Source organism: Bacillus sp. D7-8 (genome assembly GCF_052055895.1).
GTDB lineage: Bacteria > Bacillota > Bacilli > Bacillales > Bacillaceae > Bacillus > Bacillus velezensis.
This window is the reverse complement of record NZ_CP179922.1, coordinates 3219512-3277182: the sequence shown is the minus strand read 5'-3', so window position 1 is coordinate 3277182 and position 57671 is coordinate 3219512. Positions and strand designations below refer to the sequence as shown.

Sequence of the window (57671 nt, the reverse complement as noted above, 5' to 3'; positions counted from 1 at the left end):
ATTGGTCTCCGGTTTGCGCTACAGAGTCGGGACGGATTTTCAGACGTACGCGCTGATGTACAAGCTGGCGGGAAATTACGGAAGCATTTGGGAGATCTTCGGGTTCGGAGCGAAAAAAGCAGCCGTTGATCCGGGGTTTACGGCTCTCATCTGGCTCATGAATTTTATCACGAAAGATCCGCAAATCATGTATTTCACCGTGGCGGTCGTGACGTGCAGCTTTATTTTAAAGGGGCTCGTTGAGTTCGGCCGTCCGTTTGAGCTGAGTGTGTTTTTGTTTTTGGGCACGTATCACTATTACGCTTCCTTTAACGGGATCAGGCAGTATATGGTGGCGGCCGTTTTGTTTTGGGCCGTCCGCTACGTGATCAGCGGAAGCTGGAAGCGTTATATGTCAATCGTGCTGCTGTGTTCGCTTTTTCATTCCTCAGCGCTGATTATGATTCCGGTTTATTTTCTCGTCAGAAAAAGAGCCTGGTCGCCCGCGATTTTCGGACTGTCGGCATTGTTTCTTCTTATGACGTTTCTGTATCAGAAGTTCATTTCGCTGTTTGTCGTCGTGCTGGAAAACAGCTCATACGGCCATTATGAGAAATGGCTGATGACCAATACGAATGGGATGAACGTCGTAAAAATCGCGGTGCTGCTTCTGCCGCTGTTTTTGGCTTTCTGCTATCGGGAGCGGCTGCGGAAGCTCTGGCCTGACAGTGATGTCATCGTGAATTTCTGTCTGCTCGGCCTGCTCTTCGGTCTTTTGGCGACAAAGGATGTTATTTTCGCCCGATTTAATATATATTTCGGCCTGTACCAAATGATCTTGATCCCTTATTTTGTGAGAATTTTTGATGAAAAATCAAATGCGCTGATTTATATCGCCATTATTGTCTGTTATTTTCTTTACAGTTACTTGCTTATGCCGGTCGATTCGTCTGTGCTTCCGTACAGAACGATTTTTTCCCGGTAATGGACATTGGAGGTTTATATGGAAACACCCGCGGTCAGTTTATTAATTGCTGTGTATAATACGGAAACTTATTTAGAAAGATGCTTAGATTCATTGCTCAATCAGTCGCTCGCCAATATCGAAATCGTGGCCGTTAATGACGGGTCAACGGATCAAAGCCCGGCGGTTCTTGAAGCCTATCAGAAGCGGGATGAGAGAATCCGGGTCATTCATCAGCAAAACCGTGGGCTCGGCGCGGTCCGCAACAAGGGGATCGAGGCGGCGCGCGGCGAATTTATCGCTTTTATTGATGCGGACGACTGGGTTGAACCTGATTATTGCCTGCGCATGTATGAAAAAGCGAAGGCTGATCAGGCTGATCTCGTGATTTGCGAATATGCGGCCGAGTTTGCGGATACGGGGAAAACCGCCGTTTCAACGATCGCTTCAGCGTACGCGGGCCGTCCGAAACAACTGTACCTGAAAGATTTATTTGAAGGAAGAGTCAGCGGTTTTTCATGGAACAAGCTGTACAAAAGAACCATGATCGAGCATCATCAGCTGCGCTTTCCGCTTCGTGATGAGCTGGAACACGTGGAGGATCAGTACTTCAGCCTCCGGGCGCATGTTTACGCAGGTGCGGTCTCGTACGTGGATCAGCCGCTCTATCATTATCGGATTCACTTGACTTCCATTGTGCAAAGCTATCAGAAAAAGCTGTTTGACTCAGGTCTCGTTCTCTATCGGCTGAACGAGACTTTTTTGCGTGAAAACGGCTGCTTACAGGAATACCGGCAGGAGCTGGATTTTTTCATCGTTCAGCACGGAACAGTCTGCCTGCTGAATGAATGGAAGCGGAATAATGGCGGCCGGTTTTCTGAGAAGTGGAAGAATATCAGCCGGATATGCGCTGATCCCGTGTTTCGCCTGAGCCTTTCCAAAACCGGAACGGCGCCGTTTGACGCCAAACGCTCATGCCTTCTGCTTTTGGCGAAGCTGAAGCTGATTCCGTTCGTGTCGCTGGCATCAGCCGCGTATCAGCGGGCAATCGAGTACAAAATGAAAATCAGAGGGTGAAGACATGTCGATACAATCTTTAAAAATCAATCTCGCGGAATGGCTGTTGCTTAAGGTCAAATACCCGTCCCAATTTCATTTCGGAACGGCAGCGGATGGGGCGGAGCTTACAGCGGCAAGAAAAAAGATCATTCTGACGCTGCTCCCGTCCCACGATAATCTCGGCGATCACGCCATCGCCTACGCAAGCAAAACGTTTCTTGAACGGGAGTATCCCGATTTTGACATTGTCGAGGTGGATATGAAGGATATATACAGATCCGCAAAAGCACTGATCAAAAAGCGCCACCCCGATGATATGGTATTCATCATCGGCGGCGGGAACATGGGGGATTTGTACCGGTATGAGGAATGGACACGCCGCTTTGTCATAAAAACATTCCGGCAATATCGGATCGTTCAGCTTCCGGCGACGGCTCACTTTTCTGAATCAAAAAAGGGACGGAAGGAACTGAAGCGCGCCCGAAAAGTGTACAATGCGCATCCCGACCTTTTGTTAATGGCGAGAGATGAGACGACGTATCAATGGATGAAGCGCCATTTTCCCGGAAAAACAGTGCTCAAACAGCCTGACATGGTCTTATATTTGGATAAAAGCGAGCGGGGCATACCGCGGGAAGGGATCTACCTCTGTTTACGGGAGGATAAGGAGAGTGCGCTGACGGCTGAGGACAGAACGATGGTAAAAGAAGCTTTGGCAAAAGAGTACGGAGAGCTGTATTCCTTTACGACGACGGTCGGCCGGAGGGTCAGCCGCCATACGCGTGAAAAGGAGCTGGAGGCGCTTTGGAATACGCTGAAAGGCGCGGAAGCCGTCGTCACTGACAGGCTTCACGGGATGATTTTTTGTGCGCTGACGAAAACGCCTTGTGTCGTCATTCGTTCGTTTGATCATAAGGTGATGGAAGGCTATCAATGGCTGAAAAACATACCGAACATGACATTGCTTGAACGTCCAGACCCTGAAGCTGTAACGGCCGCCGTAAACCGGCTGCTCAGCGGCAAGCATGAGGAAGGCGGTTCTTTGCGCAGTGTTTATTTTGCCGGGCTGCGCTCGAAAATCAGCGGTGATGCCCAATGACCGCGCCGCTTGTGAGCGTGATCGTGCCGATGTATAAGACAGAGCCTTTTATGAAAGAATGCGCGGTTTCTTTAACAAAACAGACGCTGAGAGACATCGAAATCATTTTCGTCAATGACGGTTCACCGGATCAGTCAGGGCGGATTGCTGAACAATTCGCCGCAGAAGATGCGAGAATCCGGGTGATTCATAAAGAAAACGGCGGCCTCAGCTCGGCCCGCAATGCCGGAATAAAAGCCGCCCGCGGCCGTTATATCGGTTTTGCGGACGGCGATGACTATGTGACGGAAACGATGTTCGAGCGGCTTTATGAAGAAGCGGAGAAGAACCGGCTGGATATCGCCGGATGCGGCTATTATAAGGAAACGCCGTCTAAGAAACGAACATATATGCCGCCGTCCCTTCCGCCGGGCCGCGTCTTCACAGCGCATGAAATGACTGCATTGCTGACCCGTGCGCACGAACATCGGTTTATTTGGTATGTGTGGCGCTATATATACCGGAGAGAAGCATTGCAAGGGCTGTTGTTCCATGAAGATATCCGGTTTGCCGAAGACTCTCCGTTTAATTTGGCAGCGTTCCGCCAAGCCGCACGTATCAAAGTGATAGACGAAGGGCTGTATATCTACCGGGAAAATCCGCAAAGTCTTACAGAAACCCCGTTTAAGCCCCACTTAGATCAAGAACTGCAAAAGCAATATAAAGCGAAAATGGCTTTTTATGAGGCGAACGGGCTGACGGACGCCTGCCGGAGCGATATCGATACATATTTGTGCAAGCATCAGATTCCGATGCTGATCGCCAACGCATGCGCCGCCCCGCAGCCGTCACATCAGATTACGGCGCACATCGGCAGAATCTTAACGTATGACATGGTAAAAACGGCGGTGCGCAGGACGCCGTGCCGCCATAAACAGCTGCTGGCGGGGGAGCGCGTGGTGCTCGGTCTGTGCAAAATGCGCCTTCCTCTTCTTCTGCATGCGTTTTTCGAACGGAAATCGAAAGAGAAAGGCAGTGCGGAAGGAGCATGAAATTTGCCATTAATTTCGGCGCCAATGTGACGGCGTTTTTACTATCGGTGTTTTTATCAGTGTGGATGACGCCCTTTATTGTGAAAACATTAGGTGTGGAGGCTTTTGGGTTTGTCCATCTGACACAGAATATCATTAACTATTTCTCTATTATTACCGTTGCGCTGAGCTCTGTCGTTGTGAGGTTTTTCTCCGTCGCCGCCCACAGGGGGAACAGGGATGAGGCCAATGCGTATGTAAGCAATTATTTAGCCGCGTCTGTCGTGATATCTCTATTACTCGCTGTGCCGCTCGCCGGGACGGCTTTTTTTATTGACAAGATTATGAATGTGCCGGCCGGGCTCTTAACGGATGTGAGGCTCTCTATTGTAATCGGCAGCGTGCTGTTTATGCTGACGTTTTTTATGGCGGGTTTCGCGACGGGGCCGTTTTTTGCCAACAAGCTTTATATCACAAGCTCCATTCAGGCCGTGCAAATGCTGGTCAGGGTGCTGTGTGTGCTCGCTCTGTTTACGTGCCTGCCGCCGAAAATCTGGCAGATCCAGCTTTCGGCATTAGCGGGAGCCGTCTGTGCGGCCGTGCTGACTTTTTTCTTTTTTAAGAAATTGATTCCGTGGTTTTCTTTCAGCCGTAAAACCTTGTCATTACAGACGAGCAAAGTGCTGTTTTCAGCCGGTGCCTGGAGCTCTGTCAACCAGATCGGCGTGCTGCTGTTTCTGCAGATTGACCTCATGACGGCCAACCTCGTGCTGGGGCCGTCTGAGGCGGGTGTCTATGCGGCGATTATTCAATTCCCGCTCCTGCTCAGAAGTCTTGCCGGGACGCTTGCTTCACTGTTTGCGCCGGTTTTGACTTCCTATTACTCAAAAGGGGATATGGAAGGTCTCCTGTCTTACGCCAATAAGGCTGTGCGGATGAACGGGCTTCTGCTCGCGCTTCCCGCCGCATTATTAGGAGGGCTTGCCGAACCGTTTCTGGCGATTTGGCTGGGCCCGTCGTTTGTGCAGACGGCGCCGCTTTTATATATTCACGCCGCGTATTTGGCGGTCAGTCTCTCTGTCATGCCGCTTTTTTACGTATGGACGGCTTTTAATAAACAAAAAACGCCCGCCGTCGTTACTTTATGTTTAGGCGGACTGAATGTCATATTGGCCGTGGTTCTCAGCGGACCGGCACATCTCGGGCTGTACGGCATCACCATCGCCGGTGCAGTCTCTCTCATTTTGAAAAATGCCGTCTTCACGCCGCTGTATGTTTCGCATATTACGGGCTTTCAGAAAACCGCGTTTTACAAAGGCATGTTCGGCCCGTTGGCGGCGGCCGTATTTGCCTGGGCTGTCTGCCGGGGTATCCGGCTGTTTTCACCGCTTGACAGCTGGGCCGGCCTGATCGCCGCGGGGCTTGCCGTATGCATGAGCTATGCCGCATTCGCTTTTTTCTTCATTTGTACGAAAGAAGAAAGGCGGCTTGCTTTACAGAAATGCCGAAAAGTGAAAGGAGCTGTTCAGATTTGAAGGCGAAACGTGTATTTGATATAGCGGCCGCGATGTTGTTATTGTGCGGCGCGAGCGTCATCCTTCTCTTCGCCATGGCAGCCGTCAGATGCGCCATCGGGTCTCCGGTATTGTTCAAACAGACGAGACCGGGGCATAACGGGCGTCCGTTTACATTGTATAAACTCAGAACGATGACGGATGCGCGTGATGAAAACGGTGTGCTGCTTCCGGATCATCTCCGTCTGACCAAAACGGGAAGGCTGATCAGAAAACTGAGCATCGATGAGCTTCCCCAGCTTTTTAATGTGCTCAAAGGAGATATCAGTCTTGTCGGCCCCCGCCCTTTGCTGATGGATTATCTGCCGCTTTACACGGCGGAGCAGGCGCGGCGCCACGAGGTGAAGCCGGGGATTACGGGCTGGGCGCAGATTAACGGGAGAAACGCGATTTCTTGGGAGGAAAAATTCAAGCTCGACGTGTGGTACGTCGACAACCGCACATTTCTTCTCGACTTAAAGATTCTGCTTTTAACAGTGAAAAAAGTTCTCGTGTCAGAAGGCATACATCAAGCCGGCCATGTGACGGCAAAGCGCTTCACAGGCAGCGGAGATATGTCATCGTGAAAAAGGTCGTGCTGATCGGAAACGGCGGACACGGAAAAGTCGTGAAGGAAATCGTGCATGCCCGTTCCGATATGGAGCTTGCGGGCGTATTGGATGACGGATTCAGCGGTTTTGCCGTTCGGAACGGTTTATATACGGGCCGGACGAAAGACGTGCCCATGCTTCGGAAACTCGTCCCCGAGGCCGTATTCACGATATGCATCGGCCGCAACGGCGTCAGAAAGCAGCTTGCTGAAACGCTTGGGCTTGAAGATGACGATTATGCCGCACTCATTCACCCCGGGGCGATCGTCAGTGAAACGGCTTCCGTCGGACACGGAACGGTTGTGATGGCGGGCGCCGTCATTCAGGCGGGCGCTGACATCGGCGCCCATTGCATCATCAATACGGGGGCGGTTGCCGATCATGACAATGCAATCGGAGATTACGTCCATCTTTCACCGCGCGCGGCGCTTGCCGGCGGAGTGAAAGTCGGGGAAGGAACGCACATCGGAATCGGAGCGTCCGTCATACCGCAGATTGACATCGGCCCTTGGTCCGTTATCGGCGCGGGGGCTGCGGTCATCAGCCGAATTCCCGGCCATGTGACGGCGGTCGGCGTTCCGGCCCGCGTCATCTCCCCTATCCATAATGAAAAAGGATGATTTCATGCAAACAAACAAACGGATTTATTTGTCTCCGCCTCATATGAGCGGAAAAGAACAGGAATACATCGCAGAAGCCTTCCGTTCCAATTGGATTGCCCCGCTCGGTCCGCTCGTCAATTCGTTTGAAGCGCGGCTCGCGGAATATGCGGGAGTGAAAAGCGCGGCGGCCGTAAGCTCGGGAACGGCCGCCATCCATCTTGCCCTGCGGCTTGCGGGTGTGAAAAAAGGAGACGTTGTATTTTGTCCTTCCTTTACGTTTGTCGCCACGGCGAATCCGATTGTGTATGAGCAGGCTGAGCCCGTTTTTATTGATTCGGAATGGGAGACGTGGAATATGTCGCCCGATGCGCTGGAGCGGGCGCTGCGGGATGCAAAGCGGCGCGGCAGACTCCCGAAAGCGGTGATCGCCGTCAATCTCTACGGCCAAAGCGCGAAAATGGATGAATTAATGAGCCTTTGTGACGCATACGGCGTCTGTCTGATTGAAGACGCTGCCGAGTCCTTAGGATCAACATATAAAGGCAGGCAGAGCGGCACGTTCGGCCGTTTCGGCATTTATTCCTTTAACGGCAACAAAATCATTACAACATCGGGAGGCGGCATGCTCGTGTCTGACGATGAAGCCGCGATTGAAAAAGCGAGGTTTCTTGCGTCCCAGGCGAGAGATGCCGCCGTTCATTACCAGCACAGCGAGCTCGGGTATAACTACAGGCTCAGCAACATTCTCGCGGGCGTGGGGATATCGCAGCTGGAAGTGCTCGAAGATCGCGTTCGGGCGAGGAGAGAAATCTTTCACAGGTATCGGGAAGCGCTGGAAACATATCCGGGCATCCGCATGATGCCGGAGCTTGAAGGAACGGTTTCAAACCGCTGGCTGACGGCTCTGACGCTTGATAACGGCGTGACGCCGGAAGAAGCCGTCGCCTGTCTTGCGGAACAGAACATTGAGGCCCGGCCGCTGTGGAAACCGCTGCATACGCAGCCGCTTTTCTCATCTTCCGTCTTTTATCCTCACAGCGAACATGAGCGGGTCTCTGAGAACCTTTTCAGTCGGGGTATCTGTCTGCCGTCCGGGTCTGACTTGTCTTCTGAGGAGCAGCAGCGTGTCATTGACGCACTTGCGCAACTGTTTGAAACGAAAGGGGAGAAAACATGGACAGCCGCCATGTTATGAGCCGATTAAAAGAGACGCTGACGGGTCTGCTCAGCGTTATACCGCCGCAATCTGACATCATATATGCCGACTATCCCCTCTACGGAAATGTAGGGGATTTATTGATTATGAAAGGGACGGAGGCGTTTTTTAAAGCGCACGGCATCCGCGTCAGACAGCGCTGGAATCCCGACAATTTTCCATTCGGGCGCCGGGCGGACAAAAAGACGATCATCGTCTGTCAGGGTGGCGGAAATTTCGGGGATCTCTATCCGTACTATCAGACGTTCAGGGAAAAAATCGTCAAATCCTTTCCGGAAAACAGGATCGTCATCCTGCCGCAATCCATCTATTATCAGGATGAGACACGGCTTGAGAAGACATCGGCGCTTTTTGCGGAGCACAAGGATCTCCACCTGTTTACGAGAGATCATGTGTCATACGAAACTGCAAAACACTTCTTTTCGGCGAATCATATCGGGCTTATGCCTGACATGGCCCATCAGCTGTATCCGATGGCGGCGTCAGCGGCTCCGTCACGCGGCAGGCTTCATTTTATCCGCACGGATGGGGAAATCAATCCGAAGCTGCAAAACAATTCTTCCGTTAAAAGCTGCGACTGGCAGGATGTGCTGTCAGCAAGCGACCGCAGGGGAATCGCTTTTTTCCAAACGCTGAATGTTTTGAATAAAAAAGCGGGAAACCCGCTGCCGATTGCGCGGTTTTGGAAACGCTATTCCGATTTCTTAACGAAGAAATCAGTCCTGTTTTTCAGCAGGTACGAATCGGTGGAAACGTCAAGGCTTCACGGCCACATTCTGTCCTCGCTTCTCGGGAAACCGAATACCGTCATTGATAATTCATACGGGAAAAACGCCAACTATTATTACACCTGGATGCACGAAGCGCCGGATGTCCGTCTGATCGGGGAAACCGCCGGCACGAAGGAAAACCTTCCGCTTTGAATGAGCGGAAGGTTTATTTTGTTTCTCCGCGTTTTACTTTGTTGTACGCCTCATCCAAATGCTGAATTCTTTTGAGCACAACCGAGTTTTTCGTCAGCTGATCCTGAACAAGGGTTGAGACGACGGAGCGGTAATAGCTGTTCATCGCATGAATTTGGTCTTCATTCGGATTCATTTCAATGTGCTGTGTAAAGTTTTCAATAAAATAAGGAACAGAAAAAAGTTCTGACATCTATAAAGCAACTCCTTTTAATAAGTATATACGGTATGAAACCAATCATGTACAATGAAAAAAGGGGAGTGAGCATGATGGATATCAAACTTCAGCAAACACAAATGTTAAAGCCTCAATTAACGCAAGAGCTTAAACAGGCTATCACATTACTCGGATACAATTCCGCGGAACTGGCCGGATATATTGATGAGCTCTCACTGGAAAACCCTCTGATTGAACGAAAGGAAACAGACACGCCGCCACTATCTTACCATAAAACAAATAAAAACAGGATGAAAGAACGGGACGGAAGCCAGCAGATCAGACTTACCCGCAAAACGCTGCAGGATTCGCTCAAACAACAAGCCTTAGATATGAAACTGTCCGATGATGAGAAAAAAATTTTCAATTATCTGATACATTCATTGGACTCAAACGGATATTTAAAAGAGGACATACCAGCTGCCGCCGACCATGTATCCGCTTCACAAGAGGAGACGGAAGCTGTTCTGAAAAAGCTTCAATCTCTTGAGCCCGCGGGAATCGGCGCCCGGTCTTTGCAGGAATGCATCCTTCTTCAGCTCCGCCGTCTTCCCGAGCGGAACGAACAGGCGGAATGGATTGCCGACGCCTATTTTGAGCTATTTGCAAGAAAGAACTGGAAAGCGCTTACACTGAAAACGGGCATTCCGCTTAAAGACATTCAGGACATCGCTGACATGATCAGCGCGCTTGATCCGAGGCCGGGGCTCCGTTATGCGCATGAGGAGCCGGGTTTTTACGTGGAACCGGATATATTCATCACAGTGAAAAACGGCATCATTCAAGCGCGGCTCAACAGCCGTTCGTTTCCTGATATCCAGCTTCATACCCATTATCAGCCGCTGCTGTCAGCTGCCGGGTGCCGTGACACGAAAAATTATCTGTCGGCAAAATATCAGGAATGGCGCTGGCTGAACCGGGCTTTGTCGCAAAGAAAACAAACGATCACGAGAATTATCGGCGTCCTGACTGAACGGCAGGAATCCTTTTTTCTCACAGGAAAAAGCGGAATGCAGCCGCTGACCTTAAGAGAGGTGGCGGAAACGCTGGAGCTCCACGAATCAACGATCAGCCGGGCCATCAAAGGGAAGTACGTTCAGACGCCGTACGGACTGTATGAAATGAAAACATTTTTCTCGGCGAAAGCTGAATCGTCGGGGGACGGCGGCGCCTCCAATTATGCCGTAAAAGCGCATCTGGAGGCATTGGTCGGTAAAGAAGATAAAAAGAAACCTTTTTCAGACCAAAAGCTTGCCGATCTGCTGGATGAACAATATGACATCCGAATCTCAAGGCGCACCGTCGCCAAATACCGTGACCAATTAAATATTCCGCCGTCATCGGCGAGAAAACGGTACAGCTGAAACCTCCCCGAGCCAAACCCCGGGGAGGTTCTCCGTGTTACGGGATCATCCATGAAAACAGATGATGCTGTAAAAATGTAATAAGACAGACGAGCAGAAGCAAAAACAGACTGTGCTTAATCGTAAAGCGGAAAAGGTCGGCTTCCTTGCCCGCCAGACCGACAGCGGCACAGGCAACCGCAATGGATTGCGGAGAAATCATTTTTCCGGTGACACCGCCTGATGAATTGGCGGCAACGGAGAGAACCGGGTCCATCCCGACAGAGAGCGCCGTCACCTTTTGCAATCCGCCGAACAATAGGTTGGCCGACGTATCAGAGCCGGTAATAAATACGCCGAGCCAGCCGAGCACCGGCGAAAAAAAGGTAAACATCGCGCCCGTCATGGCAAGCGCAAGACCGAGTGTCGTGCTCATGCCGGAAGCATTCGTCACATAAGCAAAGCCGACAACAGAAACAATGGTCACGACCGGAAGCGTTAATTCCTTCACCGTTTCTATAAACGCTTCGCCCCATGTCTTCCACGACATGCCGAGGGCGAACTTGGAGATGACGGCGGCAATCAGAATCGCCGTCCCCGCTGAACCGAAAAGCTCAAGTTTGTACACGGCTTCAATCGGCGTGCCGTCCGCCTGAAGAATCTGCTGATTTACAAATGGGACGGGAGGCGTGAAGGTCAATGCACGCCCGGCTGCATTCAGCCAGGAAAGCCACATTGACGTTCCTTCGTAATGACCGGTTAAGGCAGCCTTCACGCCGGGAATCCCCCAGACGGATATCATGGCCGTCAGAAGAAGGAAAGGAGACCACGCTTTAAACACCGCGGCGCCCCCGTACTTGATCGGCACCCGGTCAGCGGCCGCTGCTGATTCCCGTTCTGCCGCGAAACGAAAGGCCGTTTTCGGTTTCCAAAATTTCAAAAACACAGCGAGCGCGGCCATGGAAACAAGCGCCGACAGCACATCCGGAAGCTCAGGCCCTAAAAAATTCGAGCTTGCGTACTGCACGGCCGCAAAGGAGACGCCGGAAACAAGAATGGCCGGCCATACCTCAAAAGCTTTTTTAAACCCGCTCATCAAAATGATTAAGTACAGCGGAATAAAGACGGATAAAAACGGAAGCTGCCGGCCGACCATTTGAGAAATTTCCATTGCCGGTATCCCGGTCGGACCTTCGACGGCGGTAATCGGAATGCCGATCGCGCCGAAGGCAACGGGCGCCGTATTGGCAATCAGGCAAATTCCCGCCGCATACAGCGGCTGAAAACCAAGTCCGACGAGCAAAGCGGCCGAGATCGCGACGGGAGCGCCGAAACCGGCGGCGCCTTCTAAAAACGCCCCGAATGAAAAGGCGATGAGCAGCGCCTGCAAACGCCGGTCATCTGTAATTGAGAGCACCGAACTCCGGATAATCTCAAACTGTCCCGTTTTCACGGTGATTTTATACAGAAAGACCGATGTGACGATAATCCAGCCGATCGGAAGCAGCCCGTACACCGCTCCCTGAGAAGCGGACATCACCGCTTTTTCCGCCGGCATGCCGTAAACAAATACAGCGATTAAAAGTGAAACGGCTAACGTTAAAAGCCCCGCGATGTACCCCTTCATCCGTTTCACCGCAAGCGCCCAAAAAAAGAAGATAATCGGCACGAGCGCGCAAGCTGCCGATAAAAGCAAATTTCCCCCTAAAGGAGCGTACCCCTGTGTCCATTGCATCCCTAAAAAACCCCTCCTTATGTCATGTAAGCGATTACTTTTTATGATAAGGTCATCTGATGACCGGGTTAATTAGCATTATATTTTGAAAGTTTTGAAAGTACAATACTTTTCTTGAACAAATTGTCTGAACCTGTCGGCAATACAAAAAAAGAAGTATAATAGACGATAAACATCAAGATTCACAAGTGACGGGGTGATCGCGTTGAAATATAAACAAATTAAAACGAAAAAAATCTACGAGGAAGTCGCTGACGCATTGCTGGAGAAGATAAAAGCGGGCGAGCTTAAGCCGGGGGAAAAGCTTGATTCCGTTCAGGCGCTTTCTGAGAGTTTTCAGGTCAGCCGCTCGGCGGTCAGAGAAGCGCTGTCGGCTTTGAAAGCGATGGGGCTCGTCGACATGAAGCAGGGAGAAGGCACATACATAAGAGAATTTGAGCCGTCTCATGTTTCCCAGCCGCTTTCTTCCGCCCTCTTGATGAAAAAAGAGGACGTCAAACAGCTGCTCGAAGTCAGAAAGCTGCTTGAACTCGGCGTCGCCGCCATGGCCGCTGAAAAACGCACGGAAGACGATTTACAAAAAATCCGCCAAGCTCTCCTGGAGATGAAAGACATTGACGGAGACGAAGAATTGGGCGAAAAAGCGGATTTCTCCTTTCACATGGCGCTGGCGGAAGCATCACAAAACGGGCTGCTCAAGCATCTCATGAATCATGTCTCCGCGCTCCTTTTGGAAACAATGAGAGAAACGAGAAAAATTTGGCTGTTTTCTAAACGAACGAGCGTGCAGCGATTGTATGAAGAGCATGAACGCATTTACAGCGCCGTCGCCGCCAAAGACGCGGATGAAGCGGAAGCCGCGATGACCGCGCACCTGACGAATGTGGAAGAAGTGCTGGGGGCTTATTTTGACGAAAATGTATAGAAGCTGACTTGTGAAAGGGGATAACATCACATGCAGGCCGAATCTTTTTTTTCTGACCATGTAAAGAAAGCTCTGACAAACGATCCTCCCGGGGAATGGATGCCGGCAGTTCCGAAAGCGTGCATCCCCCTGCATTCCGGCTATCCCGATCCCGCACTCGTTCCTGATAAGGAGCTGAAAGAAGCCGCCGCCCGCCTTCTGGATGAGGAGCGCGATCTGCCGCTGCATTATATGGGAAGCCCGAGGACGGCCGTATTAAAAAAGCAGATTCAAGAACGGGTAGCCATCCGCGGCATTCACTGTCGGGACGATGAGCTGCTCGTGACGTCAGGCGCCTGTCAGGCGATAGATCTGGCTGCACGGGTTTTCCTCGATGAACAAACCGCCGCTGCCGTTGAAGCTCCGGTCTACATGGAAGCGCTCGAGATTTTTAAAAATTACACACCGCATATCATGAGCGTTCCGACAGATCAAGAGGGCCTGCAAACAGAAACATTAGCGTTCATGCTTGAGGAAAGAAAACGAAAAGGGCTTCTGCTTCCCCGTCTTCTCTACACGATACCCGCTTTTCAGAATCCTGCGGGAACCGTAATGTCAGCGAAGCGGAGAACCCGCCTGCTTCAGCTTGCCGAAACGTATGATTTTCTCATCTTGGAGGATGATGCATACGGCGAGCTCGGATTCACCGATATTCCGCCGCCCTTGAAAGCCATGGATCAAAACGGCCGGGTGCTGTACGCCGGTTCATTATCAAAAGTCATCGCCCCGGGTATGAGGATCGGCTGGATTGCAGGGGACGCCGCATTCATCACGGCATTGTCATGGTTAAAAAAAGACTTAGGCCACCCGTTTTCCCAAGCGGTGACCGCCGTCTATCTGGAACAAACGAATGTTGAAAAACGGCTCGCCGTCTTGCGGGAAGCATATCAAAGCAAACGTGACGTTTTGCTCGCCGCATCAGCGCGATATCTTCCGGAATCCGCATCCTGGCACGTGCCTGAAGGCGGTTACTTTGTATGGGTGAAAGCGCCGGGAGCGGATACATCCGCAATGCTGGCGAGGGCTCTTTCTCACGGCGTTTCCTATGTACCCGGTAAATATTTTTTTCTGCCTCATGAAGACGGTGCGGAATATCTTCGCCTGTCGTTCAGTTATGCCGGTAAAGCCGCGATAAAAGAGGGTGTGCAAAAACTGGGACGTCTGCTGGAAAACGGGATGTAGAGCAGCTTGAGGAGCTTTCGGGCTTCTCTTTTTTTGTCCCCTTCAGCGCATCGGACGAAAGGATTTTTCAGAAAAACCTTCCAATCCATATTCAGAATAGTGTAGGATATTCATAGAGCTTTCCCAAAAACAGGTCATCAGATGACCAGATCACATATTGAGGATGAAAGAGGGGTTCATCATGAAAGTCTCATTATTTGTCACGTGCCTTGTGGATATGTTCCAGACCAATGTCGGAAAGGCGACGGTTGAGGTGCTGGAACGGCTCGGGTGTGAGGTGGATTTTCCCGAGGGGCAGATTTGCTGCGGGCAGCCCGCATACAACAGCGGGTATGTGACGGATGCGAAAAAAGCGATGAAGCGGATGATTGCCGCGTTTGAAGAAGCGGAGTACGTTGTCAGTCCGTCAGGTTCCTGTACGACGATGTTCCGTGAATATCCGCATCTGTTTCAGGACGATCCGAAGTGGGCGGCAAAAGCGCAGCAGCTTGCGGACAAAACATATGAGTTAACGGATTTTATCGTTAACGTTCTCGGGGTGGAGGATGTCGGGGCGGTGCTGCATAAAAAAGCGACAGTCCATACATCGTGCCATATGACGAGGCTGCTCGGCGTGTCGGAGGAGCCGATGAAGCTTTTGCGCCATGTCAAGGGGCTCGAGCTGACCGCGCTTCCCGGAAAACACCAATGCTGCGGATTCGGAGGAACGTTTTCTGTGAAAATGGCGCAAATCTCTGAACAAATGGTGGATGAGAAGGTCGCCTGCGTGGAAGACACGGAGGCCGAGGTGCTGATCGGAGCGGATTGCGGATGTCTGATGAATATCGGCGGGCGTCTTGACCGTAAGGATAAAAACGTCAGAGTCATGCACATCGCCGAAGTGCTGAACAGCAGATAACACGAGAAACAACAAGGGGGGAAAATCATGGCGATGAAAATCGGTACCGCCGCTTTTAAAGAGCGGGTATCAGAAGGAATAGATAATGAGTTTATGAGAGGAGCCGTCTCCGGAGCGCAGGAACGGCTCAGGACAAGAAGGCTTCAGGCGGCCGAAGAATTGGGAAACTGGGAGGATTGGCGTTCCCATGCCGAAGAAATCAGACAGCATGTGCTGGACAATCTTGATTTCTATTTGGAACAGCTCGCCGAAAATGTCGCCAACAGAGGCGGACACGTCTTTTTCGCTGAAACGGCGGAAGAAGCGTCCTCCTATATCCGCGATGTCATCCGGCAGAAAAACGCCAAAAAAATCGTAAAATCCAAATCCATGGTGACAGAAGAAATCAATATGAACGAAGTGCTTGAGGAAGAGGGCTGTGAAGTCACAGAAACGGATCTCGGCGAATACATTCTCCAGATTGACGATCACGATCCGCCGTCACATATCGTTGCTCCCGCTCTTCACAAAAACAAAGAGCAGATCCGTGACGTATTTAAAGAGAGACTCGAATACAAACAGACGGAAAAACCGGAAGAGCTCGTCATGCACGCGCGCAGCGTTCTCCGGAAAAAATTTCTCGAAGCGGATGTCGGCATTACAGGCTGCAACTTTGCGATCGCGGATACCGGATCGGTCAGTCTCGTGACGAACGAAGGAAACGGCCGCCTTGTGTCCGCGCTGCCGAAGACGCAGATCACCGTGATGGGAATGGAGCGGATCGTTCCGTCATTTTCTGAGTTTGAAGTGCTTGTCAGCATGCTGACGAGAAGCGCGGTCGGTCAGCGGCTTACAAGTTACATTACGGCGCTGACGGGACCCCGGCAGCAAGGAGAAGCGGACGGGCCTGAGGAATTCCACCTTGTGGTTGTGGACAACGGGCGTTCCCGCATACTCGGCACGGAATTCCAATCGGTGCTGCAATGTATCCGCTGCGCCGCCTGCATCAACGTCTGTCCCGTGTACCGGCATGTCGGCGGACACTCGTACGGGTCCATCTATTCGGGTCCGATCGGCGCCGTCTTATCGCCTCTTCTCGGCGGATATGACGAATACAAGGAGCTCCCGTACGCATCTTCCTTATGCGCGGCCTGTACGGAAGCATGTCCCGTTAAAATTCCGCTGCACGAGCTGCTGCTCAAGCATCGGCAGAACATCGTGGAAAAAGAGGGCAAAGCGCCGATCAGCGAAAAACTGGCGATGAAAGCCTTCGGGCTCGGCTCGTCATCCCCGTCCCTTTATAAAATGGGATCGAAATGGGCGCCTGCCGCCATGACGCCGTTTACGGAAGATGACAAAATATCAAAAGGGCCGGGGCCGTTAAAAGAATGGACGGCAATACGGGACTTCCCGGCGCCGCATAAATCGAGATTCAGAGATTGGTTTAAAGACCGGGAAAAACAAAAGGGGGAAGAATGATGATGAAAGGGACGGTTACACATCAGGAATCCTTTTTAAACCGGATCGCCGAAAGTCTGGGCAGAGAGCGCAGGAAATCAGGCGTGTCCCTGCCTGAATGGAAGTATCAGCCTCAATATCAAACGCATGCGGGCTGTACGGAAGACGATCTTGTCACGATGCTGAAAGACCACTGCGTCAACATTCATACCGAACTGATCGAAACGGATGCAGCCGGGCTTTACGACGCTTTGCGCACGCAGGTGAACCGCTTTGAAGGAGGGCCTGTCATCATTCCGAAGGACAGCCGCTTTGAAACGTACGGCTTGCAGACCCTTATGACAGAAGAGTGGCCGGATGAAGGGATTCCCGTTTGGGAATGGGACGCGGAACAAGGAGCGAAAAATATTGAAAAAGCGGAACAAGCGAATGTGGGCATTACATTCAGCGAGATCACGCTTGCGGAATCAGCCACCGTCGTTTTGTATGCGTCAGAGCATGCCGGCCGTTCCGTCAGCCTGCTTCCGACCACCTATATCGCAATCATCCCGAAATCTTCCATTGTGCCGAGAATGACACAGGCCAGCGATATATTGAAACAGCAGATCAGAGACGGCGTCACCGTTCCTTCCTGCATCAACTATATTACTGGACCGAGCAACTCGGCCGATATCGAAATGGATTTGGTTGTCGGCGTCCACGGACCCGTTAAAGCCGCTTATATCCTCGTGAATGACCGATAAAAAAACAAACCCCGGTTTGCGGCCGGGGTTTGTTTTTATATAAACGCGTTAATGATCATGATAAAACAGATCGCACTGACAGAAATAATCGTTTCCATCGCCGTCCATGTCAGGAATGTTTCTTTGACCGTCATTCCGAAATACTCTTTAATGAGCCAGAAACCGGAGTCATTGACATGTGACAGAATCAAAGAGCCCGCTCCCGTTGCCAATACGAGAAGCTCACTGCTGACGCCCGGCATGACAGATGCAATCGGTGCAACAATGCCGGCCGCCGTCATCATGGCGACAGTCGCTGAACCTGTGGCGACACGGATGACCGCCGCGATCGTCCAGCTTAAAAGAACGGGAGAGAAGCTTGAGTGCTTCGCCATGTCAGCGATATACGTGCCGACGCCTGAATCAATCAGGACGTTGTTAAAAGCGCCGCCGGCTCCGATCACAAGCAGAATGGAAGCAATCGGTCCCAGACAGTCATTGCTGAATTTTAAAATGCTTTCTCTGTCAAAGCCCTGATAAAAACCAAGGCTGAAAAAGGAGTAAACCGTGGCGATCAAAAGCGCCGTGACAGGGTCGCCGATAAATTTAAAAGTTTCATAGAGCGTGCTTTTTTCCGGAAGCGCAATTTCGGCAAGCGTTGCCATAAGCATCAGGGTCACCGGTACCAATATCGTAAACAATGTATTTGCGAATCCCGGAAGCTTGCGTTTTTCATTCCGTTCAATAAATTGTTTTTTCAACAGTTCGGGAACGGGTTTGTGAATGCGCTTACCAATCCATTTTCCGTAAAGCGGCCCCGCGATGATGGCAGTCGGAATCCCAACGATTAAAGAAAACAAAATCGTTTTTCCGACATTGGCGTGATAAATGCCGACAGCCGCCATCGCCGCCGGGTGGGGCGGAACCAATCCGTGCACGACGGAAAGTCCCGCAAGGAGCGGAATTCCGATCGTCACTAATGAAACCCCGGTTTCAATCGCAATCGTAAACAAAAGCGGCACGAGCAGGACGAAGCCGACCTGGAAAAAGACCGGGATGCCGACAATAAAAGCGACGGCCATCATCGCCCAATGCACTTTCTTTTTGCCGAAGCGGCCGATCAGGGTGTGGGCGATACGCTCCGCACCGCCTGATTCAGCCATCATTTTTCCGAGCATCGTACCGAGGGCCAGCACGATCGCAAGCAGCGACAGCGTATTGCCGAGCCCGGTTTTCATCGAAGCGATAATGTCCGGCAGATTCATGCCCGTTGCGAAACCGACAAGGATGGATGTAATCAAAAGACTGATAAACGGATTTAATTTAGCGACCGTAATCAATAAGAGTAAAACGATAATAGCGGCAATGACAATAAACAGTAACATGACCTTTTCACCCTTTCAAAGAAGAATTAACGGCTTTGTTTGAGCTGAAATTCACTGATGACGTCAAATTCATCTTTGAGCTTGTCATACAGCCGCTCGTATAAGTAAAACAGCTCAATATATGTTTCGCTGTTTTTGACGTTCGGTTCATGGCGGTGAGAAATTCTGATCCAGTCCTGAACATCCTCGATCCGTTCCATTTCGCCAAGGCTGTGCAAAGCGAGAACGGCCGCTCCGAGCGCCGAGGCTTCGTAACTTTCCGGAACGAGGACTTCCCGTCCCATCGTATCGGACAAAATCTGCCTCCACAGCGGCGATCTCGCAAATCCTCCCGAAGCCCGCACGTCTTTTGCGGGGCCCGCCAAATCTCTCAGTGCGACACCGATTGAAAAGACGCTCATGATGACGCCTTCCAGCACCGCTCTGATAAAATGCTCCCGTTTATGGCGGAGGCTGATGCCGAAAAACGTTCCGCGGGCATTCGGATTCCAAAACGGCGCGCGCTCCCCTGATAAAAACGGCAGAAACAGCAATCCCTCAGAGCCTGCGGGCACTTTATCAGCGATATCAATCATTAAATCATACGGATCAATGCCGAGCCGCTTCGCCGTTTCGACTTCCGGAGAAGCGAATTCGTCTCGAAGCCAGCGCAGCATAATGCCTCCGTTATTCGTCGGGCCTCCGATGACCCAATGCTTGTCAGTCAGCGCGTAACAGAATGTCCGCGCTTTTTCATCCGTAATCGGCGCATCCGTCACCGAACGCACGGCTCCGCTTGTTCCGATCGTAACGGCCACTTCGCCTTTGCCAATCGCGCCGACTCCAAGGTTGGCGAGCACGCCGTCATTTGCGCCGATAATAAACGGTGTATCCGCATGAATGCCCATCCGTGCAGCGATTTCCGGCGCAAGGCCGCGCAGCTGATGAGTGGTCGGCACGATGTCCGACAGCTGATCTTCCCGGATTCCGGCAATCCGGAGCGCTTCTTCATCCCAGGAAAGCGTATCTAAACGGAACAGCCCCGTTGCCGAAGCGATCGAATAATCGACGACATAAGTTCCGAAAAACTCGTGCAGAATATATTCTTTAATACTGATGAATTTGGCGGTTTTCGCGAATGTCTCCTTATCCTGTTCTTTCATCCACACAATTTTGGAAAGCGGAGACATCGGGTGAATCGGCGTACCCGTTCTTTTATAAATATCAAAACCGTTCATTTCTTTTAAAATCCGTTTTGATTGCTCGGCGCTGCGGTTGTCCGCCCAAATGATGCTTTTGGTCAGCAGGCCGCCGTTTTGATCGACAGCTATCAATGAGTGCATGGCGGTGCTGATGCCGATTGCAAGCAGATTGTCAGGGCTCAGTCCGGCCTTTGTGACGGCGCCCCTGATGCTTCCGATAACCGCTTCCAGAATGTGCTCAGGATCCTGCTCGGCCCATGCCGGCTTTGGCTGTATCAAATCATAGTGAACCGAATGCTTGGCTAACACTTTGCCTCTTGGTCCGAACAGAACGGCTTTCGTACTGGTCGTGCCGATATCCAGACCGATAACAGCTTGGGTTTCCTTCATAATATATCCCGCCTAATCTGATTGAATAATAAGATAGATTGATAATGTATGCCCTTACAAAGTCAATTATAGGAATAATTTTTTTATAAATCAACGATGAAGAAGAAAATTTTTTTCATAAAATTGCCTCAATTCCCGCTGTATCGGCATTTTCTCTTTTGAAAAATAAATATTACAAACGTTTGTGCGCGATCATTTTTCTGATTTGCTGCAAGTTGGCGAGCGTTTTCTCCTGCCGCAGCCGGGCCGTGGCGAAATACAGTGTATCAATGACCGAAAGCTGGGCAAGCCTTGCGGACATTGCTTCCGTTCTGAAAGCCGTCTCCCTTGTTGACGTATACAGCACCACGTCGGAAATCTGGGTGAGCGGCGACTTTTGGTAGCTTGTAATGCCGATCGTGCCGGCGCCGAGTGATTTGGCCGTTTTCACCGCGTCGAGCACGTCCTTGTTGCTTCCCGAATGAGAAATGCCGATGACTGCGCTATCGGGACCGAGAAGACCCGCTGACATCGCCTGAAAGTGAGAATCCGTGTGCGCGATGCAATTTATACCCGTACGCATAAATTTATGATACGCGTCTGTGGCGATCAGCCCGGAACCGCCGTTTCCGTAAAATTCGATTCTGTCCGCGCGGTGGATCATTTCTACCGCTTTTTCAACGTCGGCCGGATCTATTAAATGAAAGGTATCGGTCAGACCGGAAATGTTTGTGCGGAAAACTTTCCGGATGATGACTTCGATATCGTCGTCGGGGCTCATTTCTTCATGAATGTGCTGCACCGGCTCCTGAACGATCTCCTGAGCAAGCGCGATTTTTAAATCCTGATAGCCGGAAAAACCGAGCCGTTTGCACAGCCTGAAAATCGTCGCTTCAGAGCTTTTTGTTTTTTCCGCCAGCTGAATGATGGAAAGGTGAATCACGTCTTTCGGTTCCTTCACGATATGGTCTGCAATCGCTCTCAATTTTGGCGACAAACCTTTGCTGGCCGCCTGAATCTTCCCGATGCTGCTTGAATTCACAGGGGTCATGCTATAACCTCCCTACTCGAATGTAAACGCATACTTTTATGATAAAGCAAGTTCTGTCATAAGGGAATCAGGTTTTGCTTTCTTTACCGCAAATGAAAGAAAAGAGACAAGTATATCGGGGACACCGCCTCAATGACACTTCATACATCCGATTTACAAAAAGTGATCGTTCTCTGAAAAGTGCCGGTGCCCAAGTCGCCGGCCATAAGTCAAACTCATGATGGAAAGCTGTCCTGCTACAGTCCGGTTTCTAGTGAGTTGCCAGCGCTTGAAATCCAGATGAATTTCTTCAAATTAGTGTTCCGCCATTAGCAGTCAGTTCTTTATTAACTGGATTAATCAAAAGAGAAGGATCATTAAGCAGGAGAACACTTGAGAAGCACAGGTCTAATCAGCTTCTGGAGAAAAACTTCAAATTAATATAATAATCTAATTGCTCTGAAACGCGTACCATACATTATACTTTCAATGATTTTTAAACTCTGAGGAGGAAATTCACATGAAAGTAATTGCAATTGACTTAGATGGCACGCTGTTATCAGAGAACTTAACTATCCAAGAACAAGATGTAAGAGCTTTAAAGCTCGGACAAAAACAAGGTCATCTTGTAACAATCGCTACAGGGAGAGCTTTATTTGATGCAAAACACATCATCAATAAATATGATTTGGATTTTCCGATTATTGCTTCAAACGGCGCTCAAATTGATGTGGGAAATCAGGTAATATTCGAACATTTTATGGATTCAGATGTAATCCAACCTATCATAACATGGTTAAATAAAGAGGAAATCTATTACCAGCTTTACTTATCTGACAAAATTGCCGTATCAAATCAAGGAATTCAGCAGCTTGAAAAAGAACTTTACAATACAGTAATGGAAGAGCCTCATTTTAATCAAGAAGTATTTTGGAATTCTATTAAAGCTCAAATCCATCAATACGGGTTAGAGGAAATACCGGGTACAATTGACCCTATCGATTATCGGTATGTCATAAAATGTATGATCGTTTCGCCAAACCAAAGAAAATTAAAAAAAGCTAAAGAATATTTTGGACAACTGAAGGAGTGTGCCGTAACGAGTTCAGGAGCATTCAATCTTGAAATCACAAGTGCAGGAGTAGATAAAGGAGCGTCATTAAATAAACTTTGTGAACATTATGGAACGGATGCGCGGAATGCAATCGCAATAGGTGATAATTTAAATGATCTGCCTATGTTTCATGCAGCAGGAATAGGGATAGCCATGGGAAATGCAGATAAGAAGCTTATTCAATTGGCTGCTTTTAAAACGTTATCGAATGATGAGTGTGGTGTATCTTATGCTTTTGATCATTACATTCTGACGAAAGAAGAAGACCCTAAACCGCGGAGTATACAGCCATGAGCCATTTTGTGAAAAGGTGTTTAATCTATATTGTCGGATTGTTTATTTTATCCGTGGGGGTTGTATGTATGATTAAATCTAATACCGGAATTGCCCCCTGGGATGCTCTGAACGTGGCTTTATCAGAACTCATTGGCCTTACAATCGGGTCATGGGTTTTCATTGTCGGAGGAATCCTTATCTTTATAAACAGCCTCATAAAAATGCGGTTTCCTAATCTAGCCGGTTTTATTCCGATTGTTATTATTGGAAGTTTTGTTGACCTTTTAAACTTAAAGGTTCTTTCGTTCTTAAAAACAGATGCTGTAATTCTTCAATGGAGTTTATTTTTGATAGGGTTGTGTATATTGGCTATGGGAATCGCTATTTATTTAAGAGCATCTTTTCCTTCGATACCGAATGATGAATTAATGTTGGCTATTACTGAACGCACAGGTTGGGGTATTAATATTACAAAGACGATAGGGGAAGCTTTAGCTTTTGTGCTTGCAATCATTCTTCAGGGGCCGATTGGGATAGGAACCATCATTGTGTTGCTATGTCTGGGGATATTAGTAGGTTTATTTGACAAACTATTACACAAGATGGGGAAGCCACGTTCTATCTATAGTGTGGGACAGGAAGGCGCACATATTCATGCAGGCCATGATAAAACAATTCATTAAATGCTTATTTTCCCTTGTGTTGTTCAGTGTAAAATCCTGATAACGCTGTCTAAGAAGGAGTAACAGTAATGACAAACATTACAGAGATAGCAAAGAAAGCGAACGTTTCTCGGACAACAGTTTCCAGAGTTCTCAACAATCATCCTTATGTAAAACCTGAGAAGCGGGACGCTGTGTTAAAAGCTATGAAGGAATTAAATTATGTACCAAATTTCAACGCGATTAACCTATCCAGGGGGAAGACAAATGTATTCGGAGTCATTGTTCCTAAAATCAACCATCCGTTTTTCAGTAAACTGATTGCCGGAATAGGCGAAGAGTGTAATAAACATAATTACAGTTTACTTGTGCACCAATCAAATAACGATCCTGAACAAGAAATGGAGTTTTTTAACAGATTGAAATACAAACTGATTGACGGTCTTATTTTGGGATCCTGTATAAGCCCTCATCACGTACTCGACGAGATATCTGAGTTTGGCAATATTGTTTCCTGTGAAGCTTCTGCAAGCAAACAGGTTGCACATATATTTATTAATCATGAGTCAGGAATCAAAATGGCAATTGATCATCTGCGAAATCAAGGACATCAATCCATTGGTCTATGTATAGGAAATCCTAAGAGCGGTGTTGGCATAAGCAGAAAAAAATCATTTTTTCACTTTCGAAATGAATACGGATTGAAATGGAGTGATAATTGGTACTTTGAGGAACAGTACACTATTGAGAATGGTATAGAAATAGCAAAATTATTACTAAATAAGTCACCTCGTCCTGCGGCAATGGTTGTAGGAAGTGATTATGTTGCGGCAGGGATCATTTATGAAGCGAAAAGACAGGGAATACGAATACCTGAAGAACTGGCGGTTATAGGATTTGATAATCAGCCGATATCTAAGGTAATAGAACTTTCAACGATACATCAACCAATTAAAGAGTTGGGACAAACAGCAGCAAATTTATTATATAACTTAATGAATAACAAAGATGTCCCCAATATAAATAAGTTGAACCTAAAACTTATTAAAAGAAAGTCAACTTAAAAAGACCACTTTATGGTGGTCTTTTTTGCTTAGCGTAGAACCAGCTCTGGGGCAGGCGCTTTGAAATGAGCTCTTTTTTTCGTTTCATCTATAAAACTGAAGGGCTTCATGGATAGGTTTTCAAGTTCATTTAGGAAGTGACAAGCTTTTAATGGCACAAATGATGTCATATTCCATACAACTTTCTCATTAAAACCTATAGCACGAATATTATGCATAAGTCGATCAATTGTGTAAGACCCTGCTGCTACATACCCTTTCCCTTGATACCACAGATTATTCCCTTCAATTTTCTCCAGTGATTGGCCGCACATGGAATCTGTGTCAATGCGATCTGTCATTGCTATAATACCCTTAGAGCCAACAAGTTCTACAACCCGCCGTGCAACTTCTAAGTCTACATGTTCACTATCAAAATTCATACAAATGGTTAATAAACCTTCTTTCGCGGCTCTCATCAAAGTACCGGGAACTTCTCCGACAAGTGTGTTTATATTATCTATGTTCCATTTATCTAACCGAGCATCTTTTAACCCCTCTAATCTATGTACTCTTTCTTGGGGTGTTCTCCAGGTGTGTTTAAAATTGTTCGGCATATCATTAAACAAATGATCTGTTAAAACGGCATCTGATCCAGTGTAATTGCTGCGTTTTTGCGCTGTATCTATAACTTTCATTATAAGTTCAGAGGTTTCCTCCGGGTATGCTTTTTGGAAGTGACCCAGCGCCGGTTTTACTCCAGCCTCCACAAGTGTATCTACAATCCATTCTAAACTCGGATGTTCTTCGGTGATATATTTCTTTAGATAGGAGTTTTCAGTCATAGCATCTGGGGACAGTACAGTATAAATAAGACCGTATTCTCCGCAAGAAGCGATCTTTTCCCATTCTTCTTTTAAGGGTGCCCAATTCCCTTTTTCCGGTGTGCCTGCAAAGCTGGCCAATAATGGTCCTTCTAGTGAAATACCTAAAATATTACGGTAACGTCCCTTTCTCTTTTGTGTATGGAACTCTTTCATAAAGGCTGCAAATTGATCTAATTGATTATGAGGAAGAAAAATAGAGGGTACACAGAAAATCCCTTCAATTTCAGCTAGTGTATTGATCTTTTCAATATCTAATTGATCTAAATTGCTAAAATCATAGTGACCGATTCCATGACAATGAAATTCTACTGGAAGAGATGGAACTAAATAAGAACCTGATTTCTTAAAAATTCCTTCTCCTCCAATGTCGAAGTTCAGCCATTCGTTATTACTATAAGTTATATCAGCGATTTTCATTACTCCATTTGTTTCAAGGTAAGCTGGGCTGTTAAATGATGTGCTAGACTGCATAGGAAACTCCTCCTGGAAATGTTTATTTAGTATTCAGTGAAGACACATCATCATCTTAAAGTATGAAACCAGTACCATATCAACCCTTTATTATCATTTTTTGTAAAAAAATAGGTGTCTCATTCATCTTTCTACACCTGATTTTCTCGTTATTGTTATTTGTATCCTGAAAATCTCCTTTAAACACTCAAAAACACTAGCTGTAACGCCACTAATGCTTCTATACAGTTTCGTGTTACGCCAACTAGTGTTCTCCACGAGTTTAATTTGTGGAATTGGTTTCATGTCAATAGCTTTAATAAATGGAATATGACTTCCGGGTATAGAACCTTGTGGAGTCATTGGAGTTGAACGATTAGAAATGAAATGTGTACAGTTACTAAGCTGGGATACCAGCATAAGAGTAAAACCTTTCATATTTCTGCTAACTTTTTGCCGCTCAGTCCATATATCGTAGAAAACCTTTCGTCGGAATTTCTGTTTGAACAATATATATAAAGTGCTGATTACGCTATATTAGGGGCCGGCTCACCCCGCATATGAATATAAACATGTTCAGTCAAAATGTCTTATATAGGTGATAAGAAAACCAGCGGCAAAAATTAGTATTGACTTTGAAAATAGAAGACTGTATATTATGTTACTATATTCAGAAAATAAAAACTCAAGAGATTCATTTAACATAAAACACTGTGAACGGGAGCAGTAAAAGAATCCAGTCAGAAAAAGAGAGCCGCGGGTTGGTGCAACGCGGACTGATTGTTCTTTGAACTCGCCCGGAAGTGGCAGGGCGGAACGGAATTGTCGAAATATTCCCTATGTCCTAACGGCTGACCTTCGTTAAAAGGTTTTTAAGCTGGATTCCGGACATTCGGGATCAACAAGAGTGGTACCGCGGCTGCCTGAGGCACGCCGTCTCTTTTCCCAAAGAGGCGGCGTGCTTTTTTATGTGATGAACACTTTTTGCGAGAGGGCGTGTGATAGATGGAAAAGGACAAGCAAACGTTAAAACGGACGATGTCGTCCAGACACATTATGATGATGGCGCTTGGAGGCGCAATCGGGGCCGGGCTCTTTAAAGGCAGCAGCACGGCGATTGATGAAGCGGGGCCGTCCGTGCTGCTGGCCTACCTCCTCGGCGGAATCATTCTGCTGTTTATTATGCAGGGGCTGGCCGAAATGGCTGTCAGAAACAAACATGCAAGGACGTTCCGTGATTTGGTTCAGCAGTCTCTCGGGTCGTACGCTGCATACTTTTTAGACTGGATCTATTGGAAAATGTGGGTGCTCAATATTGCCGCTGAGGCGGTCGTAGCCGCCATTTTCATTCAATATTGGCTGCCGGAATGTCCGATATGGATATTGGCTTTGATCATTTCCATTGTGGTGACGGTCGTAAACATGCTTTCTGTGAAACTGTTTGCCGAGACGGAGTACTGGCTCGCGCTCATTAAAATTACAGTGATTGTCATCTTTATTTTATGCGGGATTCTGCTATTATTTTTCTCATTCGGCAATCACACGGCGCCGGGGCTGTCTCATTTAACGGATCACGGAGGGTTTTTCCCGCATGGAGCGGGGGGTGTCATTACGGCGATGCTCGTCGTGATCTACTCATACGGCGGAACGGAAATCATCGGCGTCACGCTGGCGGAGACAAAAAACCCCGAAAAGGTGATCCCGAAAGCTGTCCGAAGCACGTTAACGCGGATTGTCGCTTTTTACTTGCTGCCGTTTTTCATCATCGTCAGCCTGATTCCTTGGAATCAAGTTAACAGCGTTCCGGAAAGCCCGTTTGTCATAGTATTTAAGATGATCGGGATTCCGGGTGCCGACCATATTATGAATGCCGTCATTCTTCTTGCGATTATCTCGTCTATGAACTCGGGACTGTACGGATCATCCCGTGTCTTGTTTACGCAGGCTTCTGACGGTCGGCTGCCGAAAATCTTTTCAAAACTGTCGAAGAAAAAGGTTCCCGTCTATGCGATTCTGACTTGTACGTCATTTTTATATGTAGGCGTCCTGATTTCTTTATTCGCAGGAAGCCAGACGTTTAATTATTTGATGGGTTCCCTCGGCTATACCGTGCTGTTCATCTGGCTGATTATCGGATTCGCCCATTTGAAATCAAGAAAACATTCAACAGAACAGCCGGCTTATTACGTCAAATGGTTCCCGTACACGACATGGTTTGCGGTGCTTGCGCTTTTGGCCATCCTGATCGGCGTAATTGCGACGACATCCATCGTCATCACATGCATCACTGCGGCCATCTATCTCCTCATTACGGCTGCGTATCTCGTGAAAGGGAGACGACAATAAATAAAAAAACTCTTGCCCCGCGGCAAGAGTTTTTTTAATGAACGGCCTTTTTTTCTGCGGCCAGAGCAGGTGTTTTCAGTTTCTTTGGTGTTATATTCACAAAACAAATGCTTGTGACGATCAGAAGCAGTCCGGCTAAAAGGCTGACGGTCAGCGGCTCATGCAGGAATATCGAGCTGACGGTAATGGATATGAGCGGGATCAGGAAGGTGTAAGAGGCAACCTTGCTTGCTTCCCCTGAACCGACAAGCGTAAAAAAGGCGAGCCAGCCGAGCGCGATAACAAAAACTGAAATGAACAGAAGGCTGAGAATGAACGGAGCTTTCCATTGAATCGCTGAAAAGCTTTCTGAAAAATGGCCGGAGCTGACAAGCAGCACGCCGCCGATCAGAAGCTGCAGAGCGACCATCCAGATAGCGTCCGCGCGTCCGCCCGTTCTTTTCACATATACCGTGCCGAGCGCCCAGCTGACCGCGGAGCCTAAGGCCAAAAGAATGCCGGCGATAGAAATATGGCCTCCGAAACCGGCTGCGCTGATGACGGCGACACCGGCAAAGCCCAGAATAAGACCGGCTATTTTTAAAGGATACATCGATTCCCCGAGCCACAGCCAAGAAAAAACGCCCATTAACACCGGCTGGAAAAACACGATGGCTGAAAATAAGCCGGCAGGCAGGTAATTCAAGCCGACCGTTTGCAGGCCGTAAAATAAAGTAATATTTAAAATGGCAGAAATAAGATAGATCGGCCACGTTTCTTTAAAACGCAGCTTTTTAAAACGGGGCAGCGCCACCATTAATAATAGAAGTCCGCCGATCAGCGTGCGGATTCCGGCAAACAGAAGAGGCGGCGAATAGGCAAGCGCGGCCTTTGTCAGCGGCCAGTTAATTCCCCATACCGTGACTAGAAACGCCAGCATAAGAGCCGTCTGTATTTTCGAAAGCTGTTTCACGTCGTTCACTCCTTGTAGAACAATTCCATCATATGATACGGTAATCAGTAAGATAAATAAAATGAATCTTTTTTATAAGGAGCATAAGTAAAACGTTATGACGATTACACAACTGCGGGTTTTTGTTCAAATCGCTGAAACGGGAAGCTTTACAAAAGCGGGGCAGGCGCTGAATATGACGCAGCCCGCCGTCAGCCATGCCATTTCTGCGCTTGAGTCAGAGCTCGGCATCAAGCTGATCATCCGCGAGCGCCGCAACGGCGTAAGGCTCACGGACACGGGCGGAAAAATTCTCGTCCATATCAGAGAGGTGCTCAAAGGCATAGAAAAAGCCGAGCAGCTGGCGGCCGCGGAAAGAGGGCTTGAACAGGGAACGATTCACATCGGCACATTTCCGGCCGCTTCCGCTTATTTCATTCCAAAGCTGATCAGCGTGTTTAAAAAACGGTATCCGAAGCTTGAGCTGGTGCTTCATGAAGGAACGGTTAACGAAGTAAAGGAATGGCTCCGCTCCCGGGTAATAGATGTGGGTATCACTCTTTTTCCTACGGAAGACATGGAATATCTGCCGCTGAAAAAAGATAAAATGGCCGTCGTGCTTAGAAATGATCATCCGCTTTGCGGCTGTGAGTCAATCACTCTGAAAGATCTTGACCGCCAGCCGATGATCATCTGTGACGGAGGATACGAATCACCGTTTATTGATATGTTTAAGGAGGCAGGATCTGTGCTGACTGCCGCATTCACTGTTTACAACGTCAATACGTCCATCAGCATGATCAAAGAGGGGCTGGGAATTGCGATATTATCACAAATGTCTATGTCGGGTATATCGCTGCCGGAAAATGTCGTGACAAGGGAACTCAATCAGGCGGTGTACCGTGATGTTCTGCTTGCCGTTCCTTCTATAAAGGAGGCTTCATTGGCGGCAAAACTTTTTATTCAAATCGCACAGGAACTCACAAAGAACGAATAAAAAAAGACCCTAATAATCATAGGGCCCTGAATCTTATCGGTTAATTTTAAAAGAGTTTGTCGTATTGACAAGTTTTGAACCGCTGAACGTAGCTTTGACACGATAATAACCTGTCTTGCATCCTTTTAAAGAGAATGACTTAGTCACCCTTACTGAGAAAGAAAAGGTTGTTTTTTTACAAGTCGTCCATTTCTTTCCGGACTTTCGCTGTAAGTATAGGTTTCCTTTAAAAGTTCGATCTGACGGATACGCTGTACTGAGAGTAAAATCGACACTTTTCGCTTTTTTCGTGTAGTAGGAGGCATCGGTAAATCCGCTTACATTTAAATGCTGCTGAGTGCCGGAGTAAAAGTCTGCGGCATATGCCTTATCGGTGTTTCCTGTAAAGAAGATTGCTGCCAGTAAAGCTGTTGTGAGTGCCATTAAGATTTTTTTACGCATATAGACTATGACTTCCTTCCTATTCAATATCATACATATCTTAACATTATTGGGTCTGTTCTTTCAACGATAGATTTTCACTTTTATAGGATGAAAAGCTCATCATATCTGAATGTAATAGATTCATTCATAAAGAGTTCACTAGTGACGACCGCTGACTGATTGTTCGAAGATCATCGAATCAAATTGTTTAACTCACGGGAAAAGCTGTGGTAAGGTGTGTGGTAGAGACCTTGTTTAAGATCTGCTTACACTAAACCGCAAAGGAGAAAACGATGGCTGAACATACATTGAAAGATACTGCGTTTTCCGTATTGAATTTATCGCCGGTCGTACAGGGGGGAACGGTTGCTGAATCGTTCCGCAACAGCATGGATTTAGCGCGCCGCGCCGAGGAGTGGGGCTATAACCGCTATTGGCTTGCGGAGCATCATAATATAGAAGGAGTTGCCAGCTCGGCAACGGCGGTGCTGATCGGCCACATCGCCGGAGGCACGAAAAAAATCCGCGTCGGTTCTGGGGGTATTATGCTGCCGAATCATTCTTCACTTGTGATCGCGGAGCAATTCGGAACCCTTGAAACGTTGTATCCGGGGCGGATTGACCTGGGGCTCGGACGCGCGCCGGGGACCGACCAATTAACGGCGAGAGCCTTACGAAGAAACATAAACAGCGGGGAAGATTTTCCGGAGCAGCTTGAAGAATTGAGAAATTACTTCAAACCGTCCGGCAATGTGCGCAATCAAGTCCGCGCCATTCCGGGCGAAGGGCTGGACGTGCCGATCTGGCTTTTGGGCTCAAGCGGCTTCAGCGCGCGTCTTGCGGGAGAGCTCGGGCTTCCGTTCGCCTTTGCGGCTCACTTTTCACCGAAAAACACCGTGCCCGCCCTTGAGCTGTACCGCAGCTCCTTCCGTCCATCAGACGTACTGGATCAACCGTACGCGATGGTCGGCGTCACCGTCATTGCCGCCGATACGGACGAAAAGGCGGAGCATCTGGCAACATCGCATTATCAAAGATTTTTAGACCTCGTCCGCGGCACGCCGAACCAGCTGAAGCCTCCTGTTGAAGACATGGATCAAATCTGGTCGCCGTATGAAAAAGCGATGGTCAATGAACAGCTCAGCTCAACGATCGTCGGCGGACCGGAGCGTGTGAAGGAAAAGCTGGAAAGCTTCATCCGGACAACACAGGCGGATGAAATCATGGTGAATTCAGAAAGCTTTGAGCATGCTGACAGAATGAGATCATTTGAAATCATCGCCGAATTAAAAAACAGCTGAGCAAAAAAAGCAATGTGCCGCGCACATTGCTTTTTTTATTCGCCGATCCGCTTGACTGAATTCCGGATGACGAGTTCCGGTTCATACACGACGTCATCCTTCTTCGGTTTTTTATGCTCTAAGCAGTCGATGACGTATTTTGCCGCCGCTTTCCCCATAATGGATTTCGGATGCTTGACAGAGGTGAGCTTCACCTCGGAAATCTGGGCGAAATGTGAATCGTCATAGCCCATGACCGATACGTCATCAGGCACCTTTAACCCGAATTCCCTGAGAAGATTAATCGTCTTCAGCGCAATTTCGTCATTGTAGCAAAGAATGGCCGTCGGGTGTGATTCGCTGTTTTGCTCAAGGGTATGCTTAATTTTTTGGAGAAGCACGGTTTCTTTTTCTTCAGTTGTGTAGGTGACGATCATGTCCGGAGACGGGAAAATCCCGCGCTCCCGATGCGCCTGCAGATAGCCGTTCATCCGTTTGACGCCCTGCGTGTCATCCGCTTTAAAGATTCCCATAATGTGCGTGTGGCCGAGGGACATGACGTATTCGCAAGCCATCATGCCGCCTTTGACATCATTGACGGAAAAGCTTGGTGCGGCCAGCTCCGCATAAGAGGCGTTAATCATGGCAAACGGAATGCCGTTTTTCTCCAGATTGAGATAGTAGCCGATGTTGGGCGTCTGCAGCGCGCTTTTCGTAGGCTCGACAATCAGCCCGTCTATATTTTTGGACAGCAGGTTTTCAAGGCCGCGCCGCTCACTTTCTGTATTGTTGTTGGTGCTCGTCAGCAGCATGGAATAGCCCTGTTCGCTTAAATAAGATTCGATTCCCCTGATGATGCTCGGGAAAATATAGTCTGATATGTACGTTGTAATGACGCCGATCGTTTTGTTTGAATGCATGGCTGATTTCGCCGTGCGTGAAGCGACAAAGGTGCCCCCGCCCTGAACGCTGTACAGCAGCCCTTGCGAGACCAAATCTCCGATCGCCTTTCTGATGGTATGGCGGCTGACACCGAACTGCTGCATCAGCTCATTTTCCGTAGGCAGCTTTTCGTCCGGCTGTATTTTTCCTTGATTCAGCCATGAACAAATTTCTTCTTTTACTTGAGCATATTTCGGTAGCATATCAATTCCTCCAAAATGTATACGGACAAATTCCAGTATAACATAGTAAGCCCTTTCATCAAGCTGTAAAAATAATTGACAGATTATGAAAAACTGCTTATTCTTTATTTGTGCGTACTAATTTTCCTCATTTTTAGATAAAATTCTTCATAAGTACGTACAAATGTGGCGGTTCTGAAGAAAACAAAGCATCATCAAGCGCCGCACTTTGTTTTGTAAGCGTTTTTATTCTATTATTCGCGGGAGGGTAAAATTCATGAAGAATCACCCGGCACCAATTGGCTCAAATGTACCTGTCACTCGGCAGCATTCCAAGTGGTTTGTCATTCTCATCTCATGCGCGGCCGGACTGGGAGGGCTTTTGTACGGTTATGACACGGCGGTGATTTCCGGCGCTATCGGTTTCCTGAAAGATTTGTACCGCTTAAGTCCTTTTATGGAAGGGCTCGTGATTTCAAGCATTATGATCGGCGGTGTTTTCGGCGTCGGGATTTCCGGATTTTTGAGTGACCGTTTCGGACGGAGAAAGATTTTGATGGCAGCGGCGCTGTTGTTTGCGGTGTCAGCGGTTGTCTCTGCGCTTTCTCAAAGTGTGTCTTCCTTAGTGATCGCCAGAGTCATCGGCGGTCTGGGAATCGGCATGGGCTCCTCGCTTTCTGTCACGTATATTACCGAAGCCGCTCCGCCGGCCATACGCGGCAGTCTGTCTTCACTGTATCAGCTGTTTACGATATTAGGGATATCCGGCACTTATTTTATTAACCTTGCCGTCCAGCAGTCCGGCTCGTATGAATGGGGAGTGCACACCGGCTGGCGGTGGATGCTCGCTTACGGCATGATTCCGTCCGTCATCTTTTTTATCGTGCTGCTTATCGTGCCGGAAAGTCCGCGCTGGCTTGCGAAAGCGGGGCGCCGGAATGAAGCCCTCGCCGTGCTGACGCGCATTAACGGCGAGCAGACCGCGAAAGAAGAAATCAAACAAATCGAAACGTCTTTACAATTAGAAAAAATGGGTTCATTGTCTCAGCTGTTTAAGCCGGGGCTGAGAAAAGCGCTTGTGATCGGGATTCTGCTGGCTTTATTCAATCAGGTCATCGGCATGAACGCAATTACGTATTACGGGCCGGAAATTTTCAAAATGATGGGCTTCGGACAGAATGCGGGGTTTATCACGACATGCATCGTCGGTGTCGTTGAAGTGATTTTCACCATTATCGCGGTTCTTTTAGTCGATAAGGTAGGCCGGAAAAAACTGATGGGGGTCGGATCTGCCTTTATGGCGCTGTTCATGATCTTAATCGGGGCATCCTTTTATTTTCAGCTGGCGAGCGGTCCGGCTTTAGTCGTCATCATATTGGGATTCGTCGCCGCTTTCTGCGTATCAGTCGGGCCGATTACATGGATCATGATTTCGGAAATCTTTCCGAACCACCTCCGCGCACGCGCCGCCGGTATTGCGACGATATTCTTATGGGGGGCGAACTGGGCGATCGGCCAGTTCGTGCCGATGATGATCAGCGGGTTAGGGCTTGCGTACACCTTCTGGATATTCGCCGTCATTAATATTCTCTGTTTCTTGTTTGTCGTGACGATCTGCCCTGAGACGAAAAATAAATCATTAGAAGAAATAGAAAAACTCTGGATAAAATGAAAGCGTTTTACGACAAAAGTCCGCTCCGGCGGGCTTTTGTCTGTCACCTTCATTCCGTTTCTGTATATAATGACTGTATCAAGGAGATACTGGTAAATCCTGCGAAGAATGTCGAGGAATTGACCTTTAACAGTTGAATTAACAATGTCATCCTGTTAAAATAATTAAAGAAAGCAGACATAATTTTTTTTGGCTATGATGGGACGTTTTTTGTCATAGCGGGACATTTTCTGTCCAGTATGAATAGGAAGGAACGTTTGAGTCATGAACCAGTTAATACAAGCTCAAAAAAAATTATTGCCTGATCTTTTGCTTGTGATGCAGAAAAGATTTGAAATCTTGCAGTATATCAGGCTTACCGAACCGATCGGCCGCAGAAGTCTTGCAGCCAGTCTCGGATTGACCGAGCGCGTTCTCAGAAGCGAGGTTCAGTTTTTGAAAGAACAGAATCTCATCGATATTAAAACAAACGGCATGACAATGACGGAAGAGGGCTATTCACTGCTTTCGATTCTGGAAGATACGATGAAGGATGTTTTAGGGTTGACGCTTTTGGAAAAGACATTAAAAGAGCGGCTTAATCTGAAAGACGCCATTATCGTTTCCGGTGACAGCGACCAATCTCCTTGGGTCAAAAAAGAATTAGGGAGAGCGGCCGTTGCATGTATGAAAAAGAGATTTTCAGGCAAAAATATCGTCGCTGTAACCGGCGGTACGACAATTGAAGCCGTCGCCGATATGATGACGCCGGATTCAAAAAACCGCGAGCTCCTGTTTGTGCCCGCAAGAGGCGGTTTAGGCGAAGATGTGAAAAACCAGGCGAACACCATATGCGCGCATATGGCGGAAAAGGCTTCAGGCACTTATCGGCTTTTGTTCGTTCCCGGACAGCTGTCACAAGGCGCCTACTCATCTATTATTGAAGAACCTTCCGTAAAAGAGGTGCTTCACACGATTAAATCAGCGAGTATGCTCGTTCACGGAATCGGCGAAGCTAGAACAATGGCGGAGCGAAGAAACACGCCTTTGGAAGATTTGAAGAAAATAGATGACAATCATGCGGTGACAGAGGCATTCGGCTACTACTTTAATGCGGACGGAGAAGTCGTTCACAAGGTGCATTCAGTCGGAATGCAGCTTGATGACCTCGATGCCATTCCCGACATTATCGCGGTAGCGGGCGGATCATCAAAAGCAGAAGCAATAGAAGCTTATTTTAAAAAGCAGCGAAACACGGTTCTCGTCACGGACGAAGGAGCCGCAAAGAAGTTATTAAGGGATAACAGTCCCTCAATATAAATATCTCTCACTTATTTAAAGGAGGAAATAATCATGGCAGTAAAAGTCGGTATTAACGGTTTTGGTCGTATTGGACGTAACGTATTCCGCGCAGCATTAAACAATCCTGAAGTTGAGGTAGTAGCGGTTAACGATTTAACAGACGCTAACATGCTTGCTCATCTTTTACAATATGATTCCGTACACGGAAAATTAGATGCAGAAGTTAAAGTTGACGGCAGCAACCTTGTTGTTAACGGCAAAACAATCGAAGTTTCTGCTGAGCGCGATCCTGCGAAACTCAGCTGGGGCAAACAAGGCGTTGAAATCGTAGTTGAATCTACTGGTTTCTTCACAAAACGCGCAGACGCTGCGAAACACTTAGAAGCAGGCGCGAAAAAAGTTATCATCTCTGCACCTGCTAACGAAGAAGATATCACAATCGTTATGGGTGTTAACGAAGACAAATACGATGCAGCTAACCACCATGTTATCTCTAACGCATCTTGCACAACAAACTGCCTTGCGCCGTTTGCAAAAGTACTTAACGACAAATTCGGCATCAAACGCGGTATGATGACAACTGTTCACTCTTACACAAACGATCAGCAAATTCTTGATCTTCCGCACAAAGACTACCGTCGTGCGCGTGCAGCAGCTGAAAACATCATTCCTACATCAACTGGTGCTGCTAAAGCAGTTTCCCTTGTTCTTCCTGAACTGAAAGGCAAACTGAACGGCGGAGCTATGCGTGTGCCGACTCCAAACGTTTCTCTTGTTGACCTAGTTGCTGAACTGAACAAAGACGTAACGGCTGAAGACGTAAACGCAGCTCTTAAAGAAGCGGCTGAAGGCGATCTTAAAGGAATCCTTGGCTACAGCGAAGAGCCATTAGTATCCGGAGACTACAACGGCAATGCTAACTCTTCTACAATCGATGCTCTTTCTACAATGGTTATGGAAGGCAGCATGGTAAAAGTAATCTCTTGGTACGATAACGAAAGCGGCTACTCTAACCGCGTTGTTGACCTTGCAGCTTACATCGCAAAACAAGGTCTTTAATTCATAGCTCCCGGAAAGGGCCGGACTTGGTTCTTTCGGACAGAAACGCTATAATGAAAGCGGACAAGGGAAGGGGACGGACTCCCTTTCCCTTTTTCCATGAGAACCGGCTTTCAGAAAGCGCCGGATTGCTGCAGAACGTCCGCGTTTTGAAGTTTCCGCGGCACTTTCGTTTTCTGAGCCGCCTGCCCTGGCTCAGAAGACGATCTGCCCCGTGCCCGGAAGCTGCAATCTGCCCCGCGGCGGAAGCATCATGAGGCGGTTTCACGTTTCACGTTTTTCGTGCTATGCAAACCATTTTGAAGGAGGATCTCCTAAGGCATGAATAAAAAAACAGTAAAAGACATCGACGTAAAAGGCAAAGTCGTATTCTGCCGCGTTGACTTTAACGTTCCAATGAAAGACGGGGAAGTAACAGACGATACTCGTATCCGCGCTGCGCTTCCAACAATCAAACACCTTGCAGACCAAGGCGCGAAAGTCCTTCTTGCGAGCCACTTAGGCCGCCCGAAAGGCGAAGTGGTTGAGGAGCTTCGTTTAACTCCTGTCGCTGCACGCTTAGGCGAACTGCTCGGCAAAGAAGTGAAAAAAGCGGATGAAGCTTACGGCGATGCTGTAAAAGCACAAATTTCTGATATGAAGGACGGAGACGTTCTTGTATTGGAAAACGTACGTTTCTACCCTGGTGAAGAGAAAAACGATCCTGAGCTTGCTAAAGCATTTGCTGAGCTTGCGGATGTATATGTCAATGACGCATTCGGTGCTGCCCACCGTGCTCACGCATCTACAGCCGGAATTGCCGAGCATCTGCCGGCGGTTGCAGGATTCCTGATGGAAAAAGAGCTTGACGTTCTCGGCAAAGCCGTGACAAATCCTGAGCGCCCGTTTACGGCAATCATCGGCGGCGCGAAAGTAAAAGACAAAATCGGTGTAATCGAAAGTCTGCTTGATAAAGTGGACAACCTGATCATCGGCGGAGGTCTTGCTTACACATTCGTAAAAGCGCTTGGTTATGAAGTCGGTAAATCTCTTCTTGAAGAAGATAAAATCGAACTTGCAAAATCATTCATGGACCGCGCGAAAGAAAAAGGCGTTAAATTCTATATGCCGGAAGACGTTCTCGTTGCTGATGATTTCTCTAACGATGCAAACGTTCAAATCGTGCCGGTCTCTGAGATCCCAAGTGATTTAGAAGCGATCGACATCGGAACGAAAACCCGCGAAACGTATGCTGAAGTTATCAAAAACAGCAAACTTGTCGTATGGAACGGACCGATGGGCGTATTCGAAATCGACTTGTTCGCTCAAGGCACAAAAGCAGTGGCTGAAGCATTGGCAGAGGCAAACGATACATACTCTGTCATCGGCGGAGGAGACTCTGCGGCAGCCGTTGAAAAATTCGGCCTTGCTGACAAAATGAGCCATATCTCAACAGGCGGCGGCGCATCCCTTGAATTCATGGAAGGCAAAGAGCTTCCAGGTGTAGCTGCGCTGAACGATAAATAAAAACTGCTATAAGGAAGTGGAACAGATGAGAAAACCAATTATAGCCGGTAACTGGAAAATGAACAAAACACTCGGCGAAGCTGTCAGCTTCGTTGAAGAAGTGAAATCTTCCATTCCAGCAGCAGACAAAGCGGAAGCCGTTGTTTGCGCACCAGCTCTTTTCTTAGAAAAGCTGACTTCTGCTGTTAAAGGAACTGACCTGAAAGTCGGCGCCCAAAACATGCATTTTGAAGAAAACGGTGCGTTCACAGGTGAAATCAGCCCGGTCGCTCTGAAAGACCTTGGCGTGGATTACTGCGTCATCGGCCACTCTGAGCGCCGTGAAATGTTCGCTGAAACTGATGAAACAGTTAACAAAAAAGCGCATGCCGCTTTCAAACACGGCATTGTGCCGATCATTTGCGTAGGTGAAACGCTTGAAGAGCGCGAAGCCGGAAAAACAAATGATCTTGTTGCCGATCAAGTGAAAAAAGGTCTTGCGGGTCTTTCTGAAGAGCAAGTTGCTGCTTCTGTTATTGCGTACGAGCCAATCTGGGCAATCGGAACAGGCAAATCTTCTACAGCGAAAGATGCTAACGACGTCTGCGCGCATATCCGTAAAGTCGTTGCTGAAAGCTTCAGCCAGGAAACTGCTGACAAGCTCCGCATTCAATACGGCGGCAGCGTAAAACCTGCAAATATTAAAGAATATATGGCAGAGTCCGATATTGACGGTGCTTTGGTCGGCGGCGCAAGCCTTGAACCGCAGTCATTCGTTCAATTATTGGAGGAAGGTCAATATGAGTAAAAAACCAGCTGCACTCATCATTCTTGATGGGTTCGGATTACGCAATGAAACAGTCGGAAACGCAGTCGCACAAGCGAAAAAACCGAATTTCGACCGTTATTGGAACCAATACCCTCATCAGACGCTGACGGCATCAGGCGAAGCAGTCGGACTGCCTGAAGGACAGATGGGGAACTCTGAAGTCGGTCATTTGAATATCGGCGCAGGACGTATTGTGTACCAAAGCTTAACACGCGTGAACGTTGCCATCCGCGAAGGCGAATTCGAACGCAATCAAACGTTCCTTGACGCTATCAAAAACGCGAAAGACAACGACAAAGCGCTGCACCTGTTCGGCCTTCTTTCTGACGGAGGCGTACACAGTCATATCAATCATTTATTCGCGCTGCTGAAGCTTGCGAAAAGTGAAGGACTGACGAAGGTGTATATTCACGGTTTCCTCGACGGCCGCGATGTAGGTCCGCAAACGGCGAAAACTTACATTCAGCAGCTGAATGAGCAGGTCGAAGAAATCGGTGTCGGCGAAATCGCCAGCATTTCCGGACGCTACTACTCCATGGACCGCGACAAACGCTGGGACCGTGTGGAAAAAGCGTACCGCGCAATGGCTTACGGCGAAGGCCCGTCTTACCGCAGCGCGATGGATGTAGTCGACGATTCTTATGCGAACGGCATTCATGATGAATTCGTCATTCCGTCCGTCATCACAAAAGAAAACGGTGAACCCGTTGCGAAAATTCATGACGGCGATTCTGTGATTTTCTATAATTTCAGACCGGACCGCGCCATCCAGATTTCAAACACGTTTACCAACAAAGATTTCCGCGATTTCGACCGCGGTGAAAATCATCCGAAAAACCTGTATTTCGTCTGCCTGACTCACTTCAGTGAATCTGTTGACGGATATGTGGCTTTTAAACCGGTAAACCTTGACAATACGGTCGGTGAAGTATTGGCACAGCACGGGTTAAAACAGCTTCGCATTGCAGAAACTGAAAAGTATCCGCACGTTACGTTCTTTATGAGCGGCGGCCGCGAAGAAGAATTCCCGGGCGAAGAGCGCATCCTCATTAACTCGCCGAAGGTCGCGACATATGACTTGAAGCCTGAAATGAGCGCGTATGAAGTGAAGGATGCTCTTGTAAAAGAAATCGCGGCTGACAAGCACGACGCGATCATCCTGAACTTTGCAAACCCTGACATGGTCGGCCACTCCGGAATGGTCGAACCGACGATTAAAGCAATTGAAGCAGTGGACGAATGCTTAGGCGAAGTGGTTGACGCCATCATCGCTAAAGGCGGACATGCCATCATTACCGCTGATCACGGTAATGCGGACATTCTGATTACAGAAACAGGCGAACCGCACACTGCCCATACGACAAACCCAGTCCCTGTCATTGTGACGAAAGAAGGCGTGACGCTGCGCGAAGGCGGAATCCTAGGCGACCTCGCACCAACGTTATTAGACCTTCTCGGTGTTGAAAAACCGAAAGAAATGACCGGAACATCTTTAATTCAAAAATAAGCGTAAATCAAAAGGAGAGACAAACTCATGCCATACATTGTTGATGTTTATGCACGCGAAGTCCTTGACTCCCGCGGCAACCCAACAGTTGAAGTTGAAGTATATACAGAAACAGGAGCTTTCGGCCGCGCATTAGTGCCAAGCGGAGCTTCTACAGGTGAATACGAAGCGGTTGAGCTTCGTGACGGCGACAAAGACCGTTACCTTGGAAAAGGCGTGTTAACTGCTGTTAACAACGTAAACGAAATCATTTCTCCAGAGCTTCTCGGCTTTGACGTAACTGAACAAAACGCAATCGATCAGCTTTTAATCGAGCTTGACGGAACTGAAAACAAAGGCAAACTCGGTGCGAACGCAATCCTTGGCGTATCTATGGCTTGTGCGCGCGCAGCTGCTGATTTCTTACAGATTCCTCTTTACCAATACCTTGGAGGATTCAACTCAAAAACGCTTCCTGTACCGATGATGAACATCGTAAACGGCGGAGAGCATGCTGACAACAACGTAGACATTCAAGAATTCATGATCATGCCTGTAGGCGCGCCTAACTTCCGTGAAGCGCTTCGCATGGGCGCTCAAATCTTCCACAGCCTGAAATCAGTTCTTTCTGCTAAAGGAATGAACACAGCTGTAGGTGACGAAGGCGGATTCGCTCCGAACCTTGGTTCTAACGAAGAAGCGCTTCAAACAATCGTTGAAGCGATCGAAAAAGCCGGCTTCAAACCTGGCGAAGAAGTGAAACTTGCGATGGATGCTGCATCTTCTGAGTTCTACAACAAAGAAGACGGCAAATACCATCTGTCTGGCGAAGGCGTTGTGAAAACATCTGCTGAAATGGTTGACTGGTACGAAGAAATGGTTTCTAAATACCCAATCATCTCTATCGAAGACGGACTTGACGAGAACGACTGGGAAGGCCACAAACTTCTTACAGAGCGTCTTGGCAAAAAAGTTCAGCTTGTCGGTGACGACCTTTTCGTTACAAACACGAAAAAGCTTGCTGAAGGTATCAAAAACGGCGTAGGCAACTCTATCCTGATCAAAGTAAACCAAATCGGTACATTGACTGAAACATTCGATGCGATCGAAATGGCGAAACGCGCAGGCTACACTGCTGTTATCTCTCACCGTTCAGGTGAAACTGAAGACAGCACAATCGCTGACATCGCTGTGGCAACTAATGCAGGACAAATCAAAACAGGTGCTCCGTCCCGTACGGACCGTGTTGCGAAATACAACCAGCTTCTTCGCATCGAAGATCAGTTGGCTGAAACTGCTCAATACCACGGTATCAACTCTTTCTATAACTTGAATAAGTAATGGAATGGACGCCGGGAGATATTCTCCCGGCATTTTTTTATGCTCCCGGGCTTTTCCCTCCTTTTTCATCATCTTCATTTGGTCAATAATATTCATTTTCCCCCTTTTTAAAGGAATCAGTGTTCTTCAATCGAAAGGGAAGAGGTGTTAATAAGAGGAGGGATTATGATGAAATTTTCATTTATGTCAGCCGCGGTGGCAGCAAGCGTCATATGGGGCGCGTCTGCCGGGCCGCTGTCCGAAACTCATGCTTATTCAGCCGTGACCGCGCCGGTTTTTGATGCTGATGAGGCATTGGACACGATGCATGATCTGAGTGAAACCATCGGACCGCGGGAAACCGGAACTGCGAAAGAAAAGGAAGCGGCTGAATACATATCGAATCGCCTGCGGGCTCAGGGCGCCAGTGTCAAAGTACAGTCATTTCCATTGAAAAAGTACTTTTCAGGTTCAGTCACAGCGGGAGATCATGAATTCCCGCTCCGCTCCGCTGATCAATCCGCTGTTGAAAAAGAGCTGAGAATTGAGGGAGGGATTTTTGACGGCGGCTGCGGATCACGCGATGACGTAACAGGAGCCAAAGGAAAGATTGCAGTGATACGCGAAGGAAAGATCCCCGTTTCTCAAAAGATCAAACATGCCGAACAAGCGGGAGCCAAAGCAGTCATTATTTATAATCAGACAACAAAACCGCTCGCCGTCCGTCCGCATACCGATAAAGGAATCACGATACCGGCGGCGGGTATGAAAAAAGAAGACGGTGAAGCACTGCTGCAGGAAAAGCAGGCAGTCATTCAATTTAAAAACTATAAAAACCGCACCTCACAAAATATTATAGGAACGCGCAAAGCGCCACAGGCCAACTCTTCTGATGCTGATATTATTTATGTCACAGCGCATTATGACAGCGTAAAAGGCGCGCCCGGAGCGGATGATAACGCCTCAGGCACATCTGCCGTTCTGGAAATCAGCAAACAATTGACACACATACCGAAAGACAAAGAGATCCGCTTTATCCTGTTCGGTGCAGAAGAATTATGGTCTGCGGGTTCATCTTATTACGTCAGTACACTCACGAACAATGAAAGAAAGCACAGCCAGGCCAATTTTAATGCCGATATGATTGCGACTGACTGGGAAGAAGCGAGTCAAATGTGTGTCACGACTCCTGACGGCAAGGAAAACCCGAGCGTCCGGTATGCTGAAAAAGCCGCTGAAAAATCCCGCTTGGTCAAGCCAAACCTGATTCAGCTCGGTTACTCAGACCATGTCTCTTTTTATGAAGCAGGGATTCCGTCGGCTAACTGGATTTGGCTCAGCCCCGATACACAGGAGCCGGGGCCCTGGTATCACACCGAGAATGATAATATGAAACACATCAGCAAAGAAAGATTAGAGAAAGCGGGATCACTCGTTTCCGCGGCTGTAACTGAGGCAGTGAAAGAATAAAAAACAGGCTTCGGCCTGTTTTTTTATATTGTTTTCTGTATATTCTCTCAATTAAGGGAGATTTTCTCACTTGTTACCAGATATATACCATTTGACAGGATTTTATTTTACAAATAAAAGAAAAATAAATAGATAATACCTAATTTATAAAAGGATGTAAAACTCATTTATCAAATTTTAACTTTTGTTATAATTGCGATATCGATCGATATTTGTTTTAAATTGTAAAAAACAATACTCTTTTCTATCTATTAGGGGGCGAAAAATGAATACTGTCACAAAAGAAGCCAGCAACCTTGGTCAAAAACGGCTGTTACATCTGATTGAAACGAAGCAGGCGATTGTAGGCGTGTTAGGCACGGGATATGTGGGATTTCCTCTTGCGCTGGAATGTGTCGATAAAGGATACAATGTTATCGGATTCGACAAAAACAGTGAAAAGGTTTCCTTGTTAGCCGCCGGAAGCAGCCATATTCAAGATATAGAGGACGACAGACTGAACTCGGCTTTACAAACAAAACGCTTTCAAATCAGCGCCGACATGTCGCTCATCCAAAAATGCGACATCATTGTGATATGTGTGCCGACACCCCTGAACAAAAAAGACAAGATCCCCGATTTAACCTACATCGACAGTGCAGTTGACAGCATGATCGCTTATGGAAGGCAGCATCAGCTTTTAATTTTAGAAAGCACCACCTATCCCGGAACAACGAAAAAAAAGATTGCCGACAGAATGGCATCAAGCCGCGGCATGAAAATAGGAACAGACTTTTTTACGGCTTATTCTCCGGAAAGAATCGATCCGGGCAACAGGCAATATGAAGTTTCAGATATTCCTAAAGTAGTCGGCGGAACCACACAGACTTGCACAGAACTTGCCTCAGCGTTTTACAGCACCATTGTTACAAGCATTCACCCGGTGACCTCACCCGAAGTAGCTGAAACAGCTAAACTCCTAGAGAATACTTATCGTTATGTCAATATAGCTCTTATCAATGAAATGGCGCTTAATTGCCGTGAACTTGATATTGATATATGGGAAGTCATCTGCGCGGCGGACACGAAGCCGTTCGGCTTTCAAAAATTTATCCCGGGCCCCGGAGTCGGAGGCCATTGTATCCCGATTGATCCTTTTTACTTCAAATGGATCGCGAATGAAAAAGGGCTGCAGACAAAATTAATTGATCTCGCGGACGAAATCAATTCCAACATGCCGATTTCTGTCTCTGACTATGCTTTGAAACTGGCGGGCAAAGACAAATGCAGCATCTTAATAATAGGGGCAGCTTATAAAAAAAATACAAATGACCCGCGTGAATCCTCAGTGTTTACGATAATGGAAGAATTGATGGACAAGGGATGCGCGATTGATTATCATGATCCGTTTATCAGCGAGATCCGCTTGAATGACGGAAGCCGCAAACAATCTGTCCCTTTCACAAAAGAACAAATCAATCAGTACGACGTCATCATCATTCATACAGATCACGATGTCATCGACTACAGTATTTTGAAGGATGTCTCACCGATTATCTTTGACACAAGAAATGTATGCAAGGAAAAATCAGCCGACAATTGCAGAGTTGTCACTTTATAGGAGGGAACGGTCATTAGTAATCGATTTATCTCTTTTCACAGACCTGATATGACAAACGAAGAAATCGCAAGCGTAACCGAAACGATTCAATCGGGCTGGATTTCGAAAGGCCCGAAGGTAATCGATTTTGAAAAAAAGCTGGGAGAATGTATAGGAGCTGAACACGTCATCAGCTGTAATTCAGGCACCGCTGCATTACATATGGCTTTATTGGCGCTCGGTGTGGGAGAAGGCGATGAAGTCATCGTGCCGAGCTTCACGTTCTGTTCCAGCGTCAATGTCATCCTGCACGCCGGAGCCGTTCCTGTGTTTGCGGATATATGCGAGAAAAGTCTATGTGCCGATCCTGAAGATGTCAGGAAGAAAATAACGCCGCGCACAAAAGCGGTAATTGCGGTTCATTTTGCCGGCTATCCGGCTGATCTGGAAAACTTGCAATCCATTTGTAAAGAAAACGGATTGTATCTGATTGAAGACGCCGCTCATGCGCTCGGTACAAAATATAACGGAAGCATGATCGGCACTCACGGCGATGCTGTGTGCTTCAGCTTTTATGCCACCAAAAATATTACAACAGGGGAAGGCGGAGCCCTCGTCATGAAAGACGAACAGGCCGCAGAAAGAGCGAGGCTGTACGGCTGGCACGGCATCACAAAAAATGCCTGGAACCGGTACGGTGAAAAAGGCAGCTGGAGATACGACGTTTTACTGCCGGGCTTTAAATATAATATGACGGATATTCAGGCCGCGCTCGGTCTGGTTCAATTGAAACGCGCAAACGACATTCAAGAAAAACGGGAACAGATCGCTCAATTTTATGTACGTGAACTGTCAGGCCAATCTGACAAAGCGGCGCTTCCGCTTTCTGACATTCCAAGCGGCATAACGCACTCATGGCATTTATTTATTTTGCGCATTCGAGAAAACGGCGGTATGGACAGAGATCTGTTTATTGAGAAAATGAAAGAAAAACAAATCGGACTGAGCGTGCACTTTATTCCCGTGCATTTGCATCCTTACTATAAAAAACATTTTCCTGCGGAGCTTCCGGTAACTGAACGTGTTTTCCGGGAGATCGTATCACTGCCTCTTTACAGCCAGTTATCAGATGAGGATTGCAGCTATATTGTCAAGTCTATAAAAGAAGTTTTGACTATCAGCCAGGAGGTAGGATCATGAAACATATTGCGATTATCGGAGGAGCCGGTTTTATCGGAAGCGAACTGGCGGCATTATTACAGGATAAAGGTTATCACACCATCATTGCAGACCAAAAGGAGCCGGCTTTTGACACTGAATACCGCCAAACGGATATTCTTGACCGGACGTCCCTCCGCGAATCATTGCGGGGAGCGGATGCGGTTGTCCATTTGGCGGCAATGGTCGGAGTGGACAGCTGCCGAAGCAATGAAGAAGACGTCATACGGGTCAATTTTGAAGGAACGAAAAACGTAACTGAGGTATGCGGTGAATTGGGAATCAGCACACTTCTTTTCTCATCGAGTTCAGAAGTGTTCGGAGATTCACCGGATTTTCCTTATACCGAGACAAGCAGAAAGCTTCCGAAATCGGCTTACGGAAAAGCCAAACTGCAATCAGAGGAATATTTGAGAGAACAGGCTTCCGACGAACTTCATATTCGGGTCGTCCGGTACTTTAATGTATACGGGCCGAAACAGCGCGAGGATTTTGTCATCAATAAGTTTTTCAGCCTGGCCGAGAATGGCTCTGAGCTGCCTCTTTACGGGGACGGCGGACAAATACGCTGCTTCAGCTACATCAGTGATATCGTCACCGGAACTTATCTCGCTCTCACTCATGAAGGAGCCGTCTTTGAAGACTTCAATATCGGGAACGACCAGCCGATCACGATAAAAGAACTGGCTGAAAAAGTCAATGTGCTCTCAGGCAGAGAGAAGGATAACTATCTGTTTAAAAAACTGGGCGAAGACGGCGTGAGGGGAAAAGACATCGAAATTTTTAAGCGGGCGCCGTCAATCGAGAAGGCGAAACGTTTGCTCGGTTACGCTCCGAAAGTAAGTCTGAATGAAGGCCTGGAGATCATAAAAGATGAAAGACAAAAGCACAAACTTTCACTTTCCTAAAAACCCGGAAGTGGTCAAATATCCCGTTTATCCCGGACAGTTTTCCGTCAGCGGCCGTCTGCGCGCAGTGAAACACTTGCTTACTGCCGGACAAAGCGGACTGACTGAAAAACTGGAAAAACATTACGGAAAAGGGGTTGTGCTGACATCCAGCGGCAGTGCGGCACTGGTGCTCGCATTAACTTATTCGGGGGCCGGACCGGGGAAAGAAGTGATTTTCTCATCCTTCAGCTGCCCGAATGTCATTGATGCCGTGCTGCAATCCGGTGCGACGCCTGTGTTTGCGCAGCTGGATGAGCATCTATCCTTATCTTTTGAGGATGTCAAAAAAAAAGCGACGAGGCGTACGTGTGCGGTTATCCTCACACATGTATACGGCCGGAGAGAAAATACCGCTATCATTAACTGGGCGAAGGAAAACGGAATTGCTGTCATTGATGATGCCGCTCAAGCCATGTTTACAAAACAAGCGGATACATTTGCCGGCGGTTTGGGCGATTTCGGCATTTTAAGCTTCGGCCCCTCAAAGCCGCTTGCGAGTATCGGAGGCGGCGCGTTAATCGCGCCGAAAGAATGGCTTCGGCAAAAAGCAAATCTCCCGATGGAACAGCGCAGCCAAGTGGCAGCTGACTATCGAATCTATATCAGAAATCAAAGAATCCAAGCTGTAATGAAACGGAAACGGCATCATCCTATTTCATATATGTTTAGAAAAGCGGGCGCCATGCCTTCCATGAAAGCCACAAAGCTCGAAGCTCTGCCGGATAAACCGGCTGTTGTACCCGTGCTTCGCATGCATCCGGCAAGGGAAGCCATTATTGATGATCAGCTTTCACGTATGGATCAGCTTGTAACAGCTTCGCTTCGAAACTTACAGACGGCGGGAGAAATCTTTGCAAAGGCGGGAGAAACAAACGGCATAAGAATGATCCAGCCCCAAGAAGGAGAACATCTGAATTATTTAACAATTGTATTTCCCCGGGATGAAGAGCGGTACGGGTGTTCTGTTTATTTAGCCGAAAGAGGCATCCAAACATGCTGGAACTACCTTCCCCTCGAACGTATTCCGATTTATGAAACATACGCGGGGGAAGGCGGGGAAGACCCGCTTTGGAAGAGAGTTCTTTCTTTGCCGTTTAAACCTCCTCTTCAAAAGGAGCAAGTCAGATATATAGCCGAATCCGTTTTATCATATTGTGAGCAACAGAATAAGACTGAATAGTGGTGATAACTATGCAAAAAACAGCAGTATGCACGACCCGCCAGGCATGGGATCGGGCCGCTGACATGTATCAGGCGGGATTGTTTCAAAGCTATGATTGGGGAATCCTCATGGAAGAGCTTCCCGGCACGTCATTTCACCCTGTCAGACTGACAACGGACGGAGGACAGGTCATCTATCTTCCGCTTTTTGAACAGAAGGGCGTATTATCCGGCAATATGATCGGATACGGCGGCGTTATTTCAGATCGCCCCATCTCATTTGAATGGCTTCAAAGTGAAATCCAGGCCATATTCGGCCGGAACATATCCCGGATGCTGCTGCCGTACGGTCAGACTTCTTTTACAGAAGAAATCAGGGAAGGATGGACGGAAAAGGCAACGCGGATTCTTTCGCTTCCGGACACGTTTGACGAGCTTTGGACGGGCATTTCCGGAAAAGCCCGGACGGCAGTCAGATACGCTGAAAAAGAGAATATTGTCACCCGGCTGATCGGGCGAAAAGAACTTGGCGCGTTTTATGACCTCTACAAAGAGCATACGGCGGCAATCGGCGCGGCTTATGTGCTGAGCCAGGGCTTTTTCCAAAAGCTGCTTGACACGTTTGCGGACCGGATGTTTTGGATCGGAGCATATCAGGATGAGACGCTGATCAGCAGCAGTATTTTTCTCTATGACCGCTCTCATTTCTATTATTGGCAGAATGTAAACAGCCTGGCGGGAAAAAAAGCGCAGGCCTCTTACTTGTTGATGCGTGACGCCCTGCAATTCGCCATTTGCCGCAAGCTTCAATGGGCTGATTTTGGCTATTCACACAGTAAAGAAATCGCAAGACCGAAACGATATTGGGGAGCTGAAGAAAAACAATGCCGACTTTTTACGAAACCGGAATGAAAACAATAAGCGGCCATCAATCCAGTTATCTGCCGTGGTACGGTTTTTTTGAAAAAATGTATAAGTCGGATCTGTTTGCCATTCATGACACAGCCCAATTTGAGAAAAAAGGATTTCTCAACCGCAACAGAATCAAAACGCCGCAAGGCCCCAGATGGCTGACAGTGCCTTTGCAGATGAAACAATATAAAGACATAGAGCTTCGGCATATGAAAATCGACCAGACACAGGATTGGCGGAAAAAACATTGGATGGCGATTAAAATGAACTATGCGAAAGCTCCCTATTTTGAGCGATACCAGCATTTTTTTCAAGATGTCTATCAGCGGGAGTGGGAATATCTCCATGATTTGAATATGCACATCATTGAATTTTTCCGAAAAGAGCTCCGAATTGAAACGCCGCTCTGTTATGTCTCTGAGCTTGAATGCCGGAAGGAGAAAAAAAGCGATTTTGTTTTAGCGCTTTGTCAGGAGCTGGGGGCGGACCGTTATTATTCAGGCAGTCAGGGTTCCGACTATTTAATAGAAAGCGATTTTGAAAGAAACGGAATTGTCATTGAGTATCAGCAGATCCGACATTTTGGCTATCCTCAATTATTCGGGGAGCATATCCCTCACCTCTCCATGCTCGATATGCTGATGAACTGCGGAGCGGATACAGCTGAAATGTTAGTTAAAGGAGGGCAATATGATGAAAGTAATGGTATTTGCAGCGCATCCCGACGATGAAATTATCGGCGTCGGCGGCACGCTCGCCAAACATGTCCGCCAAGGTGACAGCGTGTCGGCAGTCATTATGGCGGAAGGCAAATCATCAAGAAAAACGGATTACAAAAAGCCTGAAGATTCCGTCATGGAGCATTCTAATCAAGAAACGGAGCAGGCGCTCAGCACTTTGGGCATCCATGATTTTGTCAGGCTGAACCTTCCTGATAACAGAATGGATTCAATGGATTTGCTGGATGTCGTGAAGGAAGCGGAGAAACAAATCAATCGTTTTCAGCCTGACATTGTGTATACCCAGTACGGCGGTGACATTAATATTGACCACTCCGTCGTATTCAGAGCGGTCATGACGGCAACCCGTCCGCTTCCCGGTCATACGGTAAAACGGGTTTTTGCCTATGAAACATTGTCTTCGACGGAATGGAATTACTGTCAGAAGGATCAGTTTCATGCCAATTTCTTCGTTAATATTGAAGACGAGCTTGAAACGAAATTGAAATCGATGGCGTGTTACGGTTCCGAGCTCAGAGACTTCCCTCATCCCCGCTCTTTGCAGGCGATCGAACATAATGCCCGTGTGTGGGGAGCAAAATCGGGTTTTACCGCTGCGGAAGCGTTTATGCTTGTGAGAGGAACATGGTGACTGTCCTATGATTGCTCAAATTCCGTTTTTCGGACTTGATCCGAAGCAAATCGATGAGAAATGGGTGGAAGCGGGATACGGTCTGGAAGCGAATATTTTTGACGGCCATTCCTTTGAGGAAGCGGATTATATCAAAACATTTAATCAGACGCTGGAATATGCGAAACAGCTTGATCCTTCATTATTAACGCTGCATTTTCCGACAGATCATGCCGATTATGTGAATGAAGATCACATCAAAAAACAGCTTTATCACTTTGCGGAGCTCGCTGTGAAATACGGCGCCAAAGGCATAACCGTTCATGCGAATCAATTTATGACGGTTGAGGAATTTCAAGTCTATGACCTGGAAGGAAACCGTAAAAAAATCGTTGAGTTTTTCGCGGAGTTTGATGAGCAGCTGAAAGGGACGGACATTTGGATCGGTGTGGAAAACCTTCCGATCATCGGGAATCTGGGAGAGGATTTTGATCCGATTTTCATTTATCCTGAGGATTTTACAGAGCTGGTGCAGCTGGATCTGAAGCATGTCGGTATTACGTGGGATCTGTGCCATTGGGCGATTACCTATCAGACTCACTTGTCTTCCGCCCTTATGTTCAGAAATGATCAGCTGAAATATCCCGATTTCTTTCAGTTTCTTTCGATAAAAGAGAGCATTAAGCATTATCACTTCAGCTCATTTCGCCAGCTTGCGTTCCCGCATGGCGGCGTCCGCTGTTTTGAGGGCCGCCATCCGAGTGAAGGGACGATCGCTGAGGAGCTGCTGAGACGGGCTGCCGATACTTTGCAGGAGCTTTATCGGAATCAAGATACCGGCATTGTATTTGAGGTGATGGAAGAGGATTATACGGAAAGACGGGAATCATGGAGAACGCTGGAATGGTTCGGCGGTGTTTCTGATGACGAGGATCAAAAAAGGGTCTGATATGACATATCGAACACCGAACTATGCAAAGCTTTGGTGTGCACAGGTGTTTTCTTCAGCAGCGGACGGGGTCTGGCTCATTGCTCTGCCGCTGTTAGTGCTGGAATTGACCGGCAGCAAAATTCTAGTCGGCGTTATTTCTTTTATCGAACTCGTGCCGTTGACATTTGGCGTGCTGGCGGGTCCACTGATTGATTTATTCCGAAAAAAGTCGATCTTGTATTTGTGCAATACGGGTCGGGCCGCCATTATGATCCTCTTGGCGGTGCTCAGCGCGAACGATTTATTAACCGTGTGGATAGCCGGGGTGTGCGCCTTTTGTCTATCTCTGCAATCGATGCTGTTTGCGCCGGCGAAAGTCGCGATCATTCCGCTGCTCGTCCGCAAACAGCATCTTGATCAGGCGACATCTCTGATCAATACGAGTGACTTGATCGGACTCATCGTCGGAAAATTGATCAGCGGGATCATGATTGCGGCTATTCCGTTCGGGATGCTGTTTGCCCTAAACGGCACTGCTTTTTTGATCTCTGCGGCATTTATCGCGTTCATTCGTATTTCAGAACAGCCCAATGAAAAAAGCAACGGAACTGAAGATGTAAAAGCCGGTTACAGAATGCTGAAAGGAAATGCGGCATGGCTGACATCTGTCGGATACTTTTTCGTCGTAAATCTCGTCATTGCCGGCCTTATTTCAGTAATGGGGCCGATTCTTGCTGTGGAGCGTTTTCAGCAGAACTATTCTGTATGGTTTGCCGTCATGTATTCAATGTTTCAGGCGGGGATGCTTTTGGGCAATCTGGCCGTATTTTTCAAATGGAATACAAAACGCTTGAACCGGCTGTACCCGCGGACGTTAACGGCAGCGGGACTGCTCATTATGCTCCTGTTTTTTCCCCTTCATGGGTTTGAGTGCATCATCTTCCTGGTACTTGGCATCATCATCTCGTATATTGATGTGCAAACGGTGCTGTATTTCCAAAAGACGGTTCCGGCCGCATATTTCGGAAGGGTCTTTGCACTGATTTTTTCCATTGTCAAAATGGGTGAACCGCTGTCGGCCGCTGTCTACACAGGGCTTCTGCTGTTGATGAATGCGGATTATATTTTTGCGGCGGTCGGACTGACCCTTACGATCGTTTTTGCTATTTTTTCAGTCAGACAAGGGAGTCAAAGAAATACAGAGAAACAAGCGGATCAATCCGTCTGAATGGTAAACGAAGGGGCGCCGATGTCAGCCGGCGCCCTTTTTATCATAAATCCAAATAAAGCCGTATCATATCCCGGCATTGAATGCCGTTTTCAAAAATGTCTTCATCATAATGTCTGATAAAAAAATCATGGTCGACAGCCTGAATGCGGAATCCGCATTTTTGATAGAGTGACAGCTGATGAATACTGGAATTTCCGGTGCCGATTTCAATCGTGTCAGCCCCCGATTGTCTCGCTTTTTCAATGGCATCCCGCACCAGCTGTTTTCCGAATCCCCTGTTCTGCAGCGATTCTTTTACCGCGATGTTTACGATTTCTATCGTTTTAGGCCTTGTTTGCAATAAAACGTAAACCCCTGCAAGCTCGTCTGACGTCCAAGCTGTATAGCATTCTCCTCTTACAAGATAATCATCGACAATCTCTTTTGACGGATCGGCCAGCAGCAATAGTTCATACAGTGCTTCATCCGGCTCCGCGGCTTTTCGGATGCTCAGTTTTTGCATGTCCGTTTCTCCTCCTCTGTTATGATCGACAGCTATTTTTGAAAATAACTCCAAAATCATTCTACTTTATTATAAAATATGAAACATAGGAAAAGTTATACAAGTTTTGCAGATTGAATAGGAGGAAAGTCATGTTTTTTTGTAAGCATTGCGGCCAGCAGAACAATGAAGAAGCGCATTTCTGTAAAGAATGCGGAAAACCGATCGGGAAAGGAAGCCGGCTGGAGCGGCAGGCGGCTGTAAAAGCGGCTGAACCTGCTTCACAAATGAGAAAGCCGATCCCTAAAAAAACGCTCTTCATGTGGGGCGGCATTGCCGCAGCGCTGATCTTATTGATTGCCGCATATAAAACCGGAGCCTGGCTGACATCTGAAAAAAGGCTCACGGATCAATTCGAACAGGCGGTTCATGACGGGGACACGAAAAAGCTCGCAGCCCTGCTCACTCCTTCAGACAAAAAACTGAAGCTGAATGAGACCAATGTCAAACCGCTCCTTGCATACGCAAAGAAACACGATGAACTGCTGGCATCGCTTCGCGGCAATTCATCAGAAACAGATGCGGTATACGTCAAAAAAGAGGGAAAAACCCTTCTTTTGTTTGACCATTACGAACTGAAAGTCGATCCGGTTTATTTCCGCATCACAAGCAATTATAAAGGCGCCGATCTTTATATCAACAGCGAGAAAACAGGTACGGTCAAAAAAGCCGATGAAACCCAAATCTTTGGTCCGTATGCACCCGGTGTCTACACGGCGGAAGCCAAGCTTAAAAATGAGACGGTTGACGTTGTCAAAAAGCAAGAGGCAGAGGCGGCCGGCAGCCGGAATGTTGAGTTTGACCTGCCGTTAGACGCCGAGGATGTGACATTCACTCCGGCAGACAGCTTCAAAAGCGCGAAAGGCGATCTGCTGATAAACGGCAAATCCGTCCATAAAGATCCGTTTACATCCGTTACATATGGTCCGCTCTTAACTGACGGTTCCATGACAGCCGCCGTGGAGGCTGATTTTCCTTGGGGGAAAATGAAAACTGCCGATGTCCCGATCAACAGTACTGATGTGGACTTAACGCTTATCCCGGATCAAGATACACAACAAACAATCATGGACACGATTGTCAAAACAACGAAGCAGTATACAAAAGCGATGGCAGACGGAAATACCGATCAGATGACTGAAGCTGGTTCCGCCTGGAAAGAGCAGACGAAAGAAGTGGTATCCGGCATGAAGAGTTCCGGCACCTTTTTGAAGGATCAGTATAAAGAGACAAGCTTTGATCTGGATTCATTTGCGATTTCTCAAGAGAACGGCCGCTGGCAAGTAACTGTTATGGGTAAAGAGCTTCATGAGTCTGCTTATTTCGACGGGAATACGAAGCCTGATATGGAAGAGGCTGAGCCGAGCTTTCACTATGTACTCTCATATGATACAAAACATAAAAAATGGGTTTTCGAAAAAGCTGACCCTGCCTCAGATTCTTCTGGGACAAATGTAAAAAAAATAAAAAACGACCAGCCGAAAACCTATACATCCGCATGGGCATCATCCAAAGGAAATACAGCTTCAGGCAGCGTGACAAACGAGCAAGTCACATCGTTTATGACTGATTACCTGACAAACCAATCAAGCGCCGTCAGCCTTAACAATTTCGCGATCATGGAGGGTAATTTAGAAGAGGGAAGCCCTTTGTATGCTGATCAGCAGAAACTGGTCAAAAAACTGCACAGCGAGGGGACGACCGAAGTATTTAATGAAGTGAATGTCAAAAGCTTTTCACAGAAAGGCTCTCATCTGACGATTCATACGTACGAGGAGTTTTATATTACGAAAGCCGGCGGCAGTCCGAAGCTCAGAACATATAATTGGACCTATGGCGGCATTGTTAAAGACGGAAGAATTTATTTAACATCCATTCAATAAAAAAACCCCCGCGCCAATCAGGCGGCGGGGGTTTCCGTTTTTAAAAGAAGAAATAATTCATGAGTTCTTTTATATAATGCTTGATCGTGAATTGAAACGTTACGCAAATGATCAAATAGATGACGATAACAGAATAAATGATATCCGCCTTAGTAGTGAGCTGATGCTGATAGCTCGCCAGCATGAGCGGAGGCACGGCAAACGCCGCTCCTAAAAGACCGACAGCCAGAATGGTGAAGCAAACGGTTGTATGAAGCAGCATAAAAATGAGGGCAAGAAGCAAAATAGCTGTAAACGGAATCAAAAATGCCCCGAATCTGGACAGCGAATCTTTAAATGACACCTGCGCGCCGCCGGCCTTCAAAGCGATAAAAATCAAGAGATACAGGCAAAAAACGCATAATGCAAAGGTAAGCGCCGGTTTGACCACAATCGCGGTAAAACTGACGTCACGAAAGCCGTCTGATAAGAGAATATAAAACATAATCGGCGTCACCAGGCAGAAAAGCACCATGTTGATGATGCTGCTGACAAGCTGTTCGCCGCCTGTCGTTTTACATGTTTGATACGGTCGCTTTAACACATCAAGCACGAATAAGGCAAATTGCTTTGAAGCCTGCTTAGCCGCGGCGCCGGCCTGAGCGGCCTGGCCTTGCGTTTGACCTGCGCCTCCCTGCCCGGGCTGGGGCGCCCCGCATTTTTCACAAAACTTTCCGCCATCAGTATGATGGCCGCATTGAGAACAATACATTCTAAAACTCCTTTTACAAGTAATATAGGGATTTTGTTCAATATTTACATTATAAAAGAAAATAGGACGGATGTAACGGAGTTTTCTAAAGATATACAAATCACCTTCTCTATGAATTGATAATAGAGAAAAAGTACCCTTTATGGTAGAATTTTATTGGAGCTGATAGATATCATGTCTCTCGGCGCATTGATTCAGAGTGAAAAAGGAAATAAACGCATGCTAAAAAAATTGAAAATGCTTTATCGGCTGTTGAAATTCGGAAAAGGCTTATGGAGATAGCAAACAGAAAAAACCGTCCTTACAAGGACGGTTTTTTTCTGTTTCCGGATCGTCCGGCTGAGGTTATAAAAAGCAGACCCCGGGGTAAAAACCATGCATAAGAAACAGCGGAGAACAAAACATAACTCAATAACGGCAAGTCATAAGGAGGTACGCATGTTTTCATTCATCATTCATGTCTTCATTTCACTGTTTGCAGTCTCCAATCCCATCGGAAACGTGCCGATTTTTCTTTCACTGACGGAAGGGTACTCGGAGAAAGAACGGACAGCGATCGCGCGCAAGGCTTCCGTGCTGTCGTTTATCATCTTGGCGGCTTTTTTAATCTTCGGCCATCTGATCTTTAAACTGTTTGACATTAACATTCATGCCTTACGTATCGCGGGCGGCATTTTTATTTTCGGCATCGCTTATAATCTTCTGAACGCGAAGAAATCTCATGTACAGTCTCTCCATCATGAAGAGAAAGGGGAGAGCAAGGAGAAAGCCGATATATCTGTGACGCCTTTGTCGATTCCGATTATCGCCGGACCCGGTACGATCGCGACGGTGATGAGTCTGTCGGCCGGCCATGGCGGCATCTTCCATTACATCAGCGTGCTTATCGGCATTGCGGCCGTCATCGCGATGACGTTCATCTTCTTTCACTATTCATCTTTCATCAGCAATAAGCTCGGGAAAACCGAAATGAACGTCATTACCCGACTGATGGGGCTGATTTTGGCGGTGGTGGCGATCGGCATGATCGGCGCCGGTCTGAAAGGCATGTTCCCGATATTGGTTTCCTGACTTAAAAAAGCAGCGCCCGGTTATCTTCGGGTGCTGCTTTTTTCTATTTTCGGCACATGCTGAAACACTTCTTCACTCTCAAAAAATTCTATCAAACGGCTCAGCCAGTCATAATAATGAAGCCAATCCGTCAGTTCATCCAAAAGCTGACGGGCTTTTTCTTCAATATCGGGACTGAGATTTTCCGATTCCAGAAGCTCAGTCAGCTCGCGGTTCAGTTTTTTATAGAGCATTTTGTTTTTGCTGACCGCCTTTGTCCAATTTGCCGTAAACAGGGAGATAAACGTCTGGTAATAATCACGTTCCACGTCATAAAGGTCTTTCCGAACGCCTTTTTCAAACACTTTTTCAGCCAGATTGACATCGGTCATTTCGCGGACCACCTGGCTCATCCTCGTTTTGCTCATCCCGGTCGCCTCTGACAGCTCATTTAACGTCAT

General features: G+C 47.6%; 52 protein-coding genes and 1 other annotated feature (2 of these 53 running past the window's edge). Of the genes, 40 read left to right on the top strand and 12 right to left on the bottom strand.

From position 1 onward, the window contains the following. The 9 genes in view from ACKTRM_RS16120 to ACKTRM_RS16080 are tightly spaced (at most 18 nt apart) and all read left to right on the top strand, a layout consistent with a single transcriptional unit that may run on beyond the window. On the top strand, positions 1-964 hold the 3' portion of the coding sequence (locus ACKTRM_RS16120; RefSeq protein ID WP_012118510.1) for an EpsG family protein. Its footprint begins 140 nt before the window's first position; 964 of the gene's 1104 nt are visible here — the last part of the coding sequence; its start codon lies beyond the left edge, outside the window; it ends in the stop codon at positions 962-964. Between the two features lie 18 nt (positions 965-982). Continuing rightward, positions 983-2020, top strand: a complete 1038-nt coding sequence (locus ACKTRM_RS16115; protein WP_012118509.1) for a glycosyltransferase family 2 protein — start codon at positions 983-985, stop codon at positions 2018-2020. Positions 2021-2024: 4 nt separating this feature from the next. Next, the gene (locus tag ACKTRM_RS16110; protein WP_012118508.1) at positions 2025-3101 is read left to right on the top strand and encodes a polysaccharide pyruvyl transferase family protein; all 1077 of its coding nucleotides are present in this window, start codon (positions 2025-2027) and stop codon (positions 3099-3101) included. Beyond that, positions 3098-4132, top strand: coding sequence for a glycosyltransferase (locus ACKTRM_RS16105; RefSeq protein ID WP_012118507.1), 1035 nt, complete (start codon positions 3098-3100; stop codon positions 4130-4132). The genes ACKTRM_RS16110 and ACKTRM_RS16105 overlap by 4 nt, the downstream gene beginning before the upstream one ends. Further along, a complete protein-coding gene (locus ACKTRM_RS16100) occupies positions 4129-5646 on the top strand; it encodes an MATE family efflux transporter (protein WP_012118506.1) in 1518 nt (505 codons plus the stop codon). Before ACKTRM_RS16105 ends, ACKTRM_RS16100 begins: the two co-directional genes overlap by 4 nt. Beyond that, positions 5643-6251, top strand: coding sequence for a sugar transferase (locus ACKTRM_RS16095; protein WP_012118505.1), 609 nt, complete (start codon positions 5643-5645; stop codon positions 6249-6251). The genes ACKTRM_RS16100 and ACKTRM_RS16095 overlap by 4 nt, the downstream gene beginning before the upstream one ends. Continuing rightward, complete coding sequence (locus ACKTRM_RS16090; RefSeq protein WP_012118504.1) at positions 6248-6895, top strand: acetyltransferase; 648 nt, start codon at positions 6248-6250, stop codon at positions 6893-6895. Before ACKTRM_RS16095 ends, ACKTRM_RS16090 begins: the two co-directional genes overlap by 4 nt. 4 nt (positions 6896-6899) lie before the next feature. Continuing rightward, the gene (locus ACKTRM_RS16085) at positions 6900-8072 is read left to right on the top strand and encodes a DegT/DnrJ/EryC1/StrS family aminotransferase (protein WP_007407381.1); all 1173 of its coding nucleotides are present in this window, start codon (positions 6900-6902) and stop codon (positions 8070-8072) included. Beyond that, positions 8051-9016, top strand: coding sequence for a polysaccharide pyruvyl transferase family protein (locus tag ACKTRM_RS16080; protein WP_012118503.1), 966 nt, complete (start codon positions 8051-8053; stop codon positions 9014-9016). Before ACKTRM_RS16085 ends, ACKTRM_RS16080 begins: the two co-directional genes overlap by 22 nt. 13 nt (positions 9017-9029) lie before the next feature. Here ACKTRM_RS16080 and yvfG read toward each other — a convergent pair whose 3' ends face one another. Then, a complete protein-coding gene (yvfG, locus tag ACKTRM_RS16075; RefSeq protein ID WP_012118502.1) occupies positions 9030-9248 on the bottom strand; it encodes a protein YvfG in 219 nt (72 codons plus the stop codon). A gap of 77 nt (positions 9249-9325) precedes the next feature. On the opposite strand from yvfG, the gene rpoN reads away from it, so the two are divergent. Further along, positions 9326-10636, top strand: coding sequence for an RNA polymerase factor sigma-54 (gene rpoN, locus ACKTRM_RS16070; RefSeq protein ID WP_041482270.1), 1311 nt, complete (start codon positions 9326-9328; stop codon positions 10634-10636). A 37-nt stretch (positions 10637-10673) separates the two neighbouring features. Here the strand turns inward: rpoN and lutP are convergent, their stop codons facing one another. Next, the gene (gene lutP, locus ACKTRM_RS16065; protein WP_012118500.1) at positions 10674-12350 is read right to left on the bottom strand and encodes an L-lactate permease LutP; all 1677 of its coding nucleotides are present in this window, start codon (positions 12348-12350) and stop codon (positions 10674-10676) included. Between the two features lie 205 nt (positions 12351-12555). Here lutP and ACKTRM_RS16060 point away from each other — a divergent pair, with 205 nt between their 5' ends. The 5 genes from ACKTRM_RS16060 (at position 12556) to ACKTRM_RS16040 (ending at position 17574) form a co-directional block, all read left to right on the top strand. Then, a complete protein-coding gene (locus tag ACKTRM_RS16060; RefSeq protein ID WP_012118499.1) occupies positions 12556-13275 on the top strand; it encodes a FadR/GntR family transcriptional regulator in 720 nt (239 codons plus the stop codon). Positions 13276-13305: 30 nt separating this feature from the next. Continuing rightward, positions 13306-14496, top strand: coding sequence for an aminotransferase-like domain-containing protein (locus ACKTRM_RS16055; RefSeq protein WP_012118498.1), 1191 nt, complete (start codon positions 13306-13308; stop codon positions 14494-14496). A gap of 181 nt (positions 14497-14677) precedes the next feature. Further along, the gene (locus ACKTRM_RS16050) at positions 14678-15394 is read left to right on the top strand and encodes a (Fe-S)-binding protein (RefSeq protein WP_007613889.1); all 717 of its coding nucleotides are present in this window, start codon (positions 14678-14680) and stop codon (positions 15392-15394) included. Between the two features lie 27 nt (positions 15395-15421). Continuing rightward, positions 15422-16852, top strand: a complete 1431-nt coding sequence (locus ACKTRM_RS16045; protein ID WP_007407375.1) for a LutB/LldF family L-lactate oxidation iron-sulfur protein — start codon at positions 15422-15424, stop codon at positions 16850-16852. After that, a complete protein-coding gene (locus ACKTRM_RS16040) occupies positions 16852-17574 on the top strand; it encodes a LutC/YkgG family protein (RefSeq protein WP_039063673.1) in 723 nt (240 codons plus the stop codon). Before ACKTRM_RS16045 ends, ACKTRM_RS16040 begins: the two co-directional genes overlap by 1 nt. A 35-nt stretch (positions 17575-17609) precedes the next feature. On the opposite strand, the gene ACKTRM_RS16035 is transcribed toward ACKTRM_RS16040, so the two are convergent. The 3 genes from ACKTRM_RS16035 to ACKTRM_RS16025 all read right to left on the bottom strand — a co-directional run bounded on the left by ACKTRM_RS16035 (position 17610) and on the right by ACKTRM_RS16025 (position 21539). Then, entirely contained in the window at positions 17610-18938 is a 1329-nt protein-coding gene (locus ACKTRM_RS16035) for a GntP family permease (RefSeq protein ID WP_012118495.1), read from the bottom strand. A 26-nt stretch (positions 18939-18964) separates the two neighbouring features. Further along, on the bottom strand, positions 18965-20509 hold the full coding sequence (gene gntK / locus ACKTRM_RS16030) for a gluconokinase (protein WP_007407372.1): 1545 nt from the start codon (positions 20507-20509) through the stop codon (positions 18965-18967). Between the two features lie 172 nt (positions 20510-20681). Continuing rightward, positions 20682-21539 carry a MurR/RpiR family transcriptional regulator gene (locus ACKTRM_RS16025; protein WP_012118494.1) on the bottom strand — a complete coding sequence of 286 codons (858 nt, stop codon included), beginning with the start codon at positions 21537-21539 and terminating at the stop codon, positions 20682-20684. Positions 21540-22038: 499 nt separating this feature from the next. Between ACKTRM_RS16025 and ACKTRM_RS16020 the strand changes: the two genes are divergently transcribed. The 3 genes from ACKTRM_RS16020 (at position 22039) to ACKTRM_RS16010 (ending at position 24634) form a co-directional block, all read left to right on the top strand. Beyond that, entirely contained in the window at positions 22039-22926 is an 888-nt protein-coding gene (locus tag ACKTRM_RS16020; RefSeq protein ID WP_012118493.1) for a Cof-type HAD-IIB family hydrolase, read from the top strand. Further along, on the top strand, positions 22923-23591 hold the full coding sequence (locus ACKTRM_RS16015; RefSeq protein ID WP_012118492.1) for a YczE/YyaS/YitT family protein: 669 nt from the start codon (positions 22923-22925) through the stop codon (positions 23589-23591). Before ACKTRM_RS16020 ends, ACKTRM_RS16015 begins: the two co-directional genes overlap by 4 nt. A 68-nt stretch (positions 23592-23659) precedes the next feature. After that, positions 23660-24634, top strand: coding sequence for a LacI family DNA-binding transcriptional regulator (locus tag ACKTRM_RS16010; protein WP_012118491.1), 975 nt, complete (start codon positions 23660-23662; stop codon positions 24632-24634). Between the two features lie 29 nt (positions 24635-24663). On the opposite strand, the gene ACKTRM_RS16005 is transcribed toward ACKTRM_RS16010, so the two are convergent. Continuing rightward, on the bottom strand, positions 24664-25971 hold the full coding sequence (locus ACKTRM_RS16005) for an N-acetylglucosamine-6-phosphate deacetylase (RefSeq protein WP_012118490.1): 1308 nt from the start codon (positions 25969-25971) through the stop codon (positions 24664-24666). 683 nt (positions 25972-26654) lie between these two features. Next, positions 26655-26894: a binding site (T-box leader), on the top strand. 61 nt (positions 26895-26955) lie between these two features. On the opposite strand from ACKTRM_RS16005, the gene ACKTRM_RS16000 reads away from it, so the two are divergent. After that, complete coding sequence (locus ACKTRM_RS16000) at positions 26956-28296, top strand: amino acid permease (RefSeq protein ID WP_007407366.1); 1341 nt, start codon at positions 26956-26958, stop codon at positions 28294-28296. A 34-nt stretch (positions 28297-28330) separates the two neighbouring features. Here the strand turns inward: ACKTRM_RS16000 and ACKTRM_RS15995 are convergent, their stop codons facing one another. Continuing rightward, the gene (locus ACKTRM_RS15995; RefSeq protein ID WP_012118488.1) at positions 28331-29248 is read right to left on the bottom strand and encodes a DMT family transporter; all 918 of its coding nucleotides are present in this window, start codon (positions 29246-29248) and stop codon (positions 28331-28333) included. Positions 29249-29345: 97 nt separating this feature from the next. Between ACKTRM_RS15995 and ACKTRM_RS15990 the strand changes: the two genes are divergently transcribed. Further along, on the top strand, positions 29346-30224 hold the full coding sequence (locus tag ACKTRM_RS15990) for a LysR family transcriptional regulator (RefSeq protein ID WP_012118487.1): 879 nt from the start codon (positions 29346-29348) through the stop codon (positions 30222-30224). Positions 30225-30257: 33 nt separating this feature from the next. On the opposite strand, the gene ACKTRM_RS15985 is transcribed toward ACKTRM_RS15990, so the two are convergent. After that, positions 30258-30665, bottom strand: coding sequence for a hypothetical protein (locus tag ACKTRM_RS15985; protein WP_003151600.1), 408 nt, complete (start codon positions 30663-30665; stop codon positions 30258-30260). A 275-nt stretch (positions 30666-30940) separates the two neighbouring features. Between ACKTRM_RS15985 and ACKTRM_RS15980 the strand changes: the two genes are divergently transcribed. Next, positions 30941-31948 (top strand): LLM class flavin-dependent oxidoreductase, encoded by a 1008-nt coding sequence (locus ACKTRM_RS15980; protein ID WP_007613877.1) that lies wholly within the window; start codon positions 30941-30943, stop codon positions 31946-31948. Between the two features lie 35 nt (positions 31949-31983). Here the strand turns inward: ACKTRM_RS15980 and ACKTRM_RS15975 are convergent, their stop codons facing one another. Continuing rightward, positions 31984-33072 carry a GntR family transcriptional regulator gene (locus tag ACKTRM_RS15975; protein ID WP_012118486.1) on the bottom strand — a complete coding sequence of 363 codons (1089 nt, stop codon included), beginning with the start codon at positions 33070-33072 and terminating at the stop codon, positions 31984-31986. Between the two features lie 256 nt (positions 33073-33328). Between ACKTRM_RS15975 and ACKTRM_RS15970 the strand changes: the two genes are divergently transcribed. The 17 genes from ACKTRM_RS15970 to ACKTRM_RS15890 all read left to right on the top strand — a co-directional run bounded on the left by ACKTRM_RS15970 (position 33329) and on the right by ACKTRM_RS15890 (position 52982). Next, positions 33329-34723, top strand: coding sequence for a sugar porter family MFS transporter (locus ACKTRM_RS15970; RefSeq protein ID WP_003151605.1), 1395 nt, complete (start codon positions 33329-33331; stop codon positions 34721-34723). Between the two features lie 264 nt (positions 34724-34987). Beyond that, positions 34988-36022 carry a gapA transcriptional regulator CggR gene (gene cggR, locus ACKTRM_RS15965; protein ID WP_003151607.1) on the top strand — a complete coding sequence of 345 codons (1035 nt, stop codon included), beginning with the start codon at positions 34988-34990 and terminating at the stop codon, positions 36020-36022. A 33-nt stretch (positions 36023-36055) separates the two neighbouring features. Then, the gene (gene gap / locus ACKTRM_RS15960) at positions 36056-37063 is read left to right on the top strand and encodes a type I glyceraldehyde-3-phosphate dehydrogenase (RefSeq protein ID WP_003151611.1); all 1008 of its coding nucleotides are present in this window, start codon (positions 36056-36058) and stop codon (positions 37061-37063) included. Between the two features lie 321 nt (positions 37064-37384). Beyond that, positions 37385-38569 (top strand): phosphoglycerate kinase, encoded by a 1185-nt coding sequence (locus ACKTRM_RS15955; RefSeq protein WP_012118485.1) that lies wholly within the window; start codon positions 37385-37387, stop codon positions 38567-38569. A 25-nt stretch (positions 38570-38594) separates the two neighbouring features. Next, a complete protein-coding gene (gene tpiA, locus ACKTRM_RS15950) occupies positions 38595-39356 on the top strand; it encodes a triose-phosphate isomerase (RefSeq protein WP_003151618.1) in 762 nt (253 codons plus the stop codon). After that, complete coding sequence (gene gpmI, locus ACKTRM_RS15945; protein ID WP_012118484.1) at positions 39349-40884, top strand: 2,3-bisphosphoglycerate-independent phosphoglycerate mutase; 1536 nt, start codon at positions 39349-39351, stop codon at positions 40882-40884. Before tpiA ends, gpmI begins: the two co-directional genes overlap by 8 nt. Positions 40885-40911: 27 nt before the next feature. Continuing rightward, positions 40912-42204 carry a phosphopyruvate hydratase gene (eno, locus tag ACKTRM_RS15940; RefSeq protein ID WP_007409956.1) on the top strand — a complete coding sequence of 431 codons (1293 nt, stop codon included), beginning with the start codon at positions 40912-40914 and terminating at the stop codon, positions 42202-42204. A 168-nt stretch (positions 42205-42372) separates the two neighbouring features. Continuing rightward, on the top strand, positions 42373-43653 hold the full coding sequence (locus tag ACKTRM_RS15935; protein ID WP_041482218.1) for a M28 family peptidase: 1281 nt from the start codon (positions 42373-42375) through the stop codon (positions 43651-43653). 265 nt (positions 43654-43918) lie between these two features. Next, the gene (locus ACKTRM_RS15930; protein WP_440898456.1) at positions 43919-45253 is read left to right on the top strand and encodes a nucleotide sugar dehydrogenase; all 1335 of its coding nucleotides are present in this window, start codon (positions 43919-43921) and stop codon (positions 45251-45253) included. A gap of 48 nt (positions 45254-45301) precedes the next feature. Next, positions 45302-46432 carry a DegT/DnrJ/EryC1/StrS family aminotransferase gene (locus tag ACKTRM_RS15925; protein ID WP_012118481.1) on the top strand — a complete coding sequence of 377 codons (1131 nt, stop codon included), beginning with the start codon at positions 45302-45304 and terminating at the stop codon, positions 46430-46432. Then, positions 46429-47358 carry an NAD-dependent epimerase/dehydratase family protein gene (locus ACKTRM_RS15920; protein ID WP_012118480.1) on the top strand — a complete coding sequence of 310 codons (930 nt, stop codon included), beginning with the start codon at positions 46429-46431 and terminating at the stop codon, positions 47356-47358. Before ACKTRM_RS15925 ends, ACKTRM_RS15920 begins: the two co-directional genes overlap by 4 nt. Then, positions 47324-48580, top strand: coding sequence for an aminotransferase class V-fold PLP-dependent enzyme (locus tag ACKTRM_RS15915; protein WP_012118479.1), 1257 nt, complete (start codon positions 47324-47326; stop codon positions 48578-48580). The genes ACKTRM_RS15920 and ACKTRM_RS15915 overlap by 35 nt, the downstream gene beginning before the upstream one ends. An 11-nt stretch (positions 48581-48591) precedes the next feature. Beyond that, positions 48592-49473 carry a GNAT family N-acetyltransferase gene (locus ACKTRM_RS15910; protein ID WP_023357141.1) on the top strand — a complete coding sequence of 294 codons (882 nt, stop codon included), beginning with the start codon at positions 48592-48594 and terminating at the stop codon, positions 49471-49473. Beyond that, a complete protein-coding gene (locus ACKTRM_RS15905; protein WP_007409964.1) occupies positions 49446-50204 on the top strand; it encodes a WbqC family protein in 759 nt (252 codons plus the stop codon). Before ACKTRM_RS15910 ends, ACKTRM_RS15905 begins: the two co-directional genes overlap by 28 nt. Then, a complete protein-coding gene (locus tag ACKTRM_RS15900; RefSeq protein WP_023357140.1) occupies positions 50167-50844 on the top strand; it encodes a PIG-L deacetylase family protein in 678 nt (225 codons plus the stop codon). The genes ACKTRM_RS15905 and ACKTRM_RS15900 overlap by 38 nt, the downstream gene beginning before the upstream one ends. 7 nt (positions 50845-50851) lie before the next feature. Further along, positions 50852-51772: a TIM barrel protein gene (locus tag ACKTRM_RS15895; RefSeq protein WP_012118477.1), complete on the top strand. Its 921-nt coding sequence runs from the start codon at positions 50852-50854 to the stop codon at positions 51770-51772. Then, on the top strand, positions 51747-52982 hold the full coding sequence (locus tag ACKTRM_RS15890; protein WP_023357139.1) for an MFS transporter: 1236 nt from the start codon (positions 51747-51749) through the stop codon (positions 52980-52982). Before ACKTRM_RS15895 ends, ACKTRM_RS15890 begins: the two co-directional genes overlap by 26 nt. 43 nt (positions 52983-53025) lie before the next feature. Here the strand turns inward: ACKTRM_RS15890 and ACKTRM_RS15885 are convergent, their stop codons facing one another. Then, complete coding sequence (locus ACKTRM_RS15885) at positions 53026-53487, bottom strand: GNAT family N-acetyltransferase (RefSeq protein ID WP_007409969.1); 462 nt, start codon at positions 53485-53487, stop codon at positions 53026-53028. A 131-nt stretch (positions 53488-53618) separates the two neighbouring features. On the opposite strand from ACKTRM_RS15885, the gene ACKTRM_RS15880 reads away from it, so the two are divergent. Next, positions 53619-55409, top strand: a complete 1791-nt coding sequence (locus ACKTRM_RS15880) for a zinc ribbon domain-containing protein (RefSeq protein WP_023357138.1) — start codon at positions 53619-53621, stop codon at positions 55407-55409. Between the two features lie 40 nt (positions 55410-55449). Here ACKTRM_RS15880 and ACKTRM_RS15875 read toward each other — a convergent pair whose 3' ends face one another. Then, a complete protein-coding gene (locus ACKTRM_RS15875) occupies positions 55450-56160 on the bottom strand; it encodes a hypothetical protein (RefSeq protein ID WP_007409971.1) in 711 nt (236 codons plus the stop codon). A gap of 438 nt (positions 56161-56598) precedes the next feature. Here ACKTRM_RS15875 and ACKTRM_RS15870 point away from each other — a divergent pair, with 438 nt between their 5' ends. Further along, on the top strand, positions 56599-57231 hold the full coding sequence (locus ACKTRM_RS15870) for an NAAT family transporter (RefSeq protein WP_007409973.1): 633 nt from the start codon (positions 56599-56601) through the stop codon (positions 57229-57231). 20 nt (positions 57232-57251) lie between these two features. On the opposite strand, the gene ACKTRM_RS15865 is transcribed toward ACKTRM_RS15870, so the two are convergent. Next, positions 57252-57671, bottom strand: partial view of a GbsR/MarR family transcriptional regulator gene (locus tag ACKTRM_RS15865; RefSeq protein WP_007409974.1) — the 3' portion only. Its footprint extends 138 nt past the window's final position; only the last 420 of its 558 coding nucleotides appear in the window; the start codon falls outside the window, past its right edge; its stop codon occupies positions 57252-57254.

Coding starts and splice junctions, on each gene's coding strand:
- ACKTRM_RS16115 (WP_012118509.1), top strand. CDS start 983: ATGGAAACACCCGCGGTCAGTTTATTAATTGCTGTGTATAATACGGAA.
- ACKTRM_RS16110 (WP_012118508.1), top strand. CDS start 2,025: ATGTCGATACAATCTTTAAAAATCAATCTCGCGGAATGGCTGTTGCTT.
- ACKTRM_RS16105 (WP_012118507.1), top strand. CDS start 3,098: ATGACCGCGCCGCTTGTGAGCGTGATCGTGCCGATGTATAAGACAGAG.
- ACKTRM_RS16100 (WP_012118506.1), top strand. CDS start 4,129: ATGAAATTTGCCATTAATTTCGGCGCCAATGTGACGGCGTTTTTACTA.
- ACKTRM_RS16085 (WP_007407381.1), top strand. CDS start 6,900: ATGCAAACAAACAAACGGATTTATTTGTCTCCGCCTCATATGAGCGGA.
- ACKTRM_RS16080 (WP_012118503.1), top strand. CDS start 8,051: ATGGACAGCCGCCATGTTATGAGCCGATTAAAAGAGACGCTGACGGGT.
- yvfG (WP_012118502.1), bottom strand. CDS start 9,248: ATGTCAGAACTTTTTTCTGTTCCTTATTTTATTGAAAACTTTACACAG.
- rpoN (WP_041482270.1), top strand. CDS start 9,326: ATGGATATCAAACTTCAGCAAACACAAATGTTAAAGCCTCAATTAACG.
- lutP (WP_012118500.1), bottom strand. CDS start 12,350: ATGCAATGGACACAGGGGTACGCTCCTTTAGGGGGAAATTTGCTTTTA.
- ACKTRM_RS16055 (WP_012118498.1), top strand. CDS start 13,306: ATGCAGGCCGAATCTTTTTTTTCTGACCATGTAAAGAAAGCTCTGACA.
- ACKTRM_RS16050 (WP_007613889.1), top strand. CDS start 14,678: ATGAAAGTCTCATTATTTGTCACGTGCCTTGTGGATATGTTCCAGACC.
- ACKTRM_RS16045 (WP_007407375.1), top strand. CDS start 15,422: ATGGCGATGAAAATCGGTACCGCCGCTTTTAAAGAGCGGGTATCAGAA.
- ACKTRM_RS16040 (WP_039063673.1), top strand. CDS start 16,852: ATGATGAAAGGGACGGTTACACATCAGGAATCCTTTTTAAACCGGATC.
- ACKTRM_RS16035 (WP_012118495.1), bottom strand. CDS start 18,938: ATGTTACTGTTTATTGTCATTGCCGCTATTATCGTTTTACTCTTATTG.
- gntK (WP_007407372.1), bottom strand. CDS start 20,509: ATGAAGGAAACCCAAGCTGTTATCGGTCTGGATATCGGCACGACCAGT.
- ACKTRM_RS16025 (WP_012118494.1), bottom strand. CDS start 21,539: ATGACCCCTGTGAATTCAAGCAGCATCGGGAAGATTCAGGCGGCCAGC.
- ACKTRM_RS16020 (WP_012118493.1), top strand. CDS start 22,039: ATGAAAGTAATTGCAATTGACTTAGATGGCACGCTGTTATCAGAGAAC.
- ACKTRM_RS16015 (WP_012118492.1), top strand. CDS start 22,923: ATGAGCCATTTTGTGAAAAGGTGTTTAATCTATATTGTCGGATTGTTT.
- ACKTRM_RS16010 (WP_012118491.1), top strand. CDS start 23,660: ATGACAAACATTACAGAGATAGCAAAGAAAGCGAACGTTTCTCGGACA.
- ACKTRM_RS16005 (WP_012118490.1), bottom strand. CDS start 25,971: ATGCAGTCTAGCACATCATTTAACAGCCCAGCTTACCTTGAAACAAAT.
- ACKTRM_RS16000 (WP_007407366.1), top strand. CDS start 26,956: ATGGAAAAGGACAAGCAAACGTTAAAACGGACGATGTCGTCCAGACAC.
- ACKTRM_RS15990 (WP_012118487.1), top strand. CDS start 29,346: ATGACGATTACACAACTGCGGGTTTTTGTTCAAATCGCTGAAACGGGA.
- ACKTRM_RS15985 (WP_003151600.1), bottom strand. CDS start 30,665: ATGCGTAAAAAAATCTTAATGGCACTCACAACAGCTTTACTGGCAGCA.
- ACKTRM_RS15980 (WP_007613877.1), top strand. CDS start 30,941: ATGGCTGAACATACATTGAAAGATACTGCGTTTTCCGTATTGAATTTA.
- ACKTRM_RS15975 (WP_012118486.1), bottom strand. CDS start 33,072: ATGCTACCGAAATATGCTCAAGTAAAAGAAGAAATTTGTTCATGGCTG.
- ACKTRM_RS15970 (WP_003151605.1), top strand. CDS start 33,329: ATGAAGAATCACCCGGCACCAATTGGCTCAAATGTACCTGTCACTCGG.
- cggR (WP_003151607.1), top strand. CDS start 34,988: ATGAACCAGTTAATACAAGCTCAAAAAAAATTATTGCCTGATCTTTTG.
- gap (WP_003151611.1), top strand. CDS start 36,056: ATGGCAGTAAAAGTCGGTATTAACGGTTTTGGTCGTATTGGACGTAAC.
- ACKTRM_RS15955 (WP_012118485.1), top strand. CDS start 37,385: ATGAATAAAAAAACAGTAAAAGACATCGACGTAAAAGGCAAAGTCGTA.
- tpiA (WP_003151618.1), top strand. CDS start 38,595: ATGAGAAAACCAATTATAGCCGGTAACTGGAAAATGAACAAAACACTC.
- gpmI (WP_012118484.1), top strand. CDS start 39,349: ATGAGTAAAAAACCAGCTGCACTCATCATTCTTGATGGGTTCGGATTA.
- eno (WP_007409956.1), top strand. CDS start 40,912: ATGCCATACATTGTTGATGTTTATGCACGCGAAGTCCTTGACTCCCGC.
- ACKTRM_RS15935 (WP_041482218.1), top strand. CDS start 42,373: ATGAAATTTTCATTTATGTCAGCCGCGGTGGCAGCAAGCGTCATATGG.
- ACKTRM_RS15930 (WP_440898456.1), top strand. CDS start 43,919: ATGAATACTGTCACAAAAGAAGCCAGCAACCTTGGTCAAAAACGGCTG.
- ACKTRM_RS15925 (WP_012118481.1), top strand. CDS start 45,302: ATGACAAACGAAGAAATCGCAAGCGTAACCGAAACGATTCAATCGGGC.
- ACKTRM_RS15920 (WP_012118480.1), top strand. CDS start 46,429: ATGAAACATATTGCGATTATCGGAGGAGCCGGTTTTATCGGAAGCGAA.
- ACKTRM_RS15915 (WP_012118479.1), top strand. CDS start 47,324: ATGAAAGACAAAAGCACAAACTTTCACTTTCCTAAAAACCCGGAAGTG.
- ACKTRM_RS15910 (WP_023357141.1), top strand. CDS start 48,592: ATGCAAAAAACAGCAGTATGCACGACCCGCCAGGCATGGGATCGGGCC.
- ACKTRM_RS15905 (WP_007409964.1), top strand. CDS start 49,446: ATGCCGACTTTTTACGAAACCGGAATGAAAACAATAAGCGGCCATCAA.
- ACKTRM_RS15900 (WP_023357140.1), top strand. CDS start 50,167: ATGAAAGTAATGGTATTTGCAGCGCATCCCGACGATGAAATTATCGGC.
- ACKTRM_RS15895 (WP_012118477.1), top strand. CDS start 50,852: ATGATTGCTCAAATTCCGTTTTTCGGACTTGATCCGAAGCAAATCGAT.
- ACKTRM_RS15890 (WP_023357139.1), top strand. CDS start 51,747: ATGACGAGGATCAAAAAAGGGTCTGATATGACATATCGAACACCGAAC.
- ACKTRM_RS15885 (WP_007409969.1), bottom strand. CDS start 53,487: ATGCAAAAACTGAGCATCCGAAAAGCCGCGGAGCCGGATGAAGCACTG.
- ACKTRM_RS15880 (WP_023357138.1), top strand. CDS start 53,619: ATGTTTTTTTGTAAGCATTGCGGCCAGCAGAACAATGAAGAAGCGCAT.
- ACKTRM_RS15875 (WP_007409971.1), bottom strand. CDS start 56,160: ATGTATTGTTCTCAATGCGGCCATCATACTGATGGCGGAAAGTTTTGT.
- ACKTRM_RS15870 (WP_007409973.1), top strand. CDS start 56,599: ATGTTTTCATTCATCATTCATGTCTTCATTTCACTGTTTGCAGTCTCC.